The organism is Paenibacillus sp. B1-35 (assembly GCF_050474385.1).
Lineage (GTDB): Bacteria > Bacillota > Bacilli > Paenibacillales > Paenibacillaceae > Paenibacillus_B > Paenibacillus_B alvei.
Map to the genome: position 1 here is coordinate 692,060 of NZ_JBCHVJ010000001.1, position 57,671 is coordinate 749,730.

53 protein-coding genes (2 of these 53 running past the window's edge) are annotated in these 57,671 nt (G+C 44.5%); 49 read left to right on the forward strand and 4 right to left on the reverse strand.

Annotated features, from left to right (window positions below):
• On the forward strand, positions 1-1,194 hold the 3' portion of the coding sequence (locus ACQ5BJ_RS03070; protein WP_430108451.1) for an acyl-CoA carboxylase subunit beta. It extends 345 nt beyond the left edge of the window; only the last 1,194 of its 1,539 coding nucleotides appear in the window; its start codon lies off the left edge, out of view; its stop codon occupies positions 1,192-1,194.
• Between the two features lie 145 nt (positions 1,195-1,339).
• A complete protein-coding gene (locus ACQ5BJ_RS03075) occupies positions 1,340-2,236 on the forward strand; it encodes a LysR family transcriptional regulator (RefSeq protein ID WP_430108453.1) in 897 nt (298 codons plus the stop codon).
• A gap of 180 nt (positions 2,237-2,416) precedes the next feature.
• Here the strand turns inward: ACQ5BJ_RS03075 and ACQ5BJ_RS03080 are convergent, their stop codons facing one another.
• Entirely contained in the window at positions 2,417-2,602 is a 186-nt protein-coding gene (locus ACQ5BJ_RS03080; RefSeq protein ID WP_289355644.1) for a YgaP family membrane protein, read from the reverse strand.
• Between the two features lie 415 nt (positions 2,603-3,017).
• Between ACQ5BJ_RS03080 and alv the strand changes: the two genes are divergently transcribed.
• The 7 genes from alv to ACQ5BJ_RS03115 all read left to right on the forward strand — a co-directional run bounded on the left by alv (position 3,018) and on the right by ACQ5BJ_RS03115 (position 10,436).
• Positions 3,018-4,523 carry a cholesterol-dependent cytolysin alveolysin gene (alv, locus tag ACQ5BJ_RS03085; protein ID WP_289355643.1) on the forward strand — a complete coding sequence of 502 codons (1,506 nt, stop codon included), beginning with the start codon at positions 3,018-3,020 and terminating at the stop codon, positions 4,521-4,523.
• A gap of 799 nt (positions 4,524-5,322) precedes the next feature.
• The gene (locus ACQ5BJ_RS03090; protein WP_005550142.1) at positions 5,323-5,865 is read left to right on the forward strand and encodes an NADPH-dependent FMN reductase; all 543 of its coding nucleotides are present in this window, start codon (positions 5,323-5,325) and stop codon (positions 5,863-5,865) included.
• Between the two features lie 38 nt (positions 5,866-5,903).
• The gene (locus ACQ5BJ_RS03095; RefSeq protein WP_005550143.1) at positions 5,904-6,623 is read left to right on the forward strand and encodes a DUF981 family protein; all 720 of its coding nucleotides are present in this window, start codon (positions 5,904-5,906) and stop codon (positions 6,621-6,623) included.
• A 507-nt stretch (positions 6,624-7,130) separates the two neighbouring features.
• Entirely contained in the window at positions 7,131-7,604 is a 474-nt protein-coding gene (locus tag ACQ5BJ_RS03100) for a tautomerase family protein (RefSeq protein WP_430108457.1), read from the forward strand.
• 45 nt (positions 7,605-7,649) lie between these two features.
• A complete protein-coding gene (locus tag ACQ5BJ_RS03105; RefSeq protein WP_163978030.1) occupies positions 7,650-8,492 on the forward strand; it encodes an aldo/keto reductase in 843 nt (280 codons plus the stop codon).
• Between the two features lie 42 nt (positions 8,493-8,534).
• The gene (locus ACQ5BJ_RS03110) at positions 8,535-9,497 is read left to right on the forward strand and encodes an LLM class oxidoreductase (protein WP_005550146.1); all 963 of its coding nucleotides are present in this window, start codon (positions 8,535-8,537) and stop codon (positions 9,495-9,497) included.
• A gap of 144 nt (positions 9,498-9,641) precedes the next feature.
• A complete protein-coding gene (locus ACQ5BJ_RS03115) occupies positions 9,642-10,436 on the forward strand; it encodes an SDR family NAD(P)-dependent oxidoreductase (protein ID WP_268622975.1) in 795 nt (264 codons plus the stop codon).
• A 189-nt stretch (positions 10,437-10,625) separates the two neighbouring features.
• On the opposite strand, the gene ACQ5BJ_RS03120 is transcribed toward ACQ5BJ_RS03115, so the two are convergent.
• Positions 10,626-11,573, reverse strand: a complete 948-nt coding sequence (locus ACQ5BJ_RS03120) for a choline kinase family protein (protein WP_005550147.1) — start codon at positions 11,571-11,573, stop codon at positions 10,626-10,628.
• A gap of 317 nt (positions 11,574-11,890) precedes the next feature.
• On the opposite strand from ACQ5BJ_RS03120, the gene ACQ5BJ_RS03125 reads away from it, so the two are divergent.
• From ACQ5BJ_RS03125 to ACQ5BJ_RS03260, 28 genes are all read left to right on the forward strand, one after another.
• Entirely contained in the window at positions 11,891-12,187 is a 297-nt protein-coding gene (locus ACQ5BJ_RS03125) for a BMC domain-containing protein (RefSeq protein ID WP_005550149.1), read from the forward strand.
• A gap of 22 nt (positions 12,188-12,209) precedes the next feature.
• Entirely contained in the window at positions 12,210-12,503 is a 294-nt protein-coding gene (locus tag ACQ5BJ_RS03130) for a BMC domain-containing protein (RefSeq protein ID WP_005550150.1), read from the forward strand.
• 34 nt (positions 12,504-12,537) lie between these two features.
• Complete coding sequence (locus ACQ5BJ_RS03135) at positions 12,538-13,680, forward strand: 1-propanol dehydrogenase PduQ (protein WP_268622974.1); 1,143 nt, start codon at positions 12,538-12,540, stop codon at positions 13,678-13,680.
• A gap of 255 nt (positions 13,681-13,935) precedes the next feature.
• The gene (cutC, locus tag ACQ5BJ_RS03140; RefSeq protein WP_289355638.1) at positions 13,936-16,491 is read left to right on the forward strand and encodes a choline trimethylamine-lyase; all 2,556 of its coding nucleotides are present in this window, start codon (positions 13,936-13,938) and stop codon (positions 16,489-16,491) included.
• An 87-nt stretch (positions 16,492-16,578) separates the two neighbouring features.
• Positions 16,579-17,541: a choline TMA-lyase-activating enzyme gene (cutD, locus tag ACQ5BJ_RS03145; RefSeq protein ID WP_430108462.1), complete on the forward strand. Its 963-nt coding sequence runs from the start codon at positions 16,579-16,581 to the stop codon at positions 17,539-17,541.
• A gap of 53 nt (positions 17,542-17,594) precedes the next feature.
• On the forward strand, positions 17,595-17,948 hold the full coding sequence (eutS, locus tag ACQ5BJ_RS03150; RefSeq protein ID WP_021255526.1) for an ethanolamine utilization microcompartment protein EutS: 354 nt from the start codon (positions 17,595-17,597) through the stop codon (positions 17,946-17,948).
• Positions 17,945-18,181 carry a EutP/PduV family microcompartment system protein gene (locus ACQ5BJ_RS03155; RefSeq protein ID WP_430108465.1) on the forward strand — a complete coding sequence of 79 codons (237 nt, stop codon included), beginning with the start codon at positions 17,945-17,947 and terminating at the stop codon, positions 18,179-18,181. Before eutS ends, ACQ5BJ_RS03155 begins: the two co-directional genes overlap by 4 nt.
• A gap of 19 nt (positions 18,182-18,200) precedes the next feature.
• Positions 18,201-18,905 (forward strand): cobalamin adenosyltransferase, encoded by a 705-nt coding sequence (locus tag ACQ5BJ_RS03160; protein ID WP_430108468.1) that lies wholly within the window; start codon positions 18,201-18,203, stop codon positions 18,903-18,905.
• Positions 18,863-19,702: an ethanolamine utilization protein EutJ gene (gene eutJ, locus ACQ5BJ_RS03165; protein ID WP_268622968.1), complete on the forward strand. Its 840-nt coding sequence runs from the start codon at positions 18,863-18,865 to the stop codon at positions 19,700-19,702. The genes ACQ5BJ_RS03160 and eutJ overlap by 43 nt, the downstream gene beginning before the upstream one ends.
• The gene (locus ACQ5BJ_RS03170; RefSeq protein ID WP_005550163.1) at positions 19,703-20,023 is read left to right on the forward strand and encodes a microcompartments protein; all 321 of its coding nucleotides are present in this window, start codon (positions 19,703-19,705) and stop codon (positions 20,021-20,023) included.
• A complete protein-coding gene (locus ACQ5BJ_RS03175) occupies positions 20,010-20,273 on the forward strand; it encodes a EutN/CcmL family microcompartment protein (protein ID WP_021259266.1) in 264 nt (87 codons plus the stop codon). Before ACQ5BJ_RS03170 ends, ACQ5BJ_RS03175 begins: the two co-directional genes overlap by 14 nt.
• A 43-nt stretch (positions 20,274-20,316) precedes the next feature.
• Complete coding sequence (locus ACQ5BJ_RS03180; protein ID WP_005550165.1) at positions 20,317-20,973, forward strand: cupin domain-containing protein; 657 nt, start codon at positions 20,317-20,319, stop codon at positions 20,971-20,973.
• A gap of 14 nt (positions 20,974-20,987) precedes the next feature.
• Entirely contained in the window at positions 20,988-21,806 is an 819-nt protein-coding gene (locus ACQ5BJ_RS03185; RefSeq protein ID WP_005550166.1) for a BMC domain-containing protein, read from the forward strand.
• A 27-nt stretch (positions 21,807-21,833) separates the two neighbouring features.
• The gene (locus ACQ5BJ_RS03190; protein ID WP_430108472.1) at positions 21,834-23,306 is read left to right on the forward strand and encodes an acetaldehyde dehydrogenase (acetylating); all 1,473 of its coding nucleotides are present in this window, start codon (positions 21,834-21,836) and stop codon (positions 23,304-23,306) included.
• Positions 23,306-23,953: a phosphate propanoyltransferase gene (locus ACQ5BJ_RS03195; RefSeq protein WP_005550168.1), complete on the forward strand. Its 648-nt coding sequence runs from the start codon at positions 23,306-23,308 to the stop codon at positions 23,951-23,953. Before ACQ5BJ_RS03190 ends, ACQ5BJ_RS03195 begins: the two co-directional genes overlap by 1 nt.
• A 12-nt stretch (positions 23,954-23,965) precedes the next feature.
• Positions 23,966-24,247: a BMC domain-containing protein gene (locus ACQ5BJ_RS03200; RefSeq protein WP_005550169.1), complete on the forward strand. Its 282-nt coding sequence runs from the start codon at positions 23,966-23,968 to the stop codon at positions 24,245-24,247.
• Positions 24,248-24,397: 150 nt separating this feature from the next.
• Positions 24,398-24,679 carry an ethanolamine utilization microcompartment protein EutM gene (eutM, locus tag ACQ5BJ_RS03205; protein WP_005550171.1) on the forward strand — a complete coding sequence of 94 codons (282 nt, stop codon included), beginning with the start codon at positions 24,398-24,400 and terminating at the stop codon, positions 24,677-24,679.
• A gap of 253 nt (positions 24,680-24,932) precedes the next feature.
• A complete protein-coding gene (locus tag ACQ5BJ_RS03210; protein ID WP_430108477.1) occupies positions 24,933-26,111 on the forward strand; it encodes a histidine kinase in 1,179 nt (392 codons plus the stop codon).
• Positions 26,112-26,115: 4 nt separating this feature from the next.
• On the forward strand, positions 26,116-26,883 hold the full coding sequence (locus ACQ5BJ_RS03215) for a response regulator transcription factor (protein ID WP_171417270.1): 768 nt from the start codon (positions 26,116-26,118) through the stop codon (positions 26,881-26,883).
• A gap of 90 nt (positions 26,884-26,973) precedes the next feature.
• Complete coding sequence (locus ACQ5BJ_RS03220) at positions 26,974-28,095, forward strand: DMT family transporter (protein ID WP_268622965.1); 1,122 nt, start codon at positions 26,974-26,976, stop codon at positions 28,093-28,095.
• Positions 28,096-28,099: 4 nt separating this feature from the next.
• A complete protein-coding gene (locus ACQ5BJ_RS03225; protein WP_430108480.1) occupies positions 28,100-28,387 on the forward strand; it encodes a hypothetical protein in 288 nt (95 codons plus the stop codon).
• A 224-nt stretch (positions 28,388-28,611) separates the two neighbouring features.
• Positions 28,612-28,770, forward strand: coding sequence for an aspartyl-phosphate phosphatase Spo0E family protein (locus ACQ5BJ_RS03230; protein WP_005550179.1), 159 nt, complete (start codon positions 28,612-28,614; stop codon positions 28,768-28,770).
• Positions 28,771-29,160: 390 nt separating this feature from the next.
• A complete protein-coding gene (locus ACQ5BJ_RS03235; protein ID WP_430108483.1) occupies positions 29,161-30,846 on the forward strand; it encodes a sensor histidine kinase in 1,686 nt (561 codons plus the stop codon).
• An 8-nt stretch (positions 30,847-30,854) separates the two neighbouring features.
• Entirely contained in the window at positions 30,855-32,183 is a 1,329-nt protein-coding gene (locus ACQ5BJ_RS03240; protein WP_430108486.1) for a response regulator transcription factor, read from the forward strand.
• A 146-nt stretch (positions 32,184-32,329) separates the two neighbouring features.
• Positions 32,330-33,733, forward strand: coding sequence for an ABC transporter substrate-binding protein (locus ACQ5BJ_RS03245; RefSeq protein ID WP_430108490.1), 1,404 nt, complete (start codon positions 32,330-32,332; stop codon positions 33,731-33,733).
• Positions 33,734-33,780: 47 nt separating this feature from the next.
• The gene (locus ACQ5BJ_RS03250; RefSeq protein ID WP_430108493.1) at positions 33,781-36,768 is read left to right on the forward strand and encodes a carbohydrate-binding protein; all 2,988 of its coding nucleotides are present in this window, start codon (positions 33,781-33,783) and stop codon (positions 36,766-36,768) included.
• Between the two features lie 173 nt (positions 36,769-36,941).
• Positions 36,942-37,844 (forward strand): LysR family transcriptional regulator, encoded by a 903-nt coding sequence (locus tag ACQ5BJ_RS03255; protein WP_430108495.1) that lies wholly within the window; start codon positions 36,942-36,944, stop codon positions 37,842-37,844.
• Positions 37,845-37,847: 3 nt separating this feature from the next.
• The gene (locus tag ACQ5BJ_RS03260) at positions 37,848-38,741 is read left to right on the forward strand and encodes a LysR family transcriptional regulator (protein ID WP_430108498.1); all 894 of its coding nucleotides are present in this window, start codon (positions 37,848-37,850) and stop codon (positions 38,739-38,741) included.
• A 77-nt stretch (positions 38,742-38,818) separates the two neighbouring features.
• Here the strand turns inward: ACQ5BJ_RS03260 and ACQ5BJ_RS03265 are convergent, their stop codons facing one another.
• Positions 38,819-39,457: a hydrolase gene (locus ACQ5BJ_RS03265; RefSeq protein ID WP_430108501.1), complete on the reverse strand. Its 639-nt coding sequence runs from the start codon at positions 39,455-39,457 to the stop codon at positions 38,819-38,821.
• A 354-nt stretch (positions 39,458-39,811) separates the two neighbouring features.
• On the opposite strand from ACQ5BJ_RS03265, the gene ACQ5BJ_RS03270 reads away from it, so the two are divergent.
• From ACQ5BJ_RS03270 to ACQ5BJ_RS03315, 10 genes are all read left to right on the forward strand, one after another.
• Complete coding sequence (locus ACQ5BJ_RS03270) at positions 39,812-41,644, forward strand: amidohydrolase (protein ID WP_430108504.1); 1,833 nt, start codon at positions 39,812-39,814, stop codon at positions 41,642-41,644.
• Between the two features lie 227 nt (positions 41,645-41,871).
• Positions 41,872-42,531, forward strand: coding sequence for a glycosyltransferase (locus ACQ5BJ_RS03275; RefSeq protein ID WP_430108506.1), 660 nt, complete (start codon positions 41,872-41,874; stop codon positions 42,529-42,531).
• 365 nt (positions 42,532-42,896) lie between these two features.
• Entirely contained in the window at positions 42,897-43,874 is a 978-nt protein-coding gene (locus tag ACQ5BJ_RS03280) for a sugar kinase (protein WP_430108509.1), read from the forward strand.
• A gap of 52 nt (positions 43,875-43,926) precedes the next feature.
• Positions 43,927-44,580, forward strand: coding sequence for a bifunctional 2-keto-4-hydroxyglutarate aldolase/2-keto-3-deoxy-6-phosphogluconate aldolase (locus ACQ5BJ_RS03285; protein ID WP_430109421.1), 654 nt, complete (start codon positions 43,927-43,929; stop codon positions 44,578-44,580).
• Positions 44,581-44,762: 182 nt separating this feature from the next.
• Positions 44,763-45,662 (forward strand): carbohydrate ABC transporter permease, encoded by a 900-nt coding sequence (locus tag ACQ5BJ_RS03290; RefSeq protein ID WP_005550199.1) that lies wholly within the window; start codon positions 44,763-44,765, stop codon positions 45,660-45,662.
• A gap of 29 nt (positions 45,663-45,691) precedes the next feature.
• Positions 45,692-46,516: a carbohydrate ABC transporter permease gene (locus ACQ5BJ_RS03295; RefSeq protein WP_005550200.1), complete on the forward strand. Its 825-nt coding sequence runs from the start codon at positions 45,692-45,694 to the stop codon at positions 46,514-46,516.
• Between the two features lie 257 nt (positions 46,517-46,773).
• Positions 46,774-47,724: a hypothetical protein gene (locus ACQ5BJ_RS03300; protein ID WP_430108513.1), complete on the forward strand. Its 951-nt coding sequence runs from the start codon at positions 46,774-46,776 to the stop codon at positions 47,722-47,724.
• A 100-nt stretch (positions 47,725-47,824) separates the two neighbouring features.
• Positions 47,825-53,062, forward strand: coding sequence for an InlB B-repeat-containing protein (locus ACQ5BJ_RS03305; RefSeq protein WP_430108516.1), 5,238 nt, complete (start codon positions 47,825-47,827; stop codon positions 53,060-53,062).
• Positions 53,063-53,590: 528 nt separating this feature from the next.
• Entirely contained in the window at positions 53,591-53,800 is a 210-nt protein-coding gene (locus ACQ5BJ_RS03310) for a DUF3102 domain-containing protein (RefSeq protein ID WP_005550210.1), read from the forward strand.
• Positions 53,801-53,837: 37 nt separating this feature from the next.
• Complete coding sequence (locus tag ACQ5BJ_RS03315; protein WP_051135191.1) at positions 53,838-54,062, forward strand: DUF3102 domain-containing protein; 225 nt, start codon at positions 53,838-53,840, stop codon at positions 54,060-54,062.
• Positions 54,063-55,040: 978 nt separating this feature from the next.
• On the opposite strand, the gene ACQ5BJ_RS03320 is transcribed toward ACQ5BJ_RS03315, so the two are convergent.
• On the reverse strand, positions 55,041-55,376 hold the full coding sequence (locus ACQ5BJ_RS03320; RefSeq protein ID WP_430108519.1) for a leucine-rich repeat domain-containing protein: 336 nt from the start codon (positions 55,374-55,376) through the stop codon (positions 55,041-55,043).
• A 319-nt stretch (positions 55,377-55,695) separates the two neighbouring features.
• Here ACQ5BJ_RS03320 and ACQ5BJ_RS03325 point away from each other — a divergent pair, with 319 nt between their 5' ends.
• Both ACQ5BJ_RS03325 and ACQ5BJ_RS03330 read left to right on the forward strand, forming a co-directional pair.
• Positions 55,696-57,036, forward strand: a complete 1,341-nt coding sequence (locus ACQ5BJ_RS03325) for an ABC transporter substrate-binding protein (protein WP_005550215.1) — start codon at positions 55,696-55,698, stop codon at positions 57,034-57,036.
• 120 nt (positions 57,037-57,156) lie between these two features.
• Positions 57,157-57,671, forward strand: partial view of a sensor histidine kinase gene (locus ACQ5BJ_RS03330; protein WP_430108523.1) — the start only. 1,276 nt of this gene lie beyond the right edge of the window; the window shows 515 of its 1,791 coding nt (coding positions 1-515); the start codon lies at positions 57,157-57,159; the stop codon falls past the right edge of the window.

Below are 57,671 nucleotides of genomic sequence, written 5' to 3' on the forward strand. Positions count from 1 at the left end.
CCGTTGATTTATCTCGTGGATTCAGCCGGTGCCCGCATTACAGATCAGGTCGAGATGTTTCCCGGCAGGCGCGGAGCTGGCCGTATTTTTTACAATCAAGTCAAATTGTCGGGCAAAATCCCTCAAATCTGCCTGCTGTTCGGCCCTTCGGCTGCGGGCGGAGCCTACATTCCGGCATTTTGCGATATCGTGATTATGGTAGATGGAAATGCATCGATGTATCTCGGATCCCCGCGAATGGCGGAGATGGTGATTGGAGAAAAGGTTACGCTAGAAGAGATGGGCGGAGCTCATATGCACTGCTCGATTTCAGGGTGCGGGGATGTACTGGCAAAAACCGAAGAAGAAGCCATTTTGATGGCGCGGCGATATCTTTCTTATTTTCCCTCCCATTTTTCTGAACAACCGCCGGTCGCAGAACCAGTGGCACCACCATTCTTTGAGAAATCATTGGAAGAGCTCATCCCGACCAATCAGAATGCCCCGTTCAATATGTATGACCTGATTGATCGGATTATCGACGAGAGATCATTCTTTGAGATAAAGAAGCTGTTTGCCGGAGAGCTCATTACAGGATTGGCCCGAATGAACGGAAAACCAGTCGGGATTATTGCCAATCAGCCGCGGGTGAAGGGAGGCGTGCTGTTCCTCGATTCAGCGGATAAGGCAGCCAGATTTATTACCCTTTGCGATGCATTTCATATCCCGCTTCTATTTCTTGCCGACGTCCCCGGTTTTATGATCGGCACGAAGGTGGAGCGAGCAGGAATTATCCGCCATGGGGCGAAAATGATATCAGCTATGTCCGAAGCAACCGTGCCTAAAATTTCGGTAATCGTTCGCAAAGCGTACGGAGCAGGCCTTTATGCGATGGCTGGTCCAGCATTTGAACCGGATTGTTGTCTTGCATTGCCTACGGCCCAAATTGCGGTGATGGGGCCAGAGGCCGCAGTTAATGCCGTATATGCCAATAAAATTGCGGGGCTTCCTGAAAACGAGCGAGCTGCCTTTATCGAACAAAAGCGTGAAGAATATAAGCAGGACATTGATATTTACCGGCTAGCCTCGGAAATGATTATTGACGGAATTATTCCTGCCAATTCGCTGCGTACCGAGTTAGTCAAGCGTTTCGATGCTTATTCATCAAAGGCTGTCGTCTTCTCAGAGCGCAAGCATCCGGTATATCCGGTTTAAACCATCGACATTTTCGAACAGCACCAAGCGTTTAGCGGCGCGAGGTGCTGTTTTTGGCGTGTCAAGCATATCATGATCTTGAGCCAAGGGATGAATGGTTTGGATACCACTTTGCCTGTAGGGGAAGGAGGAAGATCCGGATCAGATGGATATTAAACAGCTTCATTATTTTGCAGAAGTAGCCAAGCATAAAAATTTTACAAAAGCTTCGCAGGTTTTGTTTGTTTCTCAGCCATCTATCAGTAAGATGATCAAAAGTCTCGAGGATGAGTTGGGTGTTACTTTGCTTGACCGTTCCGACAGGGAGATTGTACTCACCGATACAGGAAGGCTGGTTAACGAGAAGGCTTTGAAAATTTTACAGATGCTAGAGGATCTATCTTCTTCTGTAAATGAACTGGTTCACGTGCAAAGAGGAAAAGTGACAATGGGGATCATGCCTACAATCAGCGCATTGCTTTTCCCAAAAATCATTGCCGGATTCAAGAAGAGATATCCAAAAATTGAGATTCAAATGGTAGAATACAGCGCGAAACAAGTAATGATACAGATGGAGCAAGGAAATATCGATTTTGGGGTTACGGTGCTGCCGGTGAACACACGTTTGTATCGAACGGTTTCCTTGTTAACGGAAGAACTGGTAGTCATCGTGAGCAGTCATCACTGGCTGGCCGGGAGAAAATCCGTCAGCTTGACTGAATTGCAGAATGAGCCGTTCATACTGTTCACCAAGGAATTTGCCCTTCATGACGTAGTAGAGCAAGCATGCTTGCAGGCTGGGTTCGAACCCAAGGTCGCTCATTTGACCTCTCTATGGGATTTCTGTTGCGAGATGGTAGCTTCGCAACTTGGAATATCATTGATTCCTCGGTCGATGGCGAACCGTTTGCACCATCTTGCCATTCATGCCGTTACCGTCTCTCAACCGGAAATTGCTTGGGAGTTGGCTCTCATTTATCCTCGGGATAAATATCTTTCATATGCATCCCGCGCGTTTATTTCCTATCTCAAGGCCTATCCCCCGAATCATCCAGGATTATGAACATTGGCTGGTTCCATTTATGAATGGGAACTCTCGGAAAATGGAATTGGCGAACAACAGATGACTGCAGGGATTGGGTGAAGCGGAGTCCAAAACCTATCATCAGGTTTTAGACTCATTATTAGAAACTTCAACCATTTGTCATTGAATTACGGAAAATATAAAAGCGAAAGGGTGCATTTATTTGCCTTTGCAATTTTTTATGCCAAGAAGCGCATTCGCCGGACAATAGCGGGTTGTGCCTGTAATGATTGGAACCAATCCAATTAATCCCCACCATCTTCTGTAATAAAGTCCTGCAAAGATGATTGCAGCTCCAACCGAAATTCGAATCGCTTGTTCCGTTTTACCAACATTACAGTTCAAGTTTTTTCACCTCCGTAAGCTAAGTCAATTTGCTTAAACACATATTAGAGTTACCACATAATTATGGTTTGAAATAGGGTGCATTCTCATGCGTGGAATAGATTGGCTAATCTAGGTTCAAACACACTCTCCTAATGAGCTGTTAGGGGAGTTTTTTATTTGATTCTTTCTTAAAGGTTAAATATTACAGTTATGTGTTATATATACACTATCGTATTTAATAAAAAACCCATATTTGGGATGTATTATGCTAAATACTCGAAATAGACTCAAAAAAATTTTATTCCTGTCATAAAAGTTATGAAATTTCGTATTCTTTCTATTTATAAATATAAAAAATCCATACCAAATTACCGATAAAAAAATTAATGTAGTACATTAGTACTACAAATTCACATAAAAAGGGGATCACTGTATGAAGAAAAAATCAAACCATTTGAAAGGAAGGAAAGTACTCGTAAGTTTGTTAGTAAGCTTACAAGTGTTCGCTTTTGCGAGTATTTCCTCCGCTGCACCAACCGAACCCAATGATATTGATATGGGGATCGCAGGCCTGAACTATAATCGCAATGAGGTTTTGGCTGTACAAGGGGATCAAATCAGTAGTTTTGTTCCCAAAGAAGGCATTCAATCCAATGGCAAATTTATCGTGGTTGAACGGGACAAAAAATCACTTACAACGTCACCCGTAGATATTTCCATCGTTGATTCAATCACGAATCGCACTTATCCAGGCGCAATACAGCTTGCAAATAAGGATTTTGCGGATAATCAGCCTAGTCTGGTTATGGCTGCGAGAAAACCATTAGATATTAGCATCGATCTGCCTGGTTTGAAGAACGAGAATACAATTTCTGTTCAAAATCCAAATTACGGCACTGTCTCTAGTGCCATTGATCAGCTCGTATCGACTTGGGGCGAGAAGTATTCCGGCACGCATACACTGCCTGCAAGATTGCAATACGCTGAATCCATGGTTTACAGCCAAAATCAAATTTCCAGCGCCCTGAATGTGAACGCTAAAGTGCTGAACGGTACGCTCGGAATCGACTTTAACGCGGTTGCAAACGGTGAGAAAAAAGTAATGGTTGCTGCTTACAAGCAAATCTTTTATACCGTAAGTGCAGGACTGCCCAACAATCCATCAGACTTGTTCGATGACAGTGTGACATTTGCTGAGTTAGCTCGCAAAGGGGTAAGCAATGAAGCACCGCCGCTGATGGTATCTAACGTGGCTTACGGCAGAACCATTTACGTAAAATTAGAAACAACTTCTAAGAGCAATGACGTACAAACGGCATTTAAATTGTTGCTCAATAATCCTAGCATACAAGCTAGCGGACAGTACAAAGATATTTATGAAAACAGCTCGTTTACTGCCGTTGTTCTAGGCGGTGACGCACAAACCCATAACCAAGTCGTTACGAAAGACTTCAATGTTATCCAAAGTGTAATCAAGGACAATGCACAATTCAGCAGCAAGAACCCAGCTTACCCGATTTCATATACAAGTGTCTTCTTGAAAGACAATTCCATTGCTGCAGTTCACAACAATACCGAGTATATCGAGACGAAAACGACGGAATATTCGAAGGGTAAAATTAAGCTTGATCATAGTGGTGCATATGTAGCTCAGTTTGAAGTATATTGGGATGAGTTTTCATATGATGCAGATGGACAAGAAATCGTGACTCGTAAAAGTTGGGATGGAAATTGGCGCGATAGAACTGCTCATTTCTCAACAGAAATCCCACTTCCTCCTAATGCCAAGAACATAAGAATTTTTGCGAGAGAATGCACAGGTCTTGCTTGGGAATGGTGGAGAACAGTTGTTGATGAATATAACGTTCCGTTAGCAAGCGATATTAATGTTTCGATTTGGGGAACAACGTTATATCCGAAATCATCCATTACTCACTAATTATATATGAATGTATGAACATCTCCTCATTTAATTGGGGAGATGTTTTTTGCTTTTGCATGTTTTTGCTGTTTACTCATTTATGATAGGATTTGCACTAATTACATCGGTAGTGAAGAGATATTCGGGGGTAATACAAAAATTATTTGTACTATTTGTATACTATGATTAACTTGATTTCATGATTAGATTCAATTGATGGTATGGGAATGTCCTTATTTTGAACTATGGAAGTCAACCGATATATGTCATCTTTATAGAAAGAAACCATGTTTTCAAGCTTACCCTTTACAATTTGACGTAGGGAAGCGGGCTTCAATGCACGACCCTTCCCTTGAAGGCTAATTACGAAATCTGCGACCCAATCCATATTTAATGTATCTAAATCACGGAATATAGTACGTTTCGTTACTTGCTAATTCTTGAATCGTAACTCGTTCTTTATTCGTTAACCCCCCAATAATGCCTATCAACCTGTCAATCTTCAAAGAATCACCTTCTCATGCTTGCTTTATTGTGTGGTGTATTATATCAAATTGTTTTTGCTGATGCTCAGACTTCGAATAGCTAAAAATACCGCTTCAAAATATATTGACAACAAAACGGATGGAACTATTTAACTTATTTAGTAATATTATTTCCTAGTCTAGAAATGTTGACGAAATTTGAATAATCGTGTTACTATTATCTCGAATTCAAGATATACGGATTCGAACCTTTTTACACTTTTTAAAGGTGGGATTAAGAAATGGGTTTTTTAAATAGGTTCTTTGCTTCAAATAAAAAGGAGGAAAAAGTAATGGCAGAATTAAATATCGGAATCATTATTGGATCAACACGTGAAGGGCGTGTAAGTCCACAGGTGGCACAATGGGTAAAAGAAATTGCAGATCAACGCGGAGATGCGAATTATACAATTATTGATATTGCAGATTACAAATTGCCTTTACTAGGTGAACCAGGGCAAGATGCTTCTGGTGCACAAGCTTGGTCAGAAGTGATTGCAAAGCAAGATGGGTTTGTTTTCATCGTACAAGAGTACAATCATTCCATTACAGGTGCTCTCAAAAATGCACTGGATTATTTACGAGTTGAATGGAATAACAAAGCTGCGGGTATTGTATCTTATGGCTCTGTAGGTGGTGCGCGAGCGGCTGAACATTTGCGTGGTATTATGGGTGAGCTATTAATTGCAGATGTACGTGTACATCCAGCCTTGTCACTATTCACAGATTTTGAAAATGGTACTGATTTCAAACCAAAAGCAGTGCAAACCGATTCTGTTAACCAAATGTTAGACCAATTAATTCCTTGGTCCAAAGCTTTATATACAATTCGTTAATTTGAATAATTTATTTCACTAGTAAAGGAAGTATTTGTATGCATATTGAATGGTCAAATACACAGATGTATAACACGATTATGTCTATTGCAACAGGAATAGGTCTCTTGCAGCTAGTCCGTTTTGGATGGCTTCTAAAAAGAGGAAGACAAGTAAGTTTAGAGGGATGGGCTATAGGATTTGCTGTATCCGGCTTTATTCTTACTCTTCTGGGTGGAGCCATGACGCTCACATGGCCTTTATCCAAAGTAGGATTTCCTTTTGACGATATTATATTTGGAGAACCCTCTCTTGCATTTGGAGTAATGTTGCTTGCAGGGGCAGTTATCCTTTGGCGTATGTCAAATAAAATATCGAAAAATGAACAAATGACAAAAGAGTTCAAAAAGGACTCAAAAGTAATTCTTGATCAGACTGTCGAAATGGCTCGTCCTCTTTCTTATTTTGCTTCAGCGATGGGACTTGCCCTGATTTCAATTGCAATTGCAGGTGTATATTTCCAACTGTTTGCAGCGCCGCCTGAAGAACCTATTTCAGGTCAGTTTGCAGACTACCCTATGCTTGAAGCATCGTTTATTTCAGGACTATACGCACTTACTGGAATTGGAGCTATTTTGCTGCCCTTCTCATTAGCGAATAGAGAGTCTTTTGTTGTTAAAATTATGAGTACTGTTTGGACAATTACGGGAGTGTCATTCACTTTATTCGGAGCATTGAATTATTTCACTCATATTGGATTAATTGTAAATACGATGTAATAAAGAAGCAGTCATATCTACCACCTGGTGTGCATCTTAACACCTTCAAGAGAATGTTTTTATGTCGCAAGATATGAAGACAACCTTGGAGGTGTTTTTGCGTTGGCATTAACATGATCTCACAATAATCGGATGATGATATCATCTGACGACCATCTAATCCAATATTTCTTTCTGTTCTTCTTCGTTACTCAGTCCGTTCAATTCAAAAAAGGGACATAAGATCCTAAATGTTACTTTTAGGTGCCTATATAACTTAAAAGTGCGTACTTACCTTCGCAAAAGATACTCCTTATAATACATGTTGTGGACATCTTCAAACCTAACGCGAATGATAGAACTAACTCCATTGGACTTATTCATACAGCTTTAATATGGTGCTTGGAGCTGTGAATCCTTATTCGTTGGAGTATAGCGTTAGAAGAAGACGATCAAAATAGCGGTAAAGATCGGGTACTTCAAAGTCTGGTTGAAATAAAGAATTTGAAGAGAGGAGGATAGGATACTATGCCATTCATTGAGCTAAATACTTGGCCAACCATGTCAACAGATGAAAAAAAGGAATTCATTTATAATGTAACCGAACTTACAACAAAATTATTAAAGATTGTCCCTGACAAAATTCAAGTATTGATAAAAGAACTCGAGAAAGAAAACTGGGGAAAAGCTGGGGCAGCCGCAATCGATGCTAATTTTGCAGAGAAGAGCAGGATGGTCAATTGGAATACAAAAGAGACTTATCATGCACTGGATAATAACATAGATGGAATGGCTGTCATCACGATTGATATATGGAATACATTTGATCAAGATACAAAGGATAAATGGGTAAACCAGCTTACACAAATAACTTCTAAATTCACTCATGCACCTATGGACAAAGTACTTATCGTCATTCGTGAAATGATTCCAGGTAACTGGGGACAAAGTGGTGTAACGGGAGCAGATAAAGACTTTCTTTCCAAAAGTCGGACATTTTAAATAAAGACCACGCATTCGAAACAGATAATAATGGAGGTAATTGGAATGGCCAAAAATTTGCAGGATACAACGACGTTGCATAACGGTGTAAAAATGCCTTGGTTTGGTATTGGAGTATTTAAAGTAGAAGAGGGGCCTGAGTTAGTTAATGCGGTAAAAGCAGCTATTGCGAATGGTTATCGTAGTGTTGATACTGCAGCTATCTATGGTAATGAAGAAGGAGTCGGACAAGGCATCCGTGAAGGAATTCAAAAAGCTGGGATTTCAAGAGAAGACTTGTTTGTAACTTCCAAAGTATGGAATGCTGATTTGGGATATGAGTCCACAATTGCCGCATACGAAACAAGTTTAAAAAAGCTCGGGCTGGAATATCTTGATTTATACCTCGTTCACTGGCCTGTAGAAGGTAAGTATAAAGACGCATGGAAAGCGTTAGAGACCCTTTATAAAGAAGGAAGAGTAAAAGCAATCGGGGTAAGTAATTTTCAAATTCATCATCTTGAAGAATTGATGAAAGATGCAGAAATTAAACCGATGGTGAATCAAGTGGAGTATCATCCGCGTTTGACTCAAAAAGACCTCCAATCGTTCTGCCAAGAACATGGAATCCAGCTAGAGGCATGGTCCCCATTAATGCAAGGGCAATTATTAGACAACGAGGTTTTAACAGAAATTGCGAGAAAATATAACAAATCTGTAGCTCAAGTCATTTTGCGATGGGATTTACAAAATGGTGTTGTGACGATTCCAAAGTCTACAAAAGAACATCGAATTATTGAAAACTCTACAGTGTTTGACTTTGAGTTAACGGTAGAAGATATGAAAAAAATTGACGGTTTAAATCAGAACCATCGAGTGGGTCCAGATCCGGACAATTTTGATTTCTAATGAATTCCTTCATATATAGGAACGTGTAGGAAGGAGAACTTCATGAGTGTATTTTCCAATCACCACGGCTATAATCGGATGTATAAAGAAGGGGAGTTGACACTAGGACTCCACATTCCATTAGAAAATTATCAGTTCGGAACTCCGACAATGGAGAAGCAAGTAGAGTTATCGCAATTAGCTGAGCATTATGGTTTTACCGGTTTATGGCTTCGAGATGTAATATTAGAAGATCCTTCGTTTGGCGACCCAGCAGTAGGTCAAATTTATGATATGCTTATTTATTTAACCTATTTAGCAAGCCAGACGAAAGAAATCGCCTTAGGAACGTCTGCGATTGTCCTTACATTACGTCATCCCTTACGAGTGGCTAAGGAAATCGCGACGATCGACCGTTTATTTCCAGAACGCTTAATTATGGGAGTTTCTTCTGGTGATCGGAGAGCCGATTTCCATGGTCTGAACGTTAATCATGATGATCGAGGAGATCGATTCATTGAATCATTTCATTATTTAAATCAAGTGTTATATAAAGAGTATCCTTCTATTCGATCTTCTTTAGGAGTCATTCAGGGCAGTAATTTAGTTCCAAAACCGACAAAGCGAATTCCGACGATCATTACAGGATATGCGCAGCAGTCGATGGAATGGTTTGCGGAAAATGGCGACGGATGGATGTATTATCCGAGAAGTCCGCAATTTCAAGCCGAGGCGATTCGACAGTGGAGAGAACTTGTGGAGCAGTACCATCCTGGGGTCTTTAAACCATTTACACAGCCCATGCATTTGGATTTATCAGAGGATCCAAATGAAATGCCTACCCCGATTCGTTTAGGATTCCGAGTAGGGCGGAATCGATTAGTAGAATTACTGAACATATATAAAGAAATTGGCGTAAATCATCTTTTCTTTGCATTATTTGATGGGAAAAGGCCGGCTGAAGAAGTTATTCATGAGCTAGGCGAAGACGTGTTGCCTCATTTTCCTGCAATCAAGCAGCAATAAGAAAATTACAGGGGAGTGGAATTGTTGGAGTTCATATCCTTATCCACTCCTTATTTTATAAAAATGAAGTGTTGATTGAGCTAAAAGCAGTTGTGGTAAATGCGAGGGAAGAGGAAACTACATTTAATGTTGGAGGGATTTCAAATGTTTTTGAATTTGAAAGGGAAGACTGCGCTAGTTACGGGATCTACAGCAGGTATTGGGAAAGCAATTGCTATGTCATTAGCAATGGAAGGCGTTACGGTCATTATAAATGGACGCCATGAAGAAAAGGTTAAGCAAACCATGAAAGAAATTCAAGAACAGGCTCCTGAAGCTGTCCTTCAGTCATTAGTATCTGATTTAGGATCAGAAAAAGGGTGCCAAAAGGTTATAGAGGAATACCCAGAAGTAGATATTCTTATTAACAACTTAGGGATTTTTGAGCCAAAAGAATACTTTAATATTCCTGATGAAGATTGGTTTAAGATGTTTGAGGTCAACATTATGAGTGGTGTTCGGCTTACTCGATGGTACCTGAATCAAATGATTCAAAAAAAAGAAGGCCGGGTTATATTTATCGCTAGTGAAGCAGCCATTATGCCTTCTCAAGAAATGGCCCATTATAGCGCGACTAAGACGATGCAGCTCTCGCTGTCACGCAGTTTAGCCGAGCTGACGAAAGGCACAAACGTAACCGTCAACACGATTATGCCTGGTTCCACTCTAACGGAAGGCGTGGAAACGATGCTAAACAGCTTATATCCAAATGAGAAATTGAACATGGAGGAAGCTGAATTGCGGTTTATGAAAGAAAATCGGCCAACTTCTATCATTCAGCGGCTTATTCGACCAGAAGAAATAGCACATTTTGTTACGTTTTTAAGTAGTCCTCTTTCTTCAGCTATTAATGGTTCTGCTTTAAGAATCGATGGAGGATTAGTACGTAGTGTATTTTAATGGAATGCGGGTACTGCGCCTTCATTCAATTGCAAATTCTGAGCTTAAATTACAAAAAACCTGTACTTTTTTATCCATGTAGATAAGAAAGTACAGGTTTTTTATATATGATCTGACCCGTCAATCGTTTTTAAAGAGACTGGATAAACCTCCAAAAGTTTCTCATCCCAGCGCAAACGAAGGCTCGTGCTAGCGCATTACCATGTCGGCGATAGGATAATCCGGTTGCATGCTTAATACTTGAATATTCCGTCGCAGGCGGTTATATCGCAGCGAGCAGTAATCCAGGTAATCATCCCCTGTATAATGACGCAGCAGGGCCCACACCGTCCATAACAAATCCTGGGCCATCATATAGCATTTGACCTTCATCAGATCATCCTGCGTCAACGCATTGCCGTAATAGGCTTCAAACAGTTGGTCAATCGCCTCTGCTGTCAAACGCGATTCGATGATATACGCAGCAATATCAAAAGCAGGATCGTTCATTCCGGAATATTCCCAATCAATCAAATAGACACTGCCGTCCCCGTCTACAAGAAAATTCTCTGGAACCGTATCATTATGGCAAGGTACGGAAAGGACATTTTTGACATGGTCTTGCATGAAACGAAGCAATTGCTCTTTTAAGGGCGCGTAGTCAAAAAACAATTCACCGTTGATCTGCGTGACAATAGTTTCATATTTGGCAAGCTCACTGAGCCAATCAAACTTGTTAGGGAAGTGCTTGGGACTACCATGAATCTTCTTTAGTAAAGAAGAAACGGCCTGCAAGCTTTGCAAAGCCATGGGGCCTGCCGCGGCAAGCGTTGTGCTATCGGGAATATATTTGCTGATCTTAATGCCGCTTTCCTCATCAAAATAGATACACTCCGAATTTACGCCAAACTCCGAAGCGATGCCGTTGTTTACACGCTCTATCCTGCGGTCGATCATCTGATCCGTCAGGTTACCGGGCTTGCGAATCACGTACTCCGTTCCGTGGATATTCATAATGTAGTTATAATTGGTCAACCCGCCCGCAAAACGAGATTTGTCAAAAACAATACGCTCGTCTTCAAAAAACAGACGGAGTTTTCGCTGCACCAGTTCTTCCATATTCATTTGTTTGGATAAAAAGTCGGTTAGAGGTTTCATGATGGCCTTTTCTCGGCATTCCATATACATGCGTTAACCATTGTATACACTCGCCGCACAGATTTTTCCACAATTATAGCAAGATAGCAGGAGAATTTCAATGAAACGAACGAGCTTGAGGGCGTTCTGGTACTTGTGATGCAAGAAAGACGTTTTTGTACCAGATTGTCGGTAAAAGGGGCATTAGAATCCTAAGATCATCTACCGAATCCTCCATAATCACGGAGCGAACCTATGTTAACCTGCAAGTAGGAGTTGAGTATCTGATATTAATAGCGGATTCACAAATTAAAATACCCAGGTGAGGTGAGGTTCGATTGGAATACCGGGGAGAAGAAGCTCTTGGGCTTGTGGAAACATTGGGCATGGTTCCTGCCATTCAAGCGGCGGACGCTATGCTTAAAGCAGCAGATGTTGTTCTTGTATCCTATGAGAATGTGGGTTCCACGCTTGTAACGATAATGGTAAAAGGTGATGTCGCGGCAGTTCGTTCGGCAGTAGAGGCTGGCGCTGAAGCGGCAGCGAAGATCGGCAAAGTCACTGCCCATAATGTGATGCCGCGTCCGCTCAGTTCTATTGCAGGAATTGTGAAAGCACATGCAATTAACGCTTAATTGCCGGGAAGGGAGAGAGGTTATGAGCAAGCATGATGCACTGGGTTTCATTGAAACCTTTGGAATTGTATTCGTCATGGAAGCGGCGGATGCCATGTGCAAAGCGGCCGATGTAGATTTGATCGGTTACGAAAACGTGGCGTCCGGTTATATATCTGTCCTTGTTCGCGGAGATGTAGGGGCTGTAAGGGCTGCAGTAGATGCAGGCGTTGCCGCTGTACAGGCGATGGGGACTGAGGTGTACTGTTCTAACGTTATTCCTAATCCACACCCAGACATTGAAAAGATCATTGCCCGCTATGCCCTTCCTTCTTAAGGGCAGGTTATCGATAAATTCAAGGGAGGTGACCGTGATAAACGACATCTTTGTTATGAAATCGAAGGTTTATTCAGGCGAACAGTCACTGAAGAAACTGGCGGAAATTCAAGGTAAGAAAGCCTGTATCGTTTCCGACCAGATGATGGAGAAGTTGGGTTATCTGGAGCAAGTGGTTGATCTGTTGCAAAGCGGTGGAATCTCTACTGCAGTGTTTACCGGTGTTAAGCCGGATCCCAACGTCAGTATTGTGGCCGAAGCGCTTCAAGTGTATTGGGAAAGCGGCGCTGATGTGTTACTGGCGCTGGGCGGTGGCTCGGTCATTGATACAGCAAAGGGCGTTCTGTACTTCGCCCGGCAATATGCACAGGAGAAAGGCGCGCCTTTTGTCAAACCATCATTTGTTGCCATTCCTTCTACCAGCGGCACCGGATCGGAAGTAACCGACTTTTCGGTAATTACGGTAGACGGAGACAAAATCGTGATCGTGGATGATTTTATCGCACCAGACATCGCGATTCTCGATTCCACCCTTACCAAGCAATTGCCAAACAAAGTGGTGGTGGACACCGGAATGGATGTTCTGACTCATGCGCTGGAGGCTTATGTCTCTGCCAAAGCGACCGACTTTACCGATGCATTAGCCGAAAAGGCCGTCCAACTGGTATTTGCTCATCTGGAAACGCTTTACCACAATCCGGCAGATGCAGAGGCGCGGATTCGGGTGCAGCATGCATCCTGTATGGCGGGAATGGCGTTTACTAACGCCGGTCTTGGTATCATTCATAGTATGTCCCACGCCTTTGGCGGAACGTTTCACATTGCTCACGGACGGGTGAATTCCCTGCTTCTTGAGGCGGTAATGGAGTATAACGCCAACTTGGGCGGAAAAGCCATAGACAGGGTTTGCGAACGTTATGCTAGGCTCGCTTCGCTGCTGCACTTGCCGGCCCGAACCGCCCGTGAAGGAACCGTAAGTTTGATCCAGGCAATTGGAAAGCTGAAACGCTCCATCGGTATCGAAACCGGAATCCGCGAACTTGGCGTCGATCAGGATGCTTTTGAGGAGGCGTTGTCCCGTATGGCGCGAACCGCGATGGCAGACCGCTGTACGCCAACCAATCCTCGTCAGCCAACGGAGGAAGAGTTGGCGCACATTTACCGTAAAAGCTTTTAATAGGTTGTTCAAATAGTCCGCTTTTGATCACGAAGTAAATCATGAAGTGGACTCGGCATCGAATCTTGAATTCAGCCGGGCCTTCCGGTGCTCATGTACCCAAAACGTACACTCCGCTCCTCAGGCCCTAGCTTCATCCAACTGAAGCGTTTTGAAAAAACGCACATCGGAAGCATAAGCTCCGGTGCTGAAAACCGGCCTTTTTGAACACGCATTTTATATATATAAATCCTACAAGATTGCGAGGGAAATATATTGGATATTCATGAGTTTTCAAGCAAATTTGCCGAAGCTACGAAAGCCATGGCTCCTCAAGAACGAGCAGCGATCATGAAGCTGTTCCAGGGAATTTCTAAGGGGCTATCAGATAAAGGAGCTCAACCGCTGACAGCAGACGGCTCGAGTCAGCATCGCAAGGAAGAATGCGCATACCCGGAGGGAATGACCGAGCGTTTGCGGGCTTTGAAAGAACATTATTTGACCGCTACGCCAAGCATTACAACCTATCGTGCCAGAGCCTTTACTCAGGTATACAAGGAAAATCCGGGTCTGCCAGCAATTATGCTGCGTGCCAAGGCTTTCCGCAAAGCGTGTGAAGAGGCTCCGCTGCTCATCCAGGACAACGAGTTGATTGTTGGTCATCCTTGCGGCGCGCCGCGCGCAGGCGCTTTCTCGCCTGACATTGCTTGGCGCTGGACCCGGGATGAGCTCGATACCATTCACAACCGTCCTCAGGATCCGTTCTACATCTCCGAGGAAGACAAGCGGATTATGCGCGAGGAGCTGTTCCCGTTCTGGGAAGGCAAATCGGTGGATGAAATTTGTGAACAGCAATATCGGGATGCTGGTCTGTGGGAATTTTCCGGCGAAGCATTCGTCAGCGATCTTTCCTATCATCAGATCAACGGCGGCGGAGACTCCAACCCAGGCTACGATGTCATTCTTATGAAGAAAGGGATGCTGGATATCCAGCGGGAAGCCAAAGAGCACATTGCGAAGCTGTCCATGCAAAACCCGGAAGACATCGACAAAATCTATTACTATAAATCCGTGCTGGATACGACCGAAGGCGTGATGGCGTATGCCAAACGGATGTCTGAATACGCATACCAACTGGCTGCTAAAGAAACAAATCCGAAGCGCAAGGCGGAGTTGCAAAAAATCGGTGAAGTCAACGCTCGCGTGCCGGCTCACGCTCCGACTACATTCCATGAGGCCATGCAATCGGTCTGGACCGTAGAATCTTTGCTCGTAGTGGAAGAAAATCAGACAGGCATGTCTGTCGGCCGTGTGGACCAATATATGTATCCTTTCTATGAGGCGGACAGAAAAGCAGGCCGTTTGACAGAGTTTGAAGCATTTGAGATTGCAGGCTGTTTCCTAATCAAATGCTCGGAAATGATGTGGGTTTCCAGCGCGGGCGGCTCCAAGTTCTTTGCCGGCTACCAGCCGTTCGTCAATATGTGTGTCGGCGGACAAAAACGAGAGGGGGGCGATGCCACCAACGACTTGACTTACCTGCTCATGGATGCAGTACGTCATGTCGGCGTTTATCAGCCTTCACTTGCTTGCCGTATCCACAATAGTTCTCCTCAGAAATATTTGAAGAAGATTGTGGATGTCGTTCGTGCTGGTTTGGGCTTCCCAGCCTGCCATTTCGATGATTCCCACATCAAGATGATGCTGATGAAGGGCTGCAGTATCGAAGATGCTCGCGATTACTGTCTGATGGGCTGTGTGGAACCGCAAAAATCCGGGCGCTTGTATCAATGGACCTCCACCGGATACACCCAGTGGCCGATTGCCATTGAGTTTGTCCTTAACCGTGGCAAAATGCTCTGGCACGGAAGCAAGCCAGGATTGGACATGGGCGATCTGCGGAACTTCTCGACCTATGAGGAATTTGAAGCGGCGGTTAAGAAGCAGGTAGAATACATCACCGAGCTTTCCGCAGTGGGTACCGTGATTAGCCAGCGCGTTCACCGCGATTATGCGCCAAAGCCGCTTATGTCGATCATGTATGAAGGCACGATGGAGACTGGCCGCGACGTTTCCGCCGGCGGCGCCATGTATAACTGGGGACCTGGCTTGATCTGGTCCGGTCTGGCAACTTACACCGATTCGATGGCTGCCATCAAGAAGCTGGTTTACGATGACAAAAAATATTCGCTCGAGCAAATCCGTGACGCGTTGCTGGCCGATTTCGAAGGTTATGAGCAGATTCACAAGGATTGTCTGGACGCGCCAAAATTCGGCAACGACGACGATTATGCCGATCGTATCGCCGCCGATATCACCGGGTGGACTGAGAACTATCACCGCAAATTTAAAACGCTGTACTCCACCTTCAGTCACGGTACGCTTTCGATTTCGAATAATACGCCTTTCGGCGAGATGACCGGTGCTACCGCCAATGGGCGCAAAGCTTGGCTGCCGCTGTCCGACGGTATCAGCCCTACTCAGGGCCATGACAAAAAGGGGCCGACGGCTATTATCAAATCGGTGAGCAAGATAGATGTCGAAGCCATGAATATTGGTATGGTGCATAACTTCAAACTTTTACGCGGTTTGCTGGAGACACCTGAAGGAGAGAACGGACTGATTAATCTGCTCAGGACGGCCTCCATTCTTGGAAACGGCCAAATGCAATTCAGTTATGTGGATAATGAAACGCTGATTAAAGCGCAGCAAAATCCCGATCAATACCGCGATTTGATCATTCGGGTCGCCGGCTATAGCGCATACTTTGTGGAATTATGTAAAGAAGTGCAGGATGAAATCATCAGCAGAACGATGATTGAGCATTTCTAGAGTAGCCCCGTGCCTCTTCTCCGGCGCTGGCCACTGGGGAAGAGACATTCTGGCATTTAGATATACAGCAAGGAAGGAGCTACAGCTATGGAGTCAGGTATGCCGGAAAAGCAGGCACGTATTTTCAACATTCAAAAATATTCGATATACGACGGCCCCGGTATTCGGACGCTCATTTTCTTCAAGGGATGTCCTCTGCGCTGTCAGTGGTGTGCGAACCCGGAGGGTCTGGAAAAGAAATATCAGGTGATGTACCAACGGGATCTGTGCAATGATTGCGGCGCATGTGTTGCGGCGTGCCCCCGGGAAATCCACCGTATTGCCACTTCCGGCTCGCAGGAGCCGTCCAAGCGGCAGCATGTGGTGGATCGGAAGATTGAGTGCATGGGCTGCCGGGAATGTGAGAAGGTTTGTCCTACACGGGCACTCTCTATCGTCGGGATGAATATGACGGTATCGGAAATTGTGGAAATTGTAGAGCAGGATATGTTGTTCTACACGACGTCTGGCGGCGGTGTCACATTGGGTGGCGGCGAAGTATGCGCGCAGTCCGAGTTTGCAGTCAATTTGCTCAAGGAATGCAAGCGCTCCGGAATTCATACGGCCATTGAAACCTCTGGGCATACCAAACCGGAAGCGATTTTGGCCATGGCCGAATTTACCGATTTGATCTTATACGATCTGAAACATATGGATTCGGATCGCCATTATCAACTGACGGGTGTACGCAACGAGCGCATTCTCGAAAATTTGCGGGAACTGATCACCCGCAAACATAACGTGGAGGTGCGGATGCCGCTAATGAAGGGGCTCAATGATGATGAGGACACCATCCGCGAAACGGTAGAGTTTCTGCTTCCCTATAAGGAATACCGTAATTTTAAAGGCATCGATTTGCTCCCTTATCACAAGCTGGGGATTAACAAATACAGGCAATTGGATATGGCTTACACCGTTGAACGCGATCTAAGCCTTAATGAAGCCGATCTGGAGCGTATTGAACGTCAAATCAGCCAATACGATTTCCCGGTACGGGTTATCAAACATTAAGAGCATGCTTTCGAAGCCAGTTTTGTTGAGTAAAGCTTTAAGGAGGACCGCTTATGCAGCAGCCTGCTGGGCCGGATCTCGGGCGGATCATTCAGGAGTCGGTGCCGGGCAAACAAGTGACGCTGGCCCATATGATTGCTTCACCCGTGCCTGACATGTATGAAAGACTGGGCATCGATGAAGCGGGGGCTATTGGCATATTAACACTGTCGCCCAGCGAAACCTCCATTATAGCCGCCGATATCGCGACCAAGGTGGCAGATGTGAAGATCGGCTTTCTGGATCGCTTTGCTGGTTCGGTGCTTCTCACCGGAGATATAGCCAGTGTGGAAACGGCGCTGCGGGCCATCATTGAGACGTTGGGCGATAGTCTTGGTTTTACGACGGCGGAAGTTACACGGACATGAAAAAACGCATTATGCTGATCGGTCCTACAGACTGCGGAAAAACGACGCTAGCCAATGCGCTTGATGGTACGGATCGCCCGTTGCGGAGGACGCAGGATATTATCTATGGGCCGAAGACGATCGATACACCGGGCGCGTATATCGAAAATACCGGGATAACCGAACCCTTTTTCCGCATTAGTCTTCCCGTGGGAAGGGGAATCGGGGAATTGAAACGTTATTTGTTCGGGTAATAAGAGTGGAGTTGATACCATGAAATTTATTACCGAAATGGAATTGCGCAATATGTACAGGTTAGAGCCTTTTACTTCATATATGGTGGAACATGGAAGCCGATTAACGCCAGAGGCGCGCCAGTTCTTGACAGATCGCCAGATCGCCGTGTCCTATGGTACGCAAGAGAAAAACCAGGAACAAAAGCAAGAGCCAGTCCCTAATCCGGAGCAACAAGCGGAAGAGCCGGATTGGCGGCGTGGGAAGCTGCGCTGTCAGATGCAGTCCGTCTCAGCCCTGTTCTTGTTAACTGGGCAGGAGCTGCTGGAGCGGGATGTGCTTCTGGCACAGAAGGTACTAGAGCTGTCAAAGCTTTTTTCAGCCCTCCAGAAAGGGGAAGGGGGCGGCACATCTGCTGCCGATTTATCTTTCCAGGGTTGTACCGGCATTACTTGCGATGTTCTTTTTGAGGATGCGGGAGATTGCTTTGAGGTGACCGAGTTTCACATTCAATTGGAAAAGGGCAAAGAAATTGCTTTGCTGCACCATCTGCGCAGCGCTTTGCGGGAGCTTGGGTTTGCGGTGTTGGAAGCCGCAGCAGGCAGTCCCCAAGAAAAGCCGGAGAAACCTGTTATTCCTGGAATCAACTATATGATTAACGCATTAAGCTCGCTTATTTGCAGAACTACAGGAGGTAGAACATGCCAGAAACAAAACCCTTCGCATACTGCGATCAACTGGTAAAGCAATTTGAAGCGGTCATCCAGAAACCGATTGCAGGGCGGTCTTCGTTCTACTATACCGGTGTGGATCTGGGAACGGCCTGTGTGGTGCTTACGGTGTTGGATGAGACCCGGAAACCGGTGGCAGGAGCTTACCGCTACGCCGATGTCGTCCGCGACGGAATGGTAGTGGACTACTTAGGAGCAATTCAGATCGTGAGGGAGCTTAAAGCGCAGTTGGAGCAGCAATTGGATGCAGAACTTGAATATGCGGCTTCGGCGATTCCTCCGGGAACCGATTTACTGGATGCTGGAGCCATCAAGCATGTGATCCAGGGTGCGGGATTTGAAGTTACGGCTTTATTGGACGAACCTACGGCGGCTAATGCCGTGCTGCAAATATCCGACGGAGCCATTGTAGACATTGGAGGCGGAACAACAGGCATTTCGATTCTGAAAAATGGAAAGGTTGTCTATGTCGCCGACGAAGCAACGGGAGGCACTCACTTTTCTTTGGTGATTGCCGGGGCATACCAGATGAGTTTTTCTGAAGCGGACTGTTTCAAGCGCGACCCTGCCCATCACCAAGAATTGCTGCCGCTGCTCCGGCCGGTCATCGATAAGGTTGCTTCCATCATCAACCGCCATGTTGTGGGCCATGAGGTCAAGGAATTGTACTTGGTCGGCGGCACCTGCTGCTTGTCCGATATGGAGACAATCATTGAGCAGAAGACCGGCATTGCTACCTATAAGCCTAGCAACCCTCTGTTTGTCACGCCGCTGGGCATTGCTCTGAATTGTACGCGGGAGGCGATGTGAGTGGAATTTCGGATTATCAAATCTCCTTCCAAGGGGACGCTTGACATTTTGCTTCGTCGCAGAGGAGCGCCCAGTAGTCGGGAAGTTCCCCAATGTGACGCGATAGGATTGGTGCAGGGAAGGCTGATTGATATGGTCTGGGCCGCTGATGTAGCTGAAAAAGTGGTGGGCGTAACCGTGGAGGATATTCGCGGCAGTTGCCCGCAAAACATGATTCTTCTCGCTATTTTTGGGGACACAGCTTCCGTGGAGGACGCCATCGCCGAGATTAAGCAGAGGAGCGGAAAAGCGGGGAGGAAGGAATGCAATGATTGCGGCTGAATTGATTCACAATATCTGGTCTACCCGTAAAGCCGATTCCCTTGTAGGAATGAAACTGATGCTGGCCGAGGTGATTGGTGGAAGTGACGACGGGCGCCGTTTGATTGTAGTCGATACGATCGGCGCTGGCATAGGCGATCGGGTGATTGTCTGCACCGGCTCTTCGGCCCGCAAGATGCTGCATACAGACGATGTTCCAGTGGATGCCGTCGTCGTCGGCATCATCGACGCGGACTGCGTGTTCGAATAAATATTCGAACAGTAATCGAATGCAGCGAGAGGGGGCGAGAACTGTGAAAAAACTAATATGTGCTGCGGATGTAGAAGGATGGGCGGCTTCCGGACAGAAGCAATGCTGCATTGACCGTAACACGATTGTGACACCGGCGGCCCGTGATAGGGCAATAGAGCTGGGGTTAGAGTTTACCAATGAGCCTTGTGGGACTAAGAGCTCCGAAGCCGCAGGCTGCAAGACTCAAGATGATCTCGACATGAATGCTATTTTTAAAATTTTCAAGATGTTATCGGAAAAAGGACTGGTTGAAAAGCTGTTGGGAACGACTATCGAGCCACCTTATCAAGCGGAGACGGATCCGACTGGCTTGAAACTTGTGCGGGGCCGGACGGTAAAAATGGAAGCTTACGAAACGGGAACAGCTAGCGCCAAGGTATATCGTCAAGAGGTAATCGGGAAGCCGGATAGTTCCATGAGCGCAGGGTTTCTGACTGTCGACCGCGGTAGCTTCGAGCAGGAGACAGCCGACGCAGAAACTTATATCGTGTTGGAAGGCACGCTCGATGTCACTTTGAACGAGAGAACCTTCACCGCCCATGAGGGGGATGTACTCTTCATCCCCAAAGGGGTGAAAGCGACCAAGGGATCGTCGAACTGCGCGAGGATGTTTTATATGACTTACCCGGCGGGCGAACCTGATCGGAAGCTGCAGTAACAGGAGGTGATAGCATGCAGGCGCTTGGATTAATTGAAACGCGGGGACTTCTTCCAGCGATTGAATGTCTGGACATCATGCTCAAATCAGCTCAGGTCGAACTGATAGAAAAGTGCAATGTGGGCGGCGGGCTAGTGACCATCGCGGTAACCGGCGATGTTGGCGCTGTTCAAGCATCCGTGGAGGCGGGTGCCTCCGCGGCGCAACAATTGGGCAGTGATGTGCTTATCAGCCGACATGTTATTCCAAGACCCCACAACGACATAGCGAGCATCATCGGCCGGCGCAGCGTTTCGAATTTCACCAAGGAGAAGGACGAGCTGGCGCTGCCAGTACAGCATACTCAGGCGGCGGAACAGTTTCCAAAGCAGCTGCCTGAGCAAACGCCAGAGCAGACCTCGAAACGTTACACAGCGTCTGATGTTCAACTGGGCGATGCGCCCAATATTCCACTGGACATGGCTCCTAAAGTTCCACTGGAAGCAGCACCCGAAGTCTCATTCAATATCGGTGGTGATGAAGACTTCCCTGTACTAACAGCCGATCACGCTCAGGCTCTTGCGTCTAAAGACGTCAGTCCAGAACCAGACAATCAAGATGCGGCAGATGGAGATCCGGCAGTGCTAGACAGTCCACTCAAACACCAAATTGATGTGCTGGTAAAGGAATCAGGGCTTGACAAAGCAATGGAACTGCTGGAAACAATGACTGCTGTTAGGCTGCGCGGACTGGCCAGAGAGTGCAGCCCCGCATATGGGATGAGCATGACGACAATTTCGAAGGCAAACAAGGTCAAACTGCTCAAGCGGTTCCGCCATTATTATCAGCAGTAAACAGTAAGCGAGAGGAGGATGTTTCACTTGGAAAATTATGATTATGACTTGCAATCGATTCAGGAAACGCGGGACTTGGCCCGTGCAGGAAAAGCGGCCGCCGATGTCCTTGCCGGCTACGATGCTGAACAGATTGACAGAATTGTACAAAACATGGTACGGACAGCGGAGGTCAACGCCGCTGAACTGGCTGCACTGGCAGTAGAGGAAACCGGATTTGGCAAGATTGAGGATAAGATCTTCAAAAACCGACTGGCTTCCACGGAGCTGTATGAATCCATTCGGGATACGAAAACGATTGGGGTTATCCGCGAGGACAAGACGAATCAATTAATAGAGATTGCCGAGCCAGTCGGACTGCTCATGGGTATTATTCCATCAACCAATCCGACATCCACTACGATTTTTAAATCGATCATTGCGATAAAGGCTCGCAATGGAATCATCTTTTCGCCGCATCCTTCGGCAAAGAAATCTATCATGCGGGCCGCGGAATTGATGCACGCCGCCGCTGTCGAGGCAGGGGCTCCCGAAGGAATCATTGGCTGCGTTACCAAGCCTTCGATGCCGGCGACGCAGGAACTGATGAAGTGCGATGAAATCGCCATGATTATCGCAACGGGCGGCTCGGCAATGGTGAAGTCCGCCTACAGTGCGGGTAAGCCGGCGTTGGGAGTCGGGCCGGGCAATGTACCAGCCTATATTGAGCGCACCGCTGATATTCCAAAGGCGGTAGCAAATATCATTGCCAGCAAAACCTTCGATTACGGTACAATCTGCGCCTCTGAACAGGCTGTTATCGTGGAGGAGTGTATCCGTTCTCAGGTGATCGCAGAGTTTGAGCGTCAGGGCGGTTACTTTATGAATCAGGAGGAAACTGCTAAAGTCGCAGCAAAGTTGTTTGTAAAAGGCCATGCCATGAATTCAAGACTGGTGGGACGTTCACCTCAGGTGATCGCGGAAGCGGCCGGCATTCAAATTCCTGCAGGGGTCAAGGTGCTATTAGGCGAACAGCAGGGCGTGGGAGAGAAATTCCCGCTTTCCTATGAGAAGCTTACTACCGTATTGGCGTTTTACACCGTACAGGACTGGCATGAGGCTTGCGATCTAAGTGTTGGACTGCTGCGTAATGGAGGAATAGGCCATAGCTTCTCCATCCATACGCAGAATCATGATATGGTCATGGAATTTGCGCAAAAACCTGTGTTCCGCATTTTGGTGAATACGGGCTCCACTCAGGGTGGTGTGGGCGCAAGCACCGGACTTGCCCCGGCCTTCACTTTGGGATGTGGAACCTGGGGGGGCAGCGCCACTTCAGATAATGTGGGACCACAGCACTTGATTAATATCAAACGTGTGGCTTACGGCATTAAGGACTGTACGGCACAACCCCCCTACTCTGTTCCAACTCCGCAGTTGCCAAAGCAACAGGACGATGCGCTGCTGTTGAATCTGGTCGATGAGCTGATGTCCATTTTGCAGAAAAGCGGTGACAGCTAGTGGGGAACTATGATCAAGTACTTTCTTTGTTAATGGAGGTTGTATCCGGTGCTGGTAAGGCGGAGGAGGAGCCGCGCTCCATCCCTTTAGGGATTTCGAATCGCCATGTGCATCTTTCTCAGGCTGATGTGGAGACGCTCTTCGGATCCGGATATACGCTATCCAAAATGCGTGATTTGTCCCAACCCGGACAGTATGCATGTAATGAGACCGTTACGGTCTGCGGGCCCAAGGGGGCCATCGAAAAAGTACGGGTTCTCGGTCCAGTGCGGAAACAGACCCAGGTAGAAATTATGCGGGGAGACTGTTTTAAGTTGGGCGTGAAAGCTCCAGTGCGCTTGTCCGGGGAGCTTGAAGGCACACCGGGCGTCACGTTGGTCGGGCCGAAGGGAAGCGTATATAGTTCCTGCGGCTTGATGGTTGCACAGCGCCACATTCATATGACGCCTGATGATGCCCTTTTCTTTGGCGTAATCGATGGAGAAATGGTCAGTATTCAATTTGATGGACTCCGGGGCGGAGGGTACAATCAGGTCGCAATCAGAGTTAGCAGTGACGCTGCTCTCGACTGTCATATCGACGTTGAAGAGGCCAACGCGATGGATTTAACATCGGCGTCTGTTGTTAAAATCATTAAAAATCGTTAGGAGGAAATGAACATGAGATCAGAAGCTCTTGGTTTGGTTGAAACAAAAGGTTTGGTAGGTTCTATCGAGGCAGCGGACGCTATGGTCAAAGCGGCCAATGTCACTCTAATCGGCAAAGAGATGGTAGGCGGCGGACTTGTTACCGTTATGGTACGGGGCGATGTAGGAGCGGTGAAGGCGGCGACAGACGCCGGTGCCGCAGCTGCGAAAAATGTAGGGGAACTCGTGTCGGTACATGTGATTCCTCGTCCCCACAGCGAAGTGGAGAATATCCTTCCGGCTGCTAAGGCATAATTCAAAAAATTATTAACTAAGTCTATGCTTCCGAAGCAGTTTTGTTCGGAGCTAGCGCTTGATTCTCACAAAACTAGGCCTATGCTTCCGAAGCAAGTTTTGTTCGGAGCTAGCGCTTGATTCTCACAAAACTTTTAGGAGGAATGTAACATGAAATCAGAAGCATTGGGTTTAATTGAAACAAAAGGTCTGGTAGGTTCTATCGAAGCAGCGGACGCTATGGTCAAAGCGGCCAATGTCGCCTTGATCGGCAAAGAGATGGTAGGCGGCGGACTTGTCACCGTAATGGTACGTGGCGATGTAGGAGCGGTGAAAGCGGCAACGGACGCTGGTGCTGCAGCCGCACAGCGTGTAGGGGAACTGATATCCGTACATGTGATTCCTCGCCCTCACAGTGAAGTGGAAAACATTCTTCCCGGTGCTAAGCTATAATTTATATTGATATTCTGCAAAGGGCCAAAACTCGGTAAAACTGGTTTTGGCCTTTTTATTTTTGTCTGCAACAATCCGCTTGTCGAAAGCTTGTCGGAGTAGTCTTTTTTCTATAAATAAGGATTTGAGGAGGAGGGATGCACTATTTCCAAACAGGTTGAAAATTGCTATAATAGAGATGATATATTGTGAAAAATTTAGCATGCAATGTTTATTTTCCCGTTCATTTTCGGTGAAAGGGTGCAACGAGATTATGCTGAAAACCAATAGCCCGATCGCAACCAAAGTATACGCACGATACAGCGGCATTCTGTCTCTTTCTAAGTTCTCGCTGCTGCTGCACGATAACAATGGAGACGTGTTGCTTGAGTTCAATCCGTCTCCTGATTTCTGCAGGCATATTTGTTGGGAGAATCCTACGCGACCTTGCGCGGATTATTTGAAGCGCTTTAATACCGGTGAACAGGGGCGATTTGTTTGCTGTTACGGTCTGGAGAATATTTTGCTGCCCATTAAGATCAAAGATGAAGTTGTTGGCTTCATCTCGGGGATGCAGGCGTATTCCCAGGAGAGGGAGTTTCAGAAGTACCTGATTAAAACGGCGGAATTGGCCGAAATGAAGGGGCTGGATTTGGAGGTTGTAGCGAAGGCGATATCGGCTTTTCCAACCATTGATCAGGATAAAGCAGATATTCATGAGCAGCTTTGCCATCATATCGCAAGGAATATTGCGCTCGACATCGCCGAAAGCGCGCAGGACAACACAGGAATTATCAATCGTCTGTCTGCAGAAAAAGAAATACTGGAGAAGAAAGTAATTGACTTAGAAGCAAAAAACATGTCTCTCGTCATCAATCCACATTTTCTTTTCAATACTTTGAATTCCATTGCCCGCATCGCCTATTTCGAACACTCCCATACGACGGAGGAATTGATTTATTGCCTGTCCGACTTGCTGCGATACAATGTTAAGCAGGATGATCAGCTTCATACCATCGCATCCGAAATGGATAACATTGAGAAGTATTTGTATATACAAAAGGCACGCTTCAAAAATCGCCTGCAGTATGAAATCATTGTTCCTAATGAATTAAAGGCTTATCGCATTCCTAATTTGGTGATTCAGCCTATTGTAGAAAATGCAGTCATTCATGGAATTACCCCTAAGCGGGACGGGGGTACCGTTCGTCTGATTGCCGAAAAGTACAGAAATGATATCACCATTTCTGTTATAGACAACGGTAACGGGTTCTCGCCGGAGGTACTAAAGCTCATTCATCAGCCGGGCAGCAAGATCGGCGTGGGCTTCCGGAGCACCGATAGCCGTTTAAAGCGTTATTTCGGAGAAGAGTATGGGTTATCGATCGTGAAATCCGATTACAGCGGGAGCACGGTTAACATCCGCATCCCCACCCAACCAATTGCGAGGTGATGCAATGAGCGTAGTTATGTTTGTTGAAGATGAACCGATAGAACTGGAGTTTCTTCAATCCATCGCTCAGGAAATTCTGGGTGCTGAAGATAAGCTGCTTATTTGCGATACGGGTATGCAAGCGATTAAGCTCGCCAAACAATATCGGCCGGATATTATTTTTATGGACATCATGCTGCCTGAAATGGATGGAATATCCTCGTTGCAGGAAATTCGCCGCTTTCTCCCTGACGCATGCGTGACGATTTTGTCGGCCAGTTCGGATTTCTCCTATGCACAGGCGGCAATCAGTCTGCAGGTACATGAATATTTGCTTAAGCCGGTCAAGCCGGAAAAATTGCGGCAAATGATCCGTAAGGGGCTGGATAAGGCCGCTCAATCAGAAGAAAAGTGTTTGACAGAAACTTATCAGATTCAATCGGCTCAAGAATGTCAGCGCTTTATTAAAGAAGCCGTCGATTATATTCAGCAGAATTACAAAGATAAGCTGACCTTGCAAATGGTGGCGAGTCATGTGTATATGAATGCCCAATATTTTAGCCGTATTTTCAAAAGGGAGCTCGGCGTTACTTATACGGATTATGTGAACAAGCTCAAGATTGTACATGCCTGCAAGCTGCTTGAGACTACTGGGTATCCCGCCTATCGCATCTCCACAGAATGCGGCTTTACCGATCCATCTTATTTCAACCGGGTATTCTACAAGCAAATGAATATGACGCCGAAGGAATATAAAAAAAGCGTTCTTGCCGAAAGAAAAAACACGAAATAGAGTTCCTAAAGTCTCCCCCGATTATGGTGGGAGACTTTTTTGTTGGCTTTATCGTCCTAAAAGTACGAATAGTACCAGAATGGAGAAAAAATGATTCAGGAAGTCCAACAAGAGGTACGGTTAGTAACAGGCGCAATGGCCTCTTTGCTATACAATGAAGATACATCTACGAAGATAAATCTACTTAACAGAGGTGTATGGATGATGAAGGAAACAGTGGCAGCTCCCGCGGCTACGGCCGGCATGCTGAAACAAAAGATGAACAGTCGTTTCCGAAGAAATGGAATCGTTTACGGACTGATTTCCGGGTTAACGTTCGGCCTTTACAGTACCGTTGTAGCCTTGGCCATGATGAAGGAACCTTTTCTGGGGATTATAGGAGCGTTTGCGGCACCCATAGTGGCATCGGCGATTAATGATGCTTTGGCGGCGATCTGGCTTCTGATCTGGAACATAAAGAAAGGAAAGATCAAAGAAATCGGCCGCAGTCTGGTAACGATACCCGGATTGATGGTCGCGATTGCCGCGGTGTTTGGCGGCCCGATCGCCAACGGGGCCTATCTGGTTGGGATTGATATGGCTGGAGCGGCGGCTATCCCTATTTCGGCGCTTTGTCCGATGTTTGGTGCTATTTTCGCACGAATGTTTCTGAAGCAGAAGATTGATAAACGGGTGGCCGTCGGCATGTTCATCTGTGTTATCGGAGCGGCGCTCATCTCCTATGTCAAGCCTGAAGGCGGCGTGGAGAATTTCACATTGGGCATTGTTTTTGCTCTGGTAGCCGCGCTTGGCTGGGGACTGGAAGGCGTATTTGCCACTTTCGGGATGTCCATGCTGGATTCTAATATCGCCATTACCATTCGCGAGGGTGTTTCTGGAATCGTTTACATTGCCGTGCTAGTGCCTATTTTCGGGGCAACGGATCTCTTTGCTTCCGCGCTTGGATCCGTATCACCAATGCTCATTATCGCGGCTGCAGCCTTGTTTACGGCTATTTCTTTCCTGACTTGGTATATGGCCAACAATATGGTTGGCGTTGCTGTCGGAATGTCGCTCAACATTACCTATGTGCTGTGGGGGGTTGTTTTTGCTGCTATCTTCCTCGGTGATGCGCTAACTCCTACAGTAATTGCCGGTGCAATTATCATTACAATTGGAGCGCTTTTAGTTTCGATGAATCCAATGGATCTGTTCAAAAAGAAGGAGGCGTAAGCAAATGCCATTGTTGCCGATTCGCTCCCGGGTGCTGCTTTTCATGTCTACTGTGCAGCAGGCAAATATTGATGATGCGATGGACGCTTTGAAAAGCGAATACGGTGGAGAACGTCAATTTACAAGAGCAAACTTTCTGGATCATATGCTGTCGTTGCAGGCAAACGGACTGATTGACGAGATCCAGTACGAGCTGGATGCTAACGGGGAATTATGTATGTACTATGCAATCAACGAAGAGGGTATTCATACGATCAATAAATACTTGCCTAAAAAGTGGACGCAAAAATAAGAACAATCTCATACAACCCAGCCTTAGGCCGGGTTCAGATTGAAGACGAACTCCCGTGAATGACTTTACCGCGGGAGTTCTTTATGTTTTGTAGTCCTTGACTCGCTCTATTGTCTCTTATTGCTATAAAGGTGCTTATTTAATATGTTTCGACAAAGGGTTGCAGTGGAACATTTATACAGTTTTTACTGTAACGTGCATTATACTCTCTGATTGAGATTCATATGCGTGAGGTGAACAATCATTGTTCGATAGAGAATAAAATAAACGTATTGAGAAAGAAATTAACGGAGATCGTTGAAAATAAGGGGGAATTTACGGACCAAGAAGTGGTTCTGATCAGTCAGCAACTGGATAGATATATCGGTATTTTACTGGACTGAGGTTGTTTCATTTCTTCTGGAATCGCTTGAAATTGTAAAAATGGATGTAGTGGTGGAATCTCGCCCATGAGCTGCTCATGGGAAGATACTTGATGTAATGTATCAAATATAGTTAAATAATGTATTATAATCGAATTTTTTGGAATGACATAAATAACATCTTACTCCTTGAATTTTGAATCATGGTCGATTTTTTTCTACTTATCTGCTATATCGATTAGCCTGATCCAGTTAAACAGAAGTTTTGAAGGGGCGAAGTACGTGCGAAAAATACTTACTAGATTTATACCCCAAATGAGTGTTACCTACAAACTTCTTTTCCTGTTTTTAATTATTATAAGCCCTGTTTTTATTCTTTCCTATTATGGAAACTTGGCAGCAGAGCACATATTGAAGACAACCGTCACGAACGCCTATCTGGAATTAAACAAACAGAACTTATACCTTGTAAATCGGGATATGGACTCCATTGATCTAATGACCAAGACCATTATTCAAAATCCCCTTACACAGCAAATGATTCCGAGCGGCACCGAATCCATTCTTGAACGGGTAAGTAAATATGAAGCGTTGGACAAACTGCTCAAAAGCTACTCGATTGGCGTAAATGGGGGAGAAGCGGTTTACTTTTCCCTTTATGTTTATGATCCTGCCGACTACTATTCGTTTGCTCCAAAAGTTCGGATCGCTCCACAATCCGGTGTATATTTTTTGACGGAGCAAGATAAGCCCGATTGGTTTCTGGAAGCAGTTCAGATGCAAGGGAAGGGTCGTCTGAAAGTCATTGATAGTATGAACTCTCCTCCCCAATCAAAAACATTAAGCTATGTCCGAGCTGTCAATAATGTGTCCCATGCAAATGGTATGATTGGCGTACTCGTAGTCACTAAACTTGAAAAAATGATTCAAAACGATTTCAGCACGGTTTCTTTGCCGCAAGGAGAAATCTTCTTGACAGACTGGTTCAATCAGATTTTCGCCTCAACAGCGGAAGGAATCGGAACCAGATTGAGACTACCGGACGAAGCGAAAGAAGTAGAGCAAAAAGATGGCTTTATGGATATCGTCCATTCGGGTCACATCTATGTCATTAATTATAGCTATCATCTTCAGCAAAAACTCGTCTATCGAATACCGCTTCATTCCTTACTCCAGCAGCAGAGCCAACTCAAACAGATTATTCAGCTTATTTCGATCGTTTACGCTTTACTCGTTTTTGCGGCCTTCATCTATTTTTGGAGATCGTTGATGAAGCCGATGCAGAAATTGTCCCGTTTCATCCGAAGTTACATACCGGGAAAACAAGTAGTCAGATCGAGCGATGAGAACAGAAATGATGAATTGGGTGTGCTGATTACGTCCGTATACGATATGGCTAACCGTTTAAATCATCTTATGAACGATAAATATCAATATGAAATTAAGAAAAGGGAAACGCAACTGCAAATTTTGTACCAACAAATTAATCCGCATTTATTGTACAACACGCTGGAGAGCATCCACTGGAAAAGCATGTTGGAAGGAAGCACGCAATCTGCCGAGATGATTAAAGACTTGGCCAAATTAATGAAAATCGGATTAAGCAGAGGGAGAGAATTAATAACCATTGAAGAGGAGTTGCAGCATGCTGCTGCGTACATTAACTTGCAGCAGCGCAGGTACGAGCTTCGATTTCGGGTTATGTGGAATATAGCCGATGAGGTACGCCAATTGCAGATCCCGAAGATTATCCTTCAGCCGTTAATTGAAAACGCCATTATTCATGGAGTGAAAAATATGGAGGATGACGGTGAAATCGTTATTTCAGCCGACATACATGACGATATTGTGATTATCCGTATAGAGGATAATGGATATAAAGTTGTCGACTATGAAGAAATTCACCGGTTGTTGAACATGGAGATGGAAGTGCCTTCTTTCGGTTATGGGATACGCAACATTCAGCAAAGGATTAAACTGCACTTTGGCTGCTCCTATGGGATTAGCTATAGCAAAAAAAAGCAACAGGGGACGATTGTCACCGTTACGCTGCCTAAAAGCGAAACTGCTTCTCGGACACAATTACTTACGGGGTGATTCGTTACATGTATAACATTTTGCTCGTAGATGATGAACCATGGATTTGCAAGGGACTAAGCAATCTTCTTACTATTTCGGGATTGCATATCCATAACATTTTCATCGCTCAAAGCGGATATGAGGCAATGGATTTCATTCGAATGGAGGATATTGACTTATTGATTACAGATATTCAAATGAGTGGAATGAGCGGTATCGAATTGATGCATCAAGCCAAAATGGAAAAGCCGTCCGTTCAATCCATTGTTGTCTCCGCTCATGAGACTTTTCAATATGCGCAGTTGGCTATGCGGCTGGGTGCAAAAGATTATTTAATCAAACCCATTAACAGCACCCAGTTCCTAGATTCCGTGCGAAGCGTGCTGCTCAGGTTAACTAAAACATGGACGGCTCAAGATGAAATTGCCGCTCCATTAAATGAACGATTCAGTATGAGCGAGCCTGCTCCGGCGACAACAGCGTTATTAAACAGCCTGCTTGCTAATCCTGTGCATGTATGTGAAAACGCTTTTTCTGCTCAGCAGTTGAGAGATCTTTCGTTAGTAGGGCCCTATTTTGCGGTGCTCAAAATCAATCTTCATCTACAATCCCCGTCAAACAGAGAGCGATTCTTTGGGGAAAATGTCCATTTATTGCAATATGCCGTGTTGAACATGGCGAATGAGCTGCTTGAAGGGCAGTTCAGTCATATTGCTTTTTGTTCACCAGATTATGAAATTACGATCATTCTCCAATGGGATAGCGAAACATATGGCGATCCAGGCATAAACAAAATCAATCAATTGGATATCATTGGTAGGTTACTCTGCATGAACATTCAGGTCTACTTATCGCTGCAATGTGTGATTGGCATTAGCCATATCTTACAGGGGATTGAGTATATCAGCGTATTGGATCAACAGGCGAAACGAGCAGTACGCCTTAACCACGTACACCCGGATCATTATGTGTTTTACTATGGAGATTTTTGCTGGAATCAAGATGAGGAAGAGCCCAAGAAGGACGAGTTGAGCATGCAGTCTAATCAAATCGTAGATAAGGTCAAAAAATATATTCATGAGCATTTCGCCCAAAAGGGATTAACACTCTTGGAAATTGCTCACAAAAGTCATGTGAGCCCGAATTATTTAAGTTATTTGTTTAAAAAAATAACGGGCTACAACCTGTGGGACTATGTCGTTAAACTGAGGATGGAAGAAAGTAGGCTGCTTCTAACAACCACTGATCTACGACGGTATGAAATTGCTGAAAAGGTCGGATACGAATCACCTGAGCATTTCAGTAAAATATTCAAGAAATATTATGGAGTAAGTCTGAGCGAGTTCAAGAAGTAGAATCGCCAATGATCTAAATAGAATTACACATGTTCATCGTCAACCTGCCTTCTTACAATAGGAATTGTAAATTAGCTAATTTTGTAAAAGGTCACGAGTTTGTATGAACGAATGATTTAGATTATCTCAAAGGAGCATCCATCCTCATGGCTAAACGTAGGTTTATGCTTGTGCCCGCGATAATCATTTGTATCATTGCATTGATGTTAAGCGCATGCAGCCGTTCTTCAAGCAGCACCACAAACGATACCCAAAAAAATTCATCGGAATCTACCAAAGTAACGATCAGCATCTACTATCCTCCACCTGATCAAATCGAGAAGAGGACGCTGGAAGATGATAAGATCAAACGTTTTGTAAAGCAGTACCCGAATGTGAAAGTTGTAAAAAGCGATTGGCAGTATGATCCGAATCAAATCGGAATTAAGATGGGGGCCAATGAGGCGCCAACTCTATTCAACACATATGCAACGGAAGGCAGATTTTTGGCAGAGAAGGGATGGGCTGCGGACATCACGGGCTTATTTCACGATTATGCGTTTCATGATCAAATGAACCCTATATTGCAGGATCAGTTCATTATTGGCGGCAAGGTTTACGGGATTGCCCAGCAAGGATATGTTACCAGCACAATTATAAATAAAAGACTCTTAGATCAGAAAGAAATTGCGTTACCTAGTTTTGATTGGACTTGGGATGACATGCTTGCTACAGCTCAAGCAGCGGCTGATCCCTCCAAAGGCATCTCCGGCATTGCACCGATGGGTAAGGGGAATGCAGCCGGCTGGAACTGGACGAATTTTCTATTTGGAGCAGGTGGGGATATTCAGAAGGTAGATGATGGAAAAGTTACGGCCGTATTTCATTTAGAAGCTGGTATTAAAGCTCTTGCATTTTATCAACGTCTAGCTTGGGAAGCGAAGGTGATCCCTCAAGACTGGGCGCTTGGATGGGGGGATGCTGTTGGCGCCTTGGTTCAAGGGAGAACGGCGATAGTCATCTCGGGACCTGATGGCCCGGTCGATCAGGCACTCAACCAAGCGGGAATGAAGCCTGAGGAAATTGTTGTATATCCGATGCCAGCGGCTGAAAAGGGAGGCAAGCACATAGGCATACTTGGCGGAGATTTCTTGGTCATCAATCCAAAAGCGACGAAAGAAGAGAAAGAGATGGCCTTTCGTTACGCTACGTTTGATTATTTCACCGATACAGGACTGTTATCGATAGAAGCGAGTATCCAGCAACGTCGTAAAGATCAAAAATATTTTGTTCCGCCTGTTATTGAGTATTTCACACCCGATTCTACCTATGCAGAAAAAGTTAAGGCGATCTATGAAAAATACGACAATGTATATCAATACCCCTCTGCGACGATGGAACTGATGGAAGGAAAGCTAGAGACGCAGTTCAATACGCAAGAGTACTACGCGACGATGACCAGTGTTGTTCAGGATATTTTTTCACGCAAAGACGCGGATCCAAAGACGGTGTTGGAAGAGGCAGCACAGCTTGTACAGGAGAGGTTTTACAATCAGATGAAAGTCGAATAAGCGAGTGAACATGCATGTTAACCAAAAATGAAAGGAAGGCCATAAAGATGCAAGCACGACTCCAGAAAAACTCTACGGGTCTCATTTTACTCCTCATTGTAAGCTTGTTGCTTACACAGTTGTCCTTGGGCTCAAGCCCCGTACACGCCTCCTCCAATTTGGCGGCAGGCAAGCCTGTTTCGGCAAGCAGTCACAACGATAATTACTCGGCTGCAAACACGGTGGACAGCGAATCATCGACGTATTGGGAAAGTGCGAACAACGCATACCCGCAATGGCTTCGTGTCGATCTTGGCAATGTGAGCAAGATTGGTCAAGTTGTTCTGCGGCTCCCGGAATCGTGGGGTCAAAGAGCACAAACCTTGTCCGTGTTGGGTAGTGTCGATGATGCCAGCTACACAACCCTGGTTGCATCGGCCAGCTATTCGTTTGATCCAGCGAGCGGAAATATGGTGACTATCAATTTCCCAACTGCATCAGCTAGATACGTGAAACTGAACTTCACTGCTAATACCGGCTGGATCGCCGCCCAGTTATCCGAACTAGAAGTGTTCACAGCGTCTTCTGGCGCTTATGAAGCGGAAAATGCCCAATTAACCGGAGGGGCAAAAGTAAATACGGATCATACCGGATATACAGGCACTGGCTTTGTTGACGGCTATTGGAATCAAGGAGCAGCTACTCAATTTATGGTTAACGTGGATCGTGCCGGGGTCTACTCAGCCAATTTAATATACGGAAACGCTTCAGGCGGGGATCAGACAGTAAGCCTATACGTCAATGGAACAAAAATTAAGCAGACGACTTTATCGAATCTAGCCAACTGGGACACTTGGTCGACCAAGTCAGAAATCGTAAATTTGAATGCAGGAGCTAATACAATCGCTTACAAGTATGATCCAACCGATTCGGGAAACATCAACTTGGATGCCCTCCAAATCGCAAGTGCCAGCTCACCACCGAGATCCGCGTTATCGACCATCGAAGCTGAAAGCTTTGATCAACAATCGGGTATTCAAACGGAATCTTCCAGCGAAGGCGGATTAAATATCGGCTTTATCGAAAATGACGACTACACAGCCTATTACAATATCGATTTTGGCTCCGGCGTATCGAAGTTTGAGGCACGAGTGGCCAGCAATGGCGATGGAGGCCATATCGAAATCAGATTGGGCAGCTTGACAGGAACGCTTGCAGCTGCTTGCGCAGTAGAGCCTACAGGCGGATGGCAAACATGGACGACTAAATCTTGCAGCATAAACCCTATCAGCGGCGTACACGATGTCTATCTCATATTTAAAGGCAGCGGGGCTGGATTGTTCAATCTCAACTGGTTCAAATTTTCCAACAATTCTGTTGTGCCGTCAAAAGGAGCCACAATGCCTTACGATATGTATGAAGCGGAGGAGGGCGAAGTTGGTGGCGGCGCGGTTATCGTCGGTCCGAACCGAAAAATTGGCGATTTGGCTGGAGAAGCTTCCGGGAGAAAAGCAGTCACGTTAAATTCTACAGGCAGCTTCGTTCAATTTAAGACAAGAACAAGCACCAACACACTTGTTGCACGCTTCTCCATACCCGATGCACCTAACGGGGGTGGATTAAACAATACGCTGAACATATATGTCAATGGCACGTTTGCCAAGTCAATCGATCTCACGTCCAAGTATTCGTGGCTCTACGGCGACGAAGCATCGCCGGGCAATTCGCCTTCAGCGGGTGCTCCTCGGTTCATTTACGATGAAGCGAACGTCATGTTCGATCACACTATTCCTGCGGGAAGTACAATTAAGCTGCAAAAGGATCCGGCAAATACAACGACTTATGCGATCGACTTCATCAGCCTCGAGCAAGTATCGCCGCTGGCCAATCCCGATCCTTCCAAATATGTTGCGCCTGCAAACACCACGCATCAAGCGGTTCAACACGCATTGGATCAAGTTCGTATGGATCCAACCGGCAATCTTACCGGTGTCTATCTACCTGCAGGAACTTATGAAACAGGGGGCAAGTTTCAGGTGCACGGCAAGCCAGTGAAAGTAATCGGCGCCGGTCCATGGTACACTTGGTTTGTAGCTCCTTCCAATCAGTCCAACACAGATATCGGTTTTAATGTAGTAGCAAGCGCTAACGGTTCTACCTTTGCCAACTTTGCTTATTTCGGCAACTACAACATCCGTGAAGACGGTCCGGGCAAAGTATTTGCATTTAATGATGTAGCCAACATGACAATCGACAACATCTGGGTCGAGCATCAGATGTGCATGTTCTGGGGGCAGAACGTCGATAACACCGTCATTAAAAATTCCCGAATTCGCAACGTTTTTGCAGATGCCGTCAATTTTACAAACGGCAGCACGAACAACTTGGTGATGAACAACGAAGCTCGCAGCACCGGCGACGATAGCTTTGCCTTGTTTAACGCTGTGGATACCGGTACTTCCGAAGATAATCAAGGCAACGTCTATGAAAAATTAACCTCGCTGCTCACATGGCGGGCTTCAGGACTAGCCGTATACGGCGGATACAACAATACGTTTCGCAATATTTACATAGCGGACACACTGGCTTATTCGGGTATAACGGTTAGCTCGCTGGACTTTGGCTTCGCGTTCCGCGGTTTTGGTACGTCCCCAACTAATATCGAGCATATCTCGCTTATTCGTACAGGCGGCCATTTCTGGGGCAATCAGACGTTTCCGGCACTATGGTTGTTCTCAGCCTCGAAAGAGTTCCGTGGTATTCGTATTAACGATGTAGAAATAATAGATCCAACTTATCATGGGATTATGTTTCAAACGAACTATGTTGGAGCAACGCCACAATTTCCGATTACGGATACGATTTTATCCAACATAAAAATATCAGGCGTTCGCAAGAGTGGAGATTCTTTTGATGCTAAATCAGGCTTTGGAGTTTGGGCGAACCAACCGATCGGCTCTGCTACGTTTAATAACTTGCAATTTGCGAATATGGACCCAGGAACCACTCCAATAAACAATCCAACCTCTACGTTTACGATTCAAGTCAATCCGTAACAACGCATCAGCCATATGAAGCATGAATCTGTCAGCTACACGATAGATTCATGCTTTTTTTAATGACGTAATATCGCTAATGATGCTCATAAGATTGCACATGTTCATTTTAAGCAGCGCTTTTTACAATGAAGTTAAGTTGTTTGATGAACTAGGAAAGGGGAGTGCCGCTAATGGAACTACGCCAGCTTCAATATTTTATTCAAATATGCAAATCGGGAAGTCTCACCAAAGCCAAAGCAGAATTGGGGGTAACGCAGCCTACATTAAGTCAGCAGCTTCGGGTATTAGAGAATGAATTCAATACGCTGTTGTTTGATCGGGGTGCAAAGGGAGTTGAAATAACGGAAGCGGGCAAAATTCTGTTATATAAGGGCAATGCGATCATGAAGCTGCTTGAGGAAGCTCGAAATGAAATGAAAGAGGAGGTAACAATAGTGAAAGATACGCTTGCAATTGGTTGTTGTCCTGCTGAGCTTGAATTTCTTGCACCTTACTTGATGAAATTTCATGAAATGCATCCTCATGCCCAATTAAAAATTATCGAGTCAGAAAATATGGAACGAATGATTCTAGAGCAAAAGGTTGATATCGGCATCACTTCTAATGCGATGTCAAGTCAATCCACCGTATCGACTTACTTGTATCGCCAAGAAATGGCGCTTTTCGTTCATTCGGAGCACCCTATGGCTGCTTATCCCTCCATTCCTTTTCAATCATTGAAGCAGATCAATTCCATTCTATTTCTGCAGCAATACAAATCGGTCATTGAAATGTATGGTAGGGTCTGTGGGTTTACGTTGGAGTCCATGATTGAAACGACCTCGTTCTCTTTTTTAATACATTCGGTTCGCCAAGGAATTGGGGCAGCGCTTCTCCCTGTATGTTTAGCTGCAACGTTAAAGAAAGATGCGCTTCGGATGGTGAGATTAGAAGACTACGTACCCTATTGGGACGTATCGCTTGTTCATCTGGATTCCTTTGCATGGAGTACGACGTCGCGTGCATGTATTCAAGAAATCAATCGTTTTATTTTAGCGAACAATGAGGAAGCAAGGAGAGAGGTTGAGGTGTAAGTTATGTTTAGGCAATTAGAATGTTTTATTAAAATTTGCGAAGAAGGCAGCTATGCTAAAGCATCGGAATCGCTCATGATTTCTCAACCTGCATTAAGCCAGCAAATTCGATACATAGAAGCGGAGTTTAACACTCCTGTGTTTAAGCGGGCCGGTAGAGGGATAAAGCTTACGGCTGCAGGTCAAATCCTGTATGAGAAAGCTATTTCTGTGATGAGGCTGATTGGGGAGTCGAAAAAAGAAACAGCTGAGCTAAGCAATACCCAGATCAATCAACTTCCGCTCTCCATCGGCATCTCACCATTAGATTGTCCGAATTTTATGCCGTTTTTTTTAAAGTTTCACGAACAGCATCCAGCTATTACGCTGCATTTCGAAAACATCGAAAATGGTTATAGGGATTTACTGCATAATCATAATCATATTGATATAGTCATAAGCGATTGTCCGGAACTAAATAAGGAACTATATGCTGTACATGTATGCAAAGAGGAACAAGCGCTATTCGTTTATATAGATCATCCGTGGGCAGATCGAACATCCATTTCAGTTCGGGAATTGAAAAATCTAGAATCTGATTTATTTGTTAGAGATTCAAATATAGTAAAGCTGCTCCAAGCATATGATTTCAAAGTGATCCAACCTCTGCAATCAAAATTCCATTCTACCTCCGCTGCCATTATTCTTTCTATGGTTATACAGCAAATGGGGGTGGCTATTTTACCCATTTCTTACTTGAATAGCTCTTCTTATTCGAAATTAAAAGTAATTCAATTCTTAGATCCGATTCCTGCACGTGAAGTTAAGATTATTGTTCGAAAAGATCAGTTCATCGATGCGGCGATTCAAACTTTTATGAACTATTTTTTAAAAGCAACAAAGTCACTTGCCGTATAACAGACAACTTATATAAAAGGTACAGCCGTTCTGAGGAGGCTGTACCTTTCCCAATAGAAATGAGAGGATTTTCGAATTTAACCTCCATGCCCACCGAACATTGCTTTGGCATACACAATACCTGTTCCATAAGCACCAGCATGCTCTTTAGCAACATTTACGACGGCATCATACGTTTCTTCACGCGCCCAATCGCGTTGATACTCAAGGAGGACAGAAAGCCAGGTAACAGGGATCGCCCCAGCCTGTATCATGCGTTGAATGGCTGTATTATGTGCCTCTGTTGTCGTTCCGCCTGAAGCATCTGTAACAATATACACTTCGTAACCTTCTTTAATCGCAGAGATCGTTGGAAATGCAAGGCAAACTTCTGTCCATAGCGCAGCGATAATCAATTTTTTGCGCCCCGTCTTTTTCACGGCTTCAATGAAATTTTTGTCTTCCCAAGAGTTCATCGATGTGCGGTCAATTGGCTTTTGATCTGGAAATACTTTCTGAATGTGCGGATGAAGCGGGCCTGAAAATGATTCCGCAGCAACAGTTGTTAAAATGATGGGGGCATTAAATATTTTTGCCGTTTTGGCCAGCCCAACCGTATTGTTAATGATCGTTTGTCGGTCTGCACTTTGTGTACCAAATATCATCTGTGGCTGATGATCGATAAGAATAATGGCAGAGTTCTCAGGTGTAAGTAAATCGGTTTTGTCGTTAAACATATAATAATCCCTTCCTTCAATAGTATCACCGCAACAGTATCAGAATTGCGTTTGAACTTCTGCTGCATGTCATTAGTGTAGAGAGTAATGAACTTGCAAACCATCTTCATTTTTCTATAGGATCCATCATCAAAAACTATATCGTTAAAAATGATACGTACTTGAAATAGTTCATTTGTTAGGCATAATAAACGCTTATGTGTGGTATAGAAATCCCCATATTGATCGAATGAATTGGGATTTATAGACTTACAGTTGAAGCACTGAAAACGTTAAGGCTAGAGATTTTACTGTTAGGGTAGGTAGGAGCGAGCATGTGGGATTTAACCATCAACAAATGAGGGAGGACAAAAGATGATCGAGTATATAAATGGAATGGCAACTGACCTTATTATTTATAACGCTTTTATCGCTACGATGAACGAAGATAACCCTACAGCTACTGCGCTCGCAGTAAAGGATGGACAATTTTGTGCTGTGGGGGACGATGCTGAAATGATGAAGCTTGTAGGGCCCTCGACAAAAGTTATAAATGCTAACAAACGCATGTTAATACCAGGTTTAAATGATTCGCACATGCATCTTATTCGAGGTGGGCTTAACTTTAATCTTGAATTGCGCTGGGATGGCGTACCTTCTGTGGCTGATGCGTTACGGATGTTGAAAAAGCAGGTCGATCGGACACCTCCTCCTCACTGGGTTCGCGTTGTTGGCGGATGGACCGAATTTCAATTCAAAGAACGACGAATGCCTACATTAGAAGAAATCAATCGAATTGCCCCTCATACCCCTGTATTTATTCTAAACCTCTATCGTCAAGCCTTTTTGAATAAAGCTGCTTTGCGTGTGATCGGCTATACAAAAGATACACCGAACCCGCCAGGAGGAGAAATCCAAAGGGACAGTCAGGGCAATCCTACGGGGATGTTAATCGCCCGCCCGAACGCGACAATTTTATATGCCACGTTAGCTAAAGGCCCGAAGCTTTCCTATGAAGATCAGATGAATTCGACTCGGCTGTTTATGAGAGAATTGAACCGATTTGGTGTAACAAGCGTGATTGATGCCGGGGGCGGTTTTCAGAACTACCCAGATGATTATAAAGTGTTTGCAGAGCTGGATAAGCGAGGGGAAATTACGGTTCGGACAGCATACCATTTGTTCACACAGAACCTAGGGCATGAACTAAACGACTTCAAAAATTGGACGGAATCAACAAAGCCGTATACCGGGAGCTCATTCTATCGTCATAACGGTGCCGGAGAAATGCTTGTTTATAGCGCGGCAGACTTCGAAGATTTTGTTGAGCCACGTCCAGAACTGCCTGCCGTACTGGAAGACGAGCTATTCGAAGTAACTGAGCATCTAGCCAAGCATCGCTGGCCGTTTCGTCTTCATGCTACCTATGGAGAATCGATCACACGATTTCTTGATGTAATTGAGCGGGTAAATAAAGAAGCTCCTTTTAAAGACATACGTTGGATTATTGATCATGCGGAGACGATTCAAGAAAAAGATCTAGAACGAGTCATTTCGTTAGGCGGCTCGATTTCCGTTCAAAACCGAATGGCTTTTCAAGGGGAGTATTTCGTCGATCGCTATGGAGCGAAGGCAGCAGAACATGCACCACCGATAACGAAGATGCTTACCGCTGGATTGCGTGTCGGAGTAGGGACAGATGCAACAAGAGTTGCAAGTTATAACCCGTGGCTGGCCTTATACTGGTTAGTAACGGGAAAAACACTTGGAGGGCTTAGCTTGTATCCTGCTTCTAATCGTGTAGACAGACATCAGGCGCTCCGTATGTATACAACCGGGAATGCATGGTTTTCGAAAGAAGAGGATGTTAAAGGACAAATTAAAGCCGGACATTATGCTGATTTCACGATTCTTTCGGACAATTTCTTTCAAGTATCTGAAGAAGATATCAAAAAAATTGAGTCCGTCTTTACCGTTGTAGGCGGCAAAATCGTTTACGGCACACACGAGTTCCAAGCTTTATCACCGCCTGCTCCAAAAGCAAGTCCAGACTGGTCTCCACAGAATTTCTTTGGAGGATACTATAACGGATTGTATGACGGAGTCGATGGATCTGGAGTTCAACCATATAGGCAACAGCGCTTGCATCACAGTTGCAATCATCACCATGGCAGCGGATTTTGTGACTTGGATTGCTTCGTCTTCTAATGCAGGCAGATTAAAAAACAGATTAATAATCGTTACAAAGTTGAAATATCGATTCCTACCTTCGTGGCCTGAGATTCGTTCGCTCCGACTTACACAACAGTTCTATTGACTGCACGCATGGGTGGCAAAAGCTTGACACAAACAATAATCCTCTGTATGAAAATGGATCCTCCAACTTAAACTAAGACAGCCAGTTTTATTTCAGACATACAGAGGAGCAGATGAATTTGAAAAACAAATGGTTGCTGGCGCTGCTTGTAACCTTGGTACTCTTTGTTAGCATGACGCAGGTTGCAGCACCCGTGCAAGCAAATGCAATGGTGAGCGAGAAGAAGGATCCGAATTGCCTGAGTCCCAAAATGGTAAAGCTGAAAACCGATATGCAAAAGGTTTGGATCGACCATACGATATGGACAAGAAGCTATATTGTCAGCGCTATCTCAAATCGTCCAGATCAGAAGGATGTATTGGAGCGGCTATTGCAGAACCAGCAGGATATTGGAAATGTAATCAAACCTTATTACGGGGAAGCCGCAGGCAATAAGCTGGCCGAAATTCTAATAGAACATATTCTAATTGCAGCGAAAATCGTAGAGGCGGCCAAAGCGGGCAATCAGGCAGATGTGAAAAAGTTAGAGGCAGACTGGCATAAAAACGCTGACGAGATCGCCAAATTTTTAAGCGATGCGAATCCGAACTGGCAGTTTAAAGAGCTTCAGGATATGCTGTATACCCACCTTCAGTTGATTACGGAGATCGTGCTAAGCTGTCTCAAGGGAGATTGGAAAGCGGATATAGCAGCAACCGACAAAAACGAGATCCATATGATTCATTTAGCTGACATCCTGACAGAAGGCATTGTCAAACAATTTCCTGAAAAATTTTAAACAAAATGCATTATCGAATGCAAAGTAAAGCTTTTTATGTTTGCCCGCAAGGGTAACTATAAAAGGCTTTTTTTCGTTTCACGGAGCAAATAAATAGCTTACACACTTCGATCCAATCACATGGGTCGTTTTTTTGTAAACAAGTCAAATTCGTTTGATAATGCACGAATATATGTCCTGTACCGCAAATTTCGGCTGTATATAGTTAAGATAATCGTATTTGGAGGCAGGGCACCCGAATATATCAATGGACATATTCGATGCGTGGATGGCAGCGGATGTTTCGATAACATCACTATCATAAAAATGGAGACTGTTATGGACAGACCATGACAGTCTTTTAATTAGCTAAGGGGGGGGAACCGATGAAGGATAGAAGTGTGTCCCAGATGCAAGCAAGCCCTGAGGTGGTTACCTTTGGGGAATCGATGGCACTCATGCTGCCGACCGGAAATAAAGGAATCGAATACAGCCATACGTTGGAATGCACCTTCGGTGGGGCCGAAACAAACGTAGCCATCGGTTTGGCTAGGCTTGGCATTCATGTCGGATGGTTCTCTCAATTAGGTGAAGATCCGCTGGCAACGATGATGATCAAAGCATTGCGGGGCGAAGGCGTTGATGTCTCACGCGTGAAGAGCACAGATGCTGCTTCAACGGGTCTAATGATGCGTGAGGCAATAGCCGGACAATCCTCCGTTTATTATTTTCGGCGGAATTCGGCTGCTAGTCTGATGTCGCCCGATATGCTGGATGAGGCGTACATAGCAGGTGCTCGCATTTTGCATGTAACCGGGATTACGATGGCTATCAGCGAGACTGCATGTCAAGCTGTTATTGAGGCTGTACGTCTTGCACGCAAGCATGGCGTTAAAGTCAGCTTTGATCCAAATCTGCGCCTGAAGCTCTGGAGCGTGGAGAAAGCTCGTCAATTCATTCTGCCTCTAGCGGCGGAAGCAGACTACTTCCTGCCTGGGCTTGATGAATTGAAGCTGCTCTATGAAACTGACGACAAAAGTGCTTTGTTTGCGAAGCTGCATGAGCTTGGCAACGTATGCGTCGTAAAAGGCGGAGATCATGAAACCTATTTATTACAGAGTGGAAAGGTAGCTAGAATTCCTTATTTCACTGCTGAACACGTAGTAGACACCGTTGGTGCTGGCGATGCCTTCTGTGCTGGCTTCCTTAGCGGTTTACTAAGAAATAAATCCCTTGAGGAATCCGTTCGCATCGGAAATTTGCTTGGATCTATGGTGATCCAGACGGAAGGCGATTGGCAGGGTCTCCCGACAATGGCACAGGCAGAAGCGAAGCTTAGTAGAAAAGCGCATGTTGAACGTTAAGTCCAATGAATCTAGTACATACAATGGAAGGCAGGGAAGCAAATTGAAGAAAATGAGCATTATTCATCGGATTCATGAAGAAGGGGTTGTCGCGGTATTACGGGGAGAGAATTGGCAGCAGGTGGTTCGACTATCCGAGGAAGCCATTGCTGGCGGCATTAAGGTGATTGAGATTACAATGACGGTTCCGCATGCGCTTAAGGCGATCGAAGAGCTTGCCAGCCGTTATTCATGGAATCATCCTGATTCAGCTCAACAAGCGATAATTGGCGTCGGCACGGTGCTTGATCCTGAAACGGCACGCCAAGCAATGCTAAGCGGCGCCGAATTTGTCGTGGGCCCTTCACTGAATCCAGATACGATTAAGCTGTGCAATCGTTATCGTGTTCCAATCATGCCTGGAGTCATGACCATTCATGATATCCAAAGCGCTCTCGATTTAGGAGTGGATGTCGTTAAGCTGTTCCCGGGAAGTCAATTCGGGCCAGGGATGATCAAGGATATCAAAGGCCCATTGCCTCACGCGAATGTAATGCCAACCGGGGGAGTGAATGTAGAAAACTTGGGCGACTGGATCAAAGCAGGTGCATTTGCGGTAGGAATTGGTTCGGATCTTACGAAGGAAGCCATTGAAACAGGCAATTATACACTCGTTCGTGCCAAGGCTGATCAGTATGTGAAGGCATTTAAGCAAGCGCGCCAATAATAAGAACGATAACAAGCGTTCTCTTGATAGACGGGGAGACGCTTGTTTTTTATATCTAGTGAATAAGGCTTAGAAAAGTAAAATTCGTTTCAAAATGAACGATTTTAGTCCTTATTTGCGATTTTCATTCTGATTACAATGACACTATAGAACAAGACGTATTTTTCAGAGGGGGATAAAAAATGAAAGGTAAGAAATCACTAGGAATTAGCGCTAGAGAGACACTAGCCGGCTATATGTTTGTAGCCCCATTAATGATCGGATTAATTGTCCTAACCCTTATTCCTGTTGTGTGTTCCCTATTGCTGAGCTTTACGGAGTGGAATTTCGTAGCGGGATATGGTGCTATCAAATTCGTAGGCTTTGATAATTTTATTCGTTTGTTCCAAGACGATGTGTTTATTCAGAGCCTATTGAACAACTTAGTCTTTATTATAACGGTTCCGATAACCTTGATCTTATCGCTGTTGCTGTCTATTCTCATTGACAAACATGTTTATTTCAAGGATGGATTTAAGGTTGTTTATTTCTTGCCTTATATTTCCAGCGTCGTTGCCGTCGCCATGGTATGGCAGGTTCTTTTCCATCCATCATTAGGTCCGGTAAATCAGATGCTGATGTCATTTGGCATTGAGAATCCACCTAAATGGTTGGCAGATATCGATTATGCATTGCCTTCTCTCATGATGATTCAAGTTTGGATTATGCTCGGCTATAACATTATCATTTACATTGCTGCGCTGCAGTCCATTCCGAAGGATTTGTATGAAGCGGCAGATATCGATGGCGCAGGAACGTGGGTGAAATTCCGACAGATCACAGTGCCAAGTGTTTCGCCAACGACCTTCTTCTTGCTAGTAACAGGAATCATTGGTTCCTTCAAGGTGTTTGATCTCATTCAAGTATTAACGCAAGGCGGACCTGCTAATTCAACAAATGTAATCGTTTACGACTTGTATGACACTGCATTCAATCAGTTGAAAACAGGGTATGCCTCTTCAATGGCGCTCCTATTATTCCTCATTTGTTTAGCCATAACGGCTGGACAATGGATTGCCCAGAAGAAGTGGGTTAACTACTAGAAGAGATCTAGAATGGAGGAACAATCTATATGAAAAAAATATCGGTTTCAAAGATCATATTCACAGTGATTATGGCAGCTATAGGGCTTCTCTTCCTGCTTCCATTCATCTGGATGTTGTCAACATCATTCAAGCCTGAGGCGGATGTCTTCAAATTCCCAATCGAATGGATTCCGAGAAACTGGAATGCGATGGAGAACTATGCAGAAGTGTGGTCAGGAAACTTTGTCAAATACTATGCAAACTCGATTTATGTAACAGTGGCAACGACTGTGCTCAATGTATCCGTGTGTGCACTTGCGGCTTATGGATTTTCCAAAGTCCATTTCAAAGGAAGAGATACGATGTTTCTTCTCGTTCTCGCACTATACATGGTTCCACCTCAAGCTTCATTAGTTCCGCAGTTCCTGCTTTTCCGTTCCCTACATTTATTTGATTCTCATATTGGTCTTATCTTGCTGAACGGATTTAGCGTAATTGGAGCTTTCATGCTTAGACAATTCTTTATGAGTGTCAGCAACGAATATATCGAATCAGCCAAAATAGACGGAGCCGGACATGCACGAAGCTTCTTCCAAATCGCGCTGCCGCTTATTCGTCCAGCCATCGCAACCTATGCGATCCTCAGATTTATTTGGACATGGAACGATTATCAGTATCCGCTGATTTTCTTAAAAAGCAAAGAGTTGTTCACCATTCAGCTTGGGATCAGATTGTTCGGTGACCAATATGGAGATACGTATTCCTTGATGATGGCTGGAGCTGTGTCAGCAATCTTGCCGCTGGTCATTATCTTTATTATCGGGCAGAAGCAAGTTATTGAAGGGATTGCGCTCGGAGGCGTTAAGGGATAGAAATGCTCGAAGGAATAGGAGCAATACAAATAGATAGTTAACGAAAAGAAATGAACCATTGCGTTCATTTCTTTTGTCATATGGGGAAGTATCTAGTCAAAATCGTCTGAGATCGGTCAAAATATGAAATTGGTCGGTCATCTGAAAATAGATATATTTATAAATAAAAGCGTTTTCAATGACAGTTTTATTCATAAAGCTGCCTATAAGTATATAAATCTGCAAAGATAGATTGAATAGTAGAAAGGTGGGTTGATATGGGTTTTACAAGACGAAAACCAACAGTGCGTATATGGTTTACAGCCGTAATACTAATTGTACTCGCTGTATTAATGATGATATTAACTAACAAAAAAGTTGCATTGCCTGATAATTGGTTGTTTACGGTGGATGGATACGCTGTGACAGATGAAGAATATCTATTTTATATCAATGAGCAGAGAGCTGTAACCGTAAATTATTTCTACAGAACCTATGGTGCGCAAGTAGATGAGGGGTTCTGGACACGCCAATACGGCGAAAATCAGGAAACACCATCTGAATATGCCAAAAAAGCCGCGATGACGGCATTGCTAAGGGCCAAACAGGAGCAAATTATTGCAGACGAGCGGGATATTGCTCCATACAAAAGTTTTGATGAGCTAAAATCCGACATGGAAGATGAAAACGCTAAGCGGGCTGAGATGGAAAATACGGGGGATACTTACTACGGATTGCCTGAGTTAGATCTATACCAATACATGCAATATGTAAGTGGCGCTCGTTGGCCGGATTTGGTAGAAACCCAGATCGAACAAACGAAAATGAGCGACGCCGAGTTACAAGTTGAATATGCTTCAAGGAGCGCAGAATATGTGCGCACTGCTGATGAATTAACGGCTATGTTCGCATCAACTGGACAAGCAATGGAAGAGAAAGTGTTAAATCGATTAGATATATCCAAAGAAGATACTGTATCACGAAATTTCTGGGAGTCATTGGCGGCCGCTTCTGTAGGGGAGACGGTAATCGGCAAATATATGGGCGAGGATGTCATTGCCACCTTAATGACAAAGCCGGAATTCACCAAGCTTACCCTGGAAGAAGTGAAGGATTCCATTATATACAGGCAGGCTGAGTCTAACTTACGAACGTTAATTGCAACTAGAGCGGATAAAGCGAAGATTATGTTTAACGGCAATCAATTCAATGAATTAACAGTGAACTAGATGAAATACTGTTCTTACGTTTATATAGATCTGAATCTATTTTGGTGTTCATAGATTCAGATTTATATAAATATGAATTCATAGAAAAGGAGATTGCCAGATGAGACGAACAAAATGGATGCAAAAAGCTTTATCGATTGTTACGGTAGCAACTTTGACATTCTCTGGTCTGCCCGGCTTGGCGCCTGTATCTGAAGTTTCGGCTGCAGAGAGATTGGTTGAATCTTTTGACTCTGTTGTACTAGAACTGACACAAGCGACGGATCATGCAGGCAGAGTAAACCTTACTTACAAAGGTGCACCAGTAAGCAATTTTGTTAAAGGACCGGTGATTGATGCGTTCAGTTATGATTCAAGCAATTCGAATTTAGTAACGGTTGATGATAACGGAAACGTTGCATTAGCTAGCGGTTATACCTTCGCGGCCCCCGGTGATACAGGCATCCCAGTGACGATAACCGCCACGACGAGTTATTACCATGACTCAGATGTGTTATTCATGGAGGATTTTGAGAATAACAATGGTCCGCTGACGTCAATAAGTAAACTTGGTTCATCATTTTCACTGTCTGATGCCCAGTCGCGCTCTGGTTTGAAAGCGATTACACCATCAAGCGCAACGAATACGGAGAATGTAAGCCAAGACGTGGCTCTGCCCGCCGGAAGCAACTATAAAATGACGGCATGGTATTACGACCCGTATCCGGAAGAGGAGAAGACAGCGGCTGCAAGAACCCAATTTGCGATTTTGGATGGCAAAAATGCCACCTTCGCTGGGACATTCTATCAAAGTTCACAGGCCGACGTTATTCATAACCCGACAAAATATACTTGGGCATTTGCACCATCATCAGCCGGTTCAGCGGCGAAACGTTGGCAAGACAGCGGGGTTGAACGCTCCACAGGCTGGCACAAATTTGAGTGGTTCATTACACCGAATGGTGCGACCTTGCAAATTGACGGCATTTCAATACCCGATTCAGCACAGTATGATATTTACAAAGCGATGAAGAGCGGTACAACCATTCAACCCAAAATTGCTGGAGGGTGGAATAACCAAGCAGGCAACATTTCTTATGTTCATAACAAGCATCTTATCGACGATTTTTATGTTGTCAAAGATGTTGCTCCCGTAACTGGTACAAGAACATTAACATTGAATGTAGCACCACCAGATGGAGCGTCAGATTTGGAAATTATCACTCATCCAATAGCAGCAAAAGTGAACCAAGGCGAGACAGCAACATTTAGCGTTACGGCATCAGCCGCTGCTGCATCATACCAATGGTATGTATCTAACGACGAAACAGGTTTGAACGGGGCGGAAGTCGTCGGAGCAAATGATGCGGTATTAACGTTGTCAAAGGTTGACTCAGTTGCGCAGCAAGGTAAGTTTTATTATTGCCTGGTGTCTTCGGCAGAGGGAATTGTTGTGAAATCCCAAGCTGCACCGTTGTTGATTCAGACAAATACGCAGGTGAATGCGCCCATTAACCCGACGCTTGACCCGAACACGGGTATTTATACAGGCGGTTCTAATTACGGGGATACCCTTGTAACCCTGTTCAAAGATGGTGAACCCGTTGGCTATTATTTATCGAAAAATGGAGGGCCCGACCAGCTAAACAATCATGAAAGACATCATGTTCTGCCATATGCAAGGGCATTGGGGGCGGGTAATTACACAGTTACAGCAATCGTCATGAATACAGAAGGAAATAGAAGTGAAGAAGTTACGGCAACAGGAACATTAACGATCGAGAACTTGTCTGCACCGGAAAATGTTAGATGGAACGGTACCTATGCTACTTGGAATAACGTTGCTAACGCATCTGCGTATTCGGTTCAGCTCTTCAGTCACGGAGTTGCTAATGGGAGCCCTGTCGCAGTAACAGGTAATGATGCAGCTCTGTCCCCGAGCTTGGATGATACATTTACAGTTAGAGCGATGGGCAGCGCAACAACACGCTTCTTGGATTCTGATGAATCAGGGGAGAGTGCAGCATATTCAGCTCATATTGCGCTAGTCCGTCAGAACGAGACTTTACGGGCAGGCGAGAGCCAGCGGCTAATCGTTGACACTGCCGATGAGTTCGTAGCTGATAACATCAGCTTCAGCCCAGCAGTGAGAGACAAAGATAAGATCGAAGTTGATCATGCTGGATTCGTTACGGTTAAGAAAGGTTATGTCCCAACAGAGAATGAAGAGGTAACCGTAAATGTCAGCGTTGATTACTTCAATAAGAAGGATACGATGTTCTACGATGGATTTGAAGGGAATAAGAAGTTTACGACGGGTGAGAACGGGTACGTCCAAAGTGACGTGATGTCCCGTACCGGAGCAAAAGCCGCGACAACGAGTGGTGCTGGCCAGGTGGCTACTTTCCCAGGCGCCTATAATTACGCTCCAAAAGCCGGCAAGACAACAATCGTCACTGCCTGGTACTACGACGATGGCGGGGTGGCATCCGGTGATCACGCGGTATTTGGCTTAACTCCGTCAACCAATGAACATATCACAATAAATTATGGGAATGCGGATGGCAACTGGGCGGCGAACCAGACTAACTACGCAGTTAGGCTCGGATCAACTGGAAGGTTCTATCCCGTCGACGTGAAGCGCAGCAAAGGCTGGCATAAATTCCAATGGGTCGTTACCTCAACGGGAACAACCTACAAAATTGATGGAAAAGCAATTAAGAGACAAACGACAGACGAGGGCGCGTTCAATACGAATGTATCGAACAATATTTCGAAAATTGATGCATTGCAACTTGCTACGAATTGGGGCAATAAATCCGGAACGATTAAAGATATGCAGAACAAGCACTTTATCGATGACGTATATGTGATGGATAGTGAAGTAACAGCCCAAACGGCAACAGCATCGGTTACATTAAAGCTCTTACCTAAAGTGTACACTCACTCCGAAGACAGCACTTATGTTCTTGGCTTGGATGATTATAAAATTACCGTGAATCCTGATTTAGCGGATCTAGCTGGTGTGGAAATCGGCGATGCAACCCTAACACAAGCTTTGGATTATACAGTTAGCGGCAATGTATTAACGATTAACAAAAAAGCATTTGTAAGAAACAATATTGTGCCAGGAAAATATACCGTTAGACTCGACCTGAACCCTGCTGAAATTACGTTTGAGTTGAACATTGCACCTCGTGAAGTCCGTGATTATTATTTCTCCAATAATGGTGATGATCATGCCGATGGACGCACACCGGAGACAGCATGGAAATCAATATCCAAAATAAATGAATATGTGTTCCTCCCAGGTTCAACGATTTATTTGGATGCAAACAGCGTGTGGAATGAACAAATCAGATTGCGCGGCAACGGCGAAGAAGGATATCCGATTACGCTTACTAAATATAATACGACCGATCCTAACCAACGGCCGATTATTAATGGCGGAGGAACAGCGTCAAGCCCATCAGGCATTACCCTAAACGGTACAATTGAGTTGTACGACGTCAATTATTGGGTAGTCAGCGGAATTGAAGTGACGAACATCGGCACTACAGCAGGTGACGGCCGCTCCGGTATTGCTGTGATGTCCCGTATATCCAAGCTGGGACAAAGTCAATTTAACATTCAAGATTATGCGGATGCTCGTATGCAAGGAATTGTCATTCGAGACAACTATGTTCATGATGTGAATGGATTGCACCAAGCGAATGGAGCCAGTAAAATATCTGGCGGCATCATTATTAATGGTTATGTAGATGTACTGGTCGAAGGCAATAAGACCCTTCGCTGTGATAACGAAGGCATTCGCAACAATGCTTATGGGCCAAGCAACCCGGGGACGAACAATACGGGTCTCTCTTGGAGCAACTCAAGCTATCCTTGGGCATCTAACGCTGTATTTAGAAACAACTGGGTTTCTGGTTCGGTTGGTGATGGAATCGTCCTGTCCGGCGGGAACAATTCCCTTGTGGAACGAAATGTGGTCACAGACAGCGGGTACAGCTATTTAAGCGATAAGAGCGGCAAACTGGTACCGAACTGGGGTCCAAATAATACAACGCCAGCATATCTTGGTTCGCAAAATTATGCGGCAGCGTGGATTATGGCAAGTAAAGGCACGATCTTCCGCTACAATGAAGCTGTAGATAACCCTTATCATGCAAGTAATGACGGTATGGCATGGGATATTGATAATTATTGTCAGGATAATGTGTATGAATATAACTACAGCCGAAACAACTATGGCGGTTGGTATTTGCAGATGAATGCCGCCAAGGGCAACATCGTTCGCTATAACATCAGCGTGAACGACGGTCGCAGTCCGGATTTTAATAAGAGTTACAATAGCCTTGTATTACTTGCGGGCGGTTCTTCAACAAGCGAGGAATTAAGCGGACTATACTATAACAATGTAATCATCTCTCCATTGAAGAATAGCGGTTCGTTAGTGTTTGACCCAACGGCTTCCAACTTGCATATTTACTTCCAAAACAACATATTTGCTTATACTGGTGCTAACAACAGCGTTGGTCTAAAAGGCGGCGGAACATCAGCGCCATTTATAGCCGGACGGTTTACGAACAACATTGTATATCCAGCTAATCTTTTTGGCAGTATGAATGCTGGCGGGGGCGGATATTTAGGCAGAGGTGTAACAACAGCTGACAATCGCTACGTATCGGAAAAAGAACTATATTCCATATTGAAAGATTATAAGATTGCACCGGAACATTGGATTGCCAATAGTGGAACCGTTGATGCCGAGCTTGATTACAGCGTAATGGACGGGTTCCGCCTTGCTGATGGCGACAACAACATGGCCTATGGTTCAGGTGTCAAAGTAATTAGCCCATATGTGGATCGTGTGAACGCTCTGCCTCATATGACAGAGAGAACGGACTTTTTTGGAAATCCACTAGGCGATAGAACGCCTTCGATCGGCGTACACAACCCTTATGCGGTAACTTTTGATTCCAATGGCGGCAGTGAAGTTGCGATGAAGTTCGCTGATATGGGGGGGACAATTACCGAGCCGCCAGTACCAACCAAAGCTGAAATGAAATTCGGTGGTTGGTACCGAGATGCAGAATTAAACGATGCGTGGAATTTCGTTACTAATACGGTTACAAGCGACATCGTATTATATGCGAAGTGGCTTAGAGATGAGGATTTATCTTTAGAGAAAGATCAATTGAGTGTGGAAGCCCCTAAAGGCGCAATGATGAATCAAACAACGGTTACGGCAACTGTCTACTATGAGGTAACTGAGCAATTCATTGACGTTACCGTCAGCAAGGACGCTAGTGGGGAGCTCTTTAGCGACAAAGATTGCGTCAAAAGAAATAAAGCATGAAACTGACATGCCAATCGCGCCAACCCCCTGAAGAACAACCAGAATCGAGCTGAAGCTTCGCTGCGCAGCTCGCCGCTGCGTAAGCGTCAAATAGCCCCACCTATTTGACGCTTACCTCTAAGGAGTTTTGGACAAATAAAGAGATTCCAAAGAGATTATGTGTAGTAATTATTTAATTTTTTTCCTTGAATACCTCTAAAAGAAACTCATAGCTTATATTGTGAGGTTTTTTATTAAAAGCATAATAAAGATGGTATTGGGACTGACCCCTGTTTGTGAGATAGGGCAAAACACCTTGCAAGTTTAAGCAGCCAGTCGTCGAAAATTAATTGGCGACTGGTTATTTAGTTTCGTTTGAATGTGAATTGAGTTAAAAGGGATCAGTGATGCAGTGCAGAGGGAGAAAGAATTGCGGGATGACCGAAGAGGTTAAACATTTTGATGAAACCTTTAAAAAAGAAAAATTCGAAAAAAGACAAAGAAGAAAGCAAAAGCTACGGTATAGAATGAACGGCAGGAGGAACCAGTATGAGCGATATAGTGCGGAGTGCAGAAGTGATTGCAGCAGAAATCCGTAGTATCGATTTGAAAACTAGAGAAATTGTTCTACGTAGTGCTATTGAAATAGGAAAGCGCTTGAATGAGGCTAAGGACCTTGTGAATCACGGGGAATGGGGAACCTGGCTGGAAGCAAATGTTCACTACAGCCAATCAACGGCCAACAACTTCATGGGATAACTGAAGAGTGCGGTTCAAATTTCCAAGCGATTAAGAATTGAGCTATGCTAAAGCGTTGTCCCTTCTTGGTGTTCCAGCTGAAGATCGGGAGCAATTTGTACAGGAGAATGATGTGGAGAGCATGTCAGCACGTGAGCTACAGAAGGCCGTTAAAGAGCAGAAGCGACTGGAAAAAGAATTGAAAGAAAAGTCGATTAATGTACCTGCCACTGTAGAGATAGACATTGAAAAGAACTGTCAGCTTCGGCAGAAGGCGGCATAGGCAGGAAACGAATCAGCATTCAAGTTCAAAGTACAGTTTGAATGACTCGGGGTAGACTTCCAAGATTTGCTGGCTACGCTGGCTAAGATCCAAGTGGACGACCCGGAGACACATGGTAGAGCCTGATCGATAAGATATCACATGCTCTTCATTAACATAAGGGTAATTGTAGAAATGAAAAGACGGGAGGAATTCTCCCGCCAAATCATAACATTAGTCAAAGCGTGTAACACTTTGCATTCATTCCCCAAGGGCAATAGGGAGGCGGAGGAGGGGGAGTACCGCCAGGAAGTTGACCTCTCCTATCAATTTCACCAAATGCTAGAGCAGTACCGGATACTGATATAACCATAACGGTTGCTAAAGCAACAGCTAGAAACTTTTTCATCTTTACCACCTCATTTCTGGTAAGTTATGTCATTATCCTATCATTAAAAGTAAAAATATGCAAATTATATTTTAATAGTAAGGAGGTTTACATACTAATTCTTGTGATGAACGGAGTGATTTGAATGAATTGCACCCATTGCCATGGGTCGGGATCTACGGAAGAAAAGATAGGGATTGTATCACCACACATACCATATATTGAGGAAACTTATAAAGAGCCTTGCGACTATTGCAATGGTATAGGTGATATAGAGGAAGAAGAGTAAACACAACATTATCTTAGTAATTTAGCTGAAAGGGTAACCCTCAATGCACAACATCGAACTTGATATATCATTCGGAGAAAACATCTTGCAGACACGAACTGGAAGCTAGAATACCTTACGTGGGGAGAGTTCATTGACCGTCTGCGAAAGGTTCGCCGAACGTCAAAAGTGATGGCGCAGTATGACAAAATGAGTTTGCCTGCTCAAGGTAAAATACTAAATTGATTATTTTTCAGGTGAAGTTCTTCTAATGTTGGTTAACATGCTAAAACTCTCAGGTATCTTATTAAGTTGGTTATTCATTAAGCATAATTCTATCAGGTTAGTTACCAATTTTCTTTAGTAATTCCCTCAATTTATTATCACTCAGATTCAAATATTTTAATTTTATAAGGCTCCTAATTTCTGATGGAACTGCTTCAATCTGATTGTGTCCTAAGTCCATCATTTTAAGTTCTTTTAAATTTTTAATATTAGCAGCAATTTTCCTAATCTCATTAGTAGAAATATTTAGTACCTCTAGATTCTTCATTTTATAGATCTCTTTTGGGATTTTTGTGAAATTATTATCGAATAGATTTATATTTGTAATTTCATTTAGTGATATGTTTAGGCATGGCAAGGCAATTAATTTAGCATGGGGTAAGTTGATTTCCATTTAATTTCCTCTTATTCATTCGACGATCCATCAAAATAGCTTTAATTAGCTTATTACTAAATATATCCTATCTACATCAAAAATACATTATTTTAATCTTATCTGTGAGGGAAAATAAGCTCTTTCATAACTTTGTACCAGTTCACATAATCTCGGGAATCTATAGCGACACCATGTCTCATTTTTTTATAAGCTAAAAGAAGTAAAAATAATCTTACCTCAGTAAAAATTGTCTGCTTTGAATGGATTTTAATCATGTTACGATTATACCGACATGAAGGAAGTTTACTTACGACATCATCATATGAGGAGGGTCTACATGAAAAAGATCATTCAAACTGTATTAGCAGCATCACTAGCTTTATCGCTAACTGCTTGCGGCAGCAACAATTCCTCTGATTCTACATCAACTCCGGCAACAGATGGCACTACTACAGGGCAAGTAACATTGAAGCTGAGCACTTGGCAAACAGATGCGAAGGCGCAATGGAGCAAAATCATACCGGAATTCGAGAAGGCGAACCCAGACATCAAAGTAGAGCTTGATCTGCTAAACGAAAAAGGAGACTCGGTTGCAGCTATGCAAAAGCTTGATTTGATGGCTGCATCAGATGATCAATTGGATATTATCGAAATGCCGTATACAAACTACTCGCAGCGTGCTTCGATTGGTCTGTTGGAACCGCTTGACAGCTACATTGAAAAGGAAGGCTATAAGTACGGTGACGAATACCTGGTAGATACTCAAGTGGATGGGAAAATTTTTGCGCTCCCTTCCTCCCTGCAGCGCTGGTTTATTTTATTAAACAAAGACTTGCTGGACGCAGCACAATTGCCGGTTCCACAAGATTGGACTTGGGCTGATTTCGAAGATTATGCTAAAAAGCTCACTAAAGGTGAAGGCGCTTCCAAAGTATATGGTGCCTACTTCCATAACTGGCCAGACCTTTACAACTTGCAGCTCAAGAGTAAAGAAATCGATAACAATTTCTTGAAAGCGGACGGAACCTCCAATGCGACAGAGCCACTCCTTACATCCAGCTTGAAAATGCTGAAAACGATGATGTACACAGATAAAACAGCAAATCCATACGAAGACATTATTTCTCAAAAGCTGCATTATCGAACACAGTTTTTTAACGGTGCAGCAGCGATGGTACCAATCGGGGACTGGATGGTTGCTGAATCGGGCGGTACGGATGCAATCCCTGCAACCTTCCATGCAGCGTTTGCTCCTATTCCTAAGCTGGAAGGTGCAACTGAGCATTATTCCCCAGTACAGCCTACTTACATGGGGGTTGCTGCTAAGTCCAAAAACAAAGAAGCAGCATACAAATTCGTTAGATGGTATACAACGGAGGGCTTGGAGATTGGCGGTCGCGTATTCTCCGGTTGGGCAAAATCGGATTCCGACAAGTTGACAGAGAAAATCGTCAGCACTTCGAAGGACCCTTCCAAGGTGGATATGGAATCCTTGAAATATACCATGAAAAACACGAAGCCTGGTCAAGCGCCAGTTCCGGTTCCTTACGTTGGTGAGGTCGAGAAAGCTGCCATTGCTGAGGTTGAATTGTACTTGTTAGATAAGCAAGATATCGATAAGACAATTGAAAATATGGACAAGAAAATCACAGATGTAATCAATAGTAACAAAAAATAGAAATTGTGATATTGTTGCTTGACCAAATTTAGATAGGATCATTATATATAGGTAACAGTGGAAATGAGAAATCATTTCCCTGTTCCTATTCTACGTGATAAACATTTGAGGGCTCCATTTATGAAAATAGATCGATATTCACTTCGTACAAAACTAGTTATTGCGGCTTTGATGTGTTTTATGATTCCCCTTATTGTGAATTACTTCTTAACTACGTATGTAACCAAAGATATTGTGCTGCATAAAGCGGTTTCTAGCACGCAGGATACGTTAATATTAGTTGATTCCAATGTATCCGGTATTGTTGAACAGATGCTATCTTTGTCGAATATAATTTTGATGAATAATGAAATCAATAAACATGTAACAAGCAGCAAAGAGCAGTTTGCAAGCGGTAATAACTCAGGTCAGCAGTTAGATTACATGCGTTTGATTTCTAATCTGGATGATCTGTTTGCCCAGAATTCAGATATGTATATCACCGTGTTGGGTGTAAATGGGTTTACGTATACGAATTATTCTTTTAGTGATTTTAACCCAAATTTCTTTAATGGAAAAATTGTATTCAAGGAACTGGATAAGCTTGCTGCTTTTTCAACGGCATGGATTGGTTTACAGGATAATTATTACGGCAA

What these genes read in the sequence shown, in the direction of transcription:
- ACQ5BJ_RS03240 (WP_430108486.1), top strand. Translation starts at nt 30,855, where the DNA reads ATGTATAACATTTTGCTCGTAGATGATGAACCATGGATTTGCAAGGGA.
- ACQ5BJ_RS03130 (WP_005550150.1), top strand. Translation starts at nt 12,210, where the DNA reads ATGAGCAAGCATGATGCACTGGGTTTCATTGAAACCTTTGGAATTGTA.
- ACQ5BJ_RS03185 (WP_005550166.1), top strand. Translation starts at nt 20,988, where the DNA reads ATGCAGGCGCTTGGATTAATTGAAACGCGGGGACTTCTTCCAGCGATT.
- ACQ5BJ_RS03280 (WP_430108509.1), top strand. Translation starts at nt 42,897, where the DNA reads ATGAAGGATAGAAGTGTGTCCCAGATGCAAGCAAGCCCTGAGGTGGTT.
- eutM (WP_005550171.1), top strand. Translation starts at nt 24,398, where the DNA reads ATGAAATCAGAAGCATTGGGTTTAATTGAAACAAAAGGTCTGGTAGGT.
- ACQ5BJ_RS03120 (WP_005550147.1), bottom strand. Translation starts at nt 11,573, where the DNA reads ATGAAACCTCTAACCGACTTTTTATCCAAACAAATGAATATGGAAGAA.
- eutS (WP_021255526.1), top strand. Translation starts at nt 17,595, where the DNA reads ATGCAGCAGCCTGCTGGGCCGGATCTCGGGCGGATCATTCAGGAGTCG.
- ACQ5BJ_RS03115 (WP_268622975.1), top strand. Translation starts at nt 9,642, where the DNA reads ATGTTTTTGAATTTGAAAGGGAAGACTGCGCTAGTTACGGGATCTACA.
- ACQ5BJ_RS03110 (WP_005550146.1), top strand. Translation starts at nt 8,535, where the DNA reads ATGAGTGTATTTTCCAATCACCACGGCTATAATCGGATGTATAAAGAA.
- ACQ5BJ_RS03155 (WP_430108465.1), top strand. Translation starts at nt 17,945, where the DNA reads ATGAAAAAACGCATTATGCTGATCGGTCCTACAGACTGCGGAAAAACG.
- cutD (WP_430108462.1), top strand. Translation starts at nt 16,579, where the DNA reads ATGGAGTCAGGTATGCCGGAAAAGCAGGCACGTATTTTCAACATTCAA.
- ACQ5BJ_RS03175 (WP_021259266.1), top strand. Translation starts at nt 20,010, where the DNA reads ATGATTGCGGCTGAATTGATTCACAATATCTGGTCTACCCGTAAAGCC.
- ACQ5BJ_RS03215 (WP_171417270.1), top strand. Translation starts at nt 26,116, where the DNA reads ATGAGCGTAGTTATGTTTGTTGAAGATGAACCGATAGAACTGGAGTTT.
- ACQ5BJ_RS03270 (WP_430108504.1), top strand. Translation starts at nt 39,812, where the DNA reads ATGATCGAGTATATAAATGGAATGGCAACTGACCTTATTATTTATAAC.
- ACQ5BJ_RS03210 (WP_430108477.1), top strand. Translation starts at nt 24,933, where the DNA reads ATGCTGAAAACCAATAGCCCGATCGCAACCAAAGTATACGCACGATAC.
- ACQ5BJ_RS03305 (WP_430108516.1), top strand. Translation starts at nt 47,825, where the DNA reads ATGAGACGAACAAAATGGATGCAAAAAGCTTTATCGATTGTTACGGTA.
- alv (WP_289355643.1), top strand. Translation starts at nt 3,018, where the DNA reads ATGAAGAAAAAATCAAACCATTTGAAAGGAAGGAAAGTACTCGTAAGT.
- ACQ5BJ_RS03250 (WP_430108493.1), top strand. Translation starts at nt 33,781, where the DNA reads ATGCAAGCACGACTCCAGAAAAACTCTACGGGTCTCATTTTACTCCTC.
- ACQ5BJ_RS03310 (WP_005550210.1), top strand. Translation starts at nt 53,591, where the DNA reads ATGAGCGATATAGTGCGGAGTGCAGAAGTGATTGCAGCAGAAATCCGT.
- ACQ5BJ_RS03095 (WP_005550143.1), top strand. Translation starts at nt 5,904, where the DNA reads ATGCATATTGAATGGTCAAATACACAGATGTATAACACGATTATGTCT.
- ACQ5BJ_RS03255 (WP_430108495.1), top strand. Translation starts at nt 36,942, where the DNA reads ATGGAACTACGCCAGCTTCAATATTTTATTCAAATATGCAAATCGGGA.
- ACQ5BJ_RS03290 (WP_005550199.1), top strand. Translation starts at nt 44,763, where the DNA reads ATGAAAGGTAAGAAATCACTAGGAATTAGCGCTAGAGAGACACTAGCC.
- ACQ5BJ_RS03285 (WP_430109421.1), top strand. Translation starts at nt 43,927, where the DNA reads ATGAGCATTATTCATCGGATTCATGAAGAAGGGGTTGTCGCGGTATTA.
- ACQ5BJ_RS03325 (WP_005550215.1), top strand. Translation starts at nt 55,696, where the DNA reads ATGAAAAAGATCATTCAAACTGTATTAGCAGCATCACTAGCTTTATCG.
- ACQ5BJ_RS03230 (WP_005550179.1), top strand. Translation starts at nt 28,612, where the DNA reads ATGCGTGAGGTGAACAATCATTGTTCGATAGAGAATAAAATAAACGTA.
- ACQ5BJ_RS03105 (WP_163978030.1), top strand. Translation starts at nt 7,650, where the DNA reads ATGGCCAAAAATTTGCAGGATACAACGACGTTGCATAACGGTGTAAAA.
- ACQ5BJ_RS03075 (WP_430108453.1), top strand. Translation starts at nt 1,340, where the DNA reads ATGGATATTAAACAGCTTCATTATTTTGCAGAAGTAGCCAAGCATAAA.
- ACQ5BJ_RS03225 (WP_430108480.1), top strand. Translation starts at nt 28,100, where the DNA reads ATGCCATTGTTGCCGATTCGCTCCCGGGTGCTGCTTTTCATGTCTACT.
- ACQ5BJ_RS03265 (WP_430108501.1), bottom strand. Translation starts at nt 39,457, where the DNA reads ATGTTTAACGACAAAACCGATTTACTTACACCTGAGAACTCTGCCATT.
- ACQ5BJ_RS03100 (WP_430108457.1), top strand. Translation starts at nt 7,131, where the DNA reads ATGCCATTCATTGAGCTAAATACTTGGCCAACCATGTCAACAGATGAA.
- ACQ5BJ_RS03320 (WP_430108519.1), bottom strand. Translation starts at nt 55,376, where the DNA reads ATGGAAATCAACTTACCCCATGCTAAATTAATTGCCTTGCCATGCCTA.
- ACQ5BJ_RS03220 (WP_268622965.1), top strand. Translation starts at nt 26,974, where the DNA reads ATGATTCAGGAAGTCCAACAAGAGGTACGGTTAGTAACAGGCGCAATG.
- ACQ5BJ_RS03260 (WP_430108498.1), top strand. Translation starts at nt 37,848, where the DNA reads ATGTTTAGGCAATTAGAATGTTTTATTAAAATTTGCGAAGAAGGCAGC.
- ACQ5BJ_RS03200 (WP_005550169.1), top strand. Translation starts at nt 23,966, where the DNA reads ATGAGATCAGAAGCTCTTGGTTTGGTTGAAACAAAAGGTTTGGTAGGT.
- ACQ5BJ_RS03295 (WP_005550200.1), top strand. Translation starts at nt 45,692, where the DNA reads ATGAAAAAAATATCGGTTTCAAAGATCATATTCACAGTGATTATGGCA.
- ACQ5BJ_RS03300 (WP_430108513.1), top strand. Translation starts at nt 46,774, where the DNA reads ATGGGTTTTACAAGACGAAAACCAACAGTGCGTATATGGTTTACAGCC.
- eutJ (WP_268622968.1), top strand. Translation starts at nt 18,863, where the DNA reads ATGCCAGAAACAAAACCCTTCGCATACTGCGATCAACTGGTAAAGCAA.
- ACQ5BJ_RS03160 (WP_430108468.1), top strand. Translation starts at nt 18,201, where the DNA reads ATGAAATTTATTACCGAAATGGAATTGCGCAATATGTACAGGTTAGAG.
- ACQ5BJ_RS03245 (WP_430108490.1), top strand. Translation starts at nt 32,330, where the DNA reads ATGGCTAAACGTAGGTTTATGCTTGTGCCCGCGATAATCATTTGTATC.
- ACQ5BJ_RS03090 (WP_005550142.1), top strand. Translation starts at nt 5,323, where the DNA reads ATGGCAGAATTAAATATCGGAATCATTATTGGATCAACACGTGAAGGG.